Source organism: Rhodohalobacter barkolensis, from assembly GCF_002834295.1.
In the GTDB taxonomy this organism is placed as follows: domain Bacteria; phylum Bacteroidota; class Rhodothermia; order Balneolales; family Balneolaceae; genus Rhodohalobacter; species Rhodohalobacter barkolensis.
Window position 1 is genome coordinate 1,730,143 of record NZ_PISP01000001.1, and the last position, 57,671, is coordinate 1,787,813.

The 57,671-nt window shown below is 39.7% G+C and carries 50 protein-coding genes and 2 tRNA genes (2 of these 52 only partly in view); 24 read left to right on the forward strand and 28 right to left on the reverse strand.

From position 1 onward, the window contains the following. From atpG to CWD77_RS07420, 22 genes are all read right to left on the reverse strand, one after another. Nucleotides 1–651, reverse strand: partial view of an ATP synthase F1 subunit gamma gene (atpG, locus tag CWD77_RS07310; protein WP_101072817.1) — the 5' portion only. It extends 240 nt beyond the left edge of the window; 651 of the gene's 891 nt are visible here — the first part of the coding sequence; it begins with the start codon at nt 649–651; its stop codon lies beyond the left edge, outside the window. Nucleotides 652–654: 3 nt separating this feature from the next. Further along, on the reverse strand, nt 655–2,271 hold the full coding sequence (gene atpA, locus CWD77_RS07315; RefSeq protein ID WP_101072818.1) for a F0F1 ATP synthase subunit alpha: 1,617 nt from the start codon (nt 2,269–2,271) through the stop codon (nt 655–657). Nucleotides 2,272–2,289: 18 nt separating this feature from the next. Next, nucleotides 2,290–2,835 carry an ATP synthase F1 subunit delta gene (gene atpH / locus CWD77_RS07320; RefSeq protein ID WP_101072819.1) on the reverse strand — a complete coding sequence of 182 codons (546 nt, stop codon included), beginning with the start codon at nt 2,833–2,835 and terminating at the stop codon, nt 2,290–2,292. Between the two features lie 3 nt (nt 2,836–2,838). Then, the gene (gene atpF, locus CWD77_RS07325) at nt 2,839–3,357 is read right to left on the reverse strand and encodes a F0F1 ATP synthase subunit B (RefSeq protein ID WP_101072820.1); all 519 of its coding nucleotides are present in this window, start codon (nt 3,355–3,357) and stop codon (nt 2,839–2,841) included. 19 nt (nt 3,358–3,376) lie between these two features. Next, nucleotides 3,377–3,598 (reverse strand): ATP synthase F0 subunit C, encoded by a 222-nt coding sequence (locus CWD77_RS07330; RefSeq protein ID WP_069132440.1) that lies wholly within the window; start codon nt 3,596–3,598, stop codon nt 3,377–3,379. Nucleotides 3,599–3,619: 21 nt separating this feature from the next. Beyond that, complete coding sequence (gene atpB / locus CWD77_RS07335) at nt 3,620–4,684, reverse strand: F0F1 ATP synthase subunit A (RefSeq protein WP_101072821.1); 1,065 nt, start codon at nt 4,682–4,684, stop codon at nt 3,620–3,622. A 406-nt stretch (nt 4,685–5,090) separates the two neighbouring features. Beyond that, complete coding sequence (locus CWD77_RS15775; RefSeq protein ID WP_101072823.1) at nt 5,091–5,303, reverse strand: AtpZ/AtpI family protein; 213 nt, start codon at nt 5,301–5,303, stop codon at nt 5,091–5,093. Continuing rightward, nucleotides 5,304–5,747, reverse strand: coding sequence for a bactofilin family protein (locus tag CWD77_RS07350; RefSeq protein ID WP_101072824.1), 444 nt, complete (start codon nt 5,745–5,747; stop codon nt 5,304–5,306). It abuts the gene before it with no gap. Nucleotides 5,748–5,759: 12 nt separating this feature from the next. After that, on the reverse strand, nt 5,760–6,605 hold the full coding sequence (locus tag CWD77_RS07355; RefSeq protein ID WP_101072825.1) for a M23 family metallopeptidase: 846 nt from the start codon (nt 6,603–6,605) through the stop codon (nt 5,760–5,762). Nucleotides 6,606–6,645: 40 nt separating this feature from the next. Further along, complete coding sequence (gene guaB, locus CWD77_RS07360) at nt 6,646–8,121, reverse strand: IMP dehydrogenase (protein ID WP_101072826.1); 1,476 nt, start codon at nt 8,119–8,121, stop codon at nt 6,646–6,648. Between the two features lie 114 nt (nt 8,122–8,235). Further along, on the reverse strand, nt 8,236–8,559 hold the full coding sequence (locus tag CWD77_RS07365) for a hypothetical protein (RefSeq protein ID WP_101072827.1): 324 nt from the start codon (nt 8,557–8,559) through the stop codon (nt 8,236–8,238). Nucleotides 8,560–8,639: 80 nt separating this feature from the next. Beyond that, nucleotides 8,640–9,932, reverse strand: coding sequence for an adenylosuccinate lyase (purB, locus tag CWD77_RS07370; protein WP_101072828.1), 1,293 nt, complete (start codon nt 9,930–9,932; stop codon nt 8,640–8,642). A gap of 9 nt (nt 9,933–9,941) precedes the next feature. Then, nucleotides 9,942–11,432 carry a M48 family metalloprotease gene (locus CWD77_RS07375; RefSeq protein ID WP_101072829.1) on the reverse strand — a complete coding sequence of 497 codons (1,491 nt, stop codon included), beginning with the start codon at nt 11,430–11,432 and terminating at the stop codon, nt 9,942–9,944. 40 nt (nt 11,433–11,472) lie between these two features. Next, nucleotides 11,473–13,365 (reverse strand): DUF2779 domain-containing protein, encoded by a 1,893-nt coding sequence (locus CWD77_RS07380; RefSeq protein ID WP_101072830.1) that lies wholly within the window; start codon nt 13,363–13,365, stop codon nt 11,473–11,475. Then, entirely contained in the window at nt 13,365–14,408 is a 1,044-nt protein-coding gene (gene murB, locus CWD77_RS07385; protein WP_240596702.1) for a UDP-N-acetylmuramate dehydrogenase, read from the reverse strand. The genes CWD77_RS07380 and murB overlap by 1 nt, the downstream gene beginning before the upstream one ends. A 14-nt stretch (nt 14,409–14,422) precedes the next feature. Continuing rightward, on the reverse strand, nt 14,423–15,814 hold the full coding sequence (locus CWD77_RS07390; RefSeq protein ID WP_240596704.1) for a hemolysin family protein: 1,392 nt from the start codon (nt 15,812–15,814) through the stop codon (nt 14,423–14,425). Between the two features lie 121 nt (nt 15,815–15,935). Then, nucleotides 15,936–16,382 (reverse strand): single-stranded DNA-binding protein, encoded by a 447-nt coding sequence (locus CWD77_RS07395; RefSeq protein WP_101072832.1) that lies wholly within the window; start codon nt 16,380–16,382, stop codon nt 15,936–15,938. Between the two features lie 79 nt (nt 16,383–16,461). Beyond that, entirely contained in the window at nt 16,462–17,208 is a 747-nt protein-coding gene (locus tag CWD77_RS07400; RefSeq protein ID WP_101072833.1) for a 2,3,4,5-tetrahydropyridine-2,6-dicarboxylate N-succinyltransferase, read from the reverse strand. 1 nt (nt 17,209) lies between these two features. Further along, nucleotides 17,210–18,088, reverse strand: coding sequence for a 4-hydroxy-tetrahydrodipicolinate synthase (gene dapA, locus CWD77_RS07405; RefSeq protein ID WP_101072834.1), 879 nt, complete (start codon nt 18,086–18,088; stop codon nt 17,210–17,212). After that, nucleotides 18,085–18,759, reverse strand: a complete 675-nt coding sequence (locus CWD77_RS07410) for a dihydrodipicolinate reductase C-terminal domain-containing protein (RefSeq protein ID WP_101072835.1) — start codon at nt 18,757–18,759, stop codon at nt 18,085–18,087. The genes dapA and CWD77_RS07410 overlap by 4 nt, the downstream gene beginning before the upstream one ends. Before the next feature lie 9 nt (nt 18,760–18,768). After that, on the reverse strand, nt 18,769–20,115 hold the full coding sequence (gene lysC / locus CWD77_RS07415) for a lysine-sensitive aspartokinase 3 (protein WP_101072836.1): 1,347 nt from the start codon (nt 20,113–20,115) through the stop codon (nt 18,769–18,771). Nucleotides 20,116–20,541: 426 nt separating this feature from the next. Then, the gene (locus tag CWD77_RS07420; protein ID WP_101072837.1) at nt 20,542–21,192 is read right to left on the reverse strand and encodes a hypothetical protein; all 651 of its coding nucleotides are present in this window, start codon (nt 21,190–21,192) and stop codon (nt 20,542–20,544) included. A gap of 43 nt (nt 21,193–21,235) precedes the next feature. On the opposite strand from CWD77_RS07420, the gene CWD77_RS07425 reads away from it, so the two are divergent. From CWD77_RS07425 to CWD77_RS07450, 6 genes are read left to right on the forward strand one after another with little or no spacing between them, the layout of a single operon-like run. Then, nucleotides 21,236–22,819: an NFACT RNA binding domain-containing protein gene (locus tag CWD77_RS07425; protein WP_101072838.1), complete on the forward strand. Its 1,584-nt coding sequence runs from the start codon at nt 21,236–21,238 to the stop codon at nt 22,817–22,819. Beyond that, on the forward strand, nt 22,819–23,364 hold the full coding sequence (locus tag CWD77_RS07430; RefSeq protein ID WP_101072839.1) for a shikimate kinase: 546 nt from the start codon (nt 22,819–22,821) through the stop codon (nt 23,362–23,364). Before CWD77_RS07425 ends, CWD77_RS07430 begins: the two co-directional genes overlap by 1 nt. After that, nucleotides 23,348–24,439: a 3-dehydroquinate synthase gene (aroB, locus tag CWD77_RS07435; protein WP_101072840.1), complete on the forward strand. Its 1,092-nt coding sequence runs from the start codon at nt 23,348–23,350 to the stop codon at nt 24,437–24,439. Before CWD77_RS07430 ends, aroB begins: the two co-directional genes overlap by 17 nt. A gap of 28 nt (nt 24,440–24,467) precedes the next feature. Next, entirely contained in the window at nt 24,468–29,192 is a 4,725-nt protein-coding gene (locus CWD77_RS07440) for a translocation/assembly module TamB domain-containing protein (RefSeq protein WP_101072841.1), read from the forward strand. Nucleotides 29,193–29,204: 12 nt separating this feature from the next. Continuing rightward, nucleotides 29,205–31,361, forward strand: a complete 2,157-nt coding sequence (gene rnr, locus CWD77_RS07445) for a ribonuclease R (protein WP_101072842.1) — start codon at nt 29,205–29,207, stop codon at nt 31,359–31,361. Between the two features lie 18 nt (nt 31,362–31,379). Next, nucleotides 31,380–34,748: a PD40 domain-containing protein gene (locus CWD77_RS07450; protein ID WP_101072843.1), complete on the forward strand. Its 3,369-nt coding sequence runs from the start codon at nt 31,380–31,382 to the stop codon at nt 34,746–34,748. A gap of 64 nt (nt 34,749–34,812) precedes the next feature. Here the strand turns inward: CWD77_RS07450 and CWD77_RS07455 are convergent, their stop codons facing one another. Next, a complete protein-coding gene (locus CWD77_RS07455) occupies nt 34,813–35,259 on the reverse strand; it encodes a BrxA/BrxB family bacilliredoxin (protein WP_101072844.1) in 447 nt (148 codons plus the stop codon). 139 nt (nt 35,260–35,398) lie between these two features. Here CWD77_RS07455 and CWD77_RS07460 point away from each other — a divergent pair, with 139 nt between their 5' ends. Next, the gene (locus tag CWD77_RS07460) at nt 35,399–36,211 is read left to right on the forward strand and encodes a hypothetical protein (RefSeq protein ID WP_101072845.1); all 813 of its coding nucleotides are present in this window, start codon (nt 35,399–35,401) and stop codon (nt 36,209–36,211) included. Nucleotides 36,212–36,265: 54 nt separating this feature from the next. Further along, the gene (locus CWD77_RS07465) at nt 36,266–36,769 is read left to right on the forward strand and encodes a hypothetical protein (protein WP_101072846.1); all 504 of its coding nucleotides are present in this window, start codon (nt 36,266–36,268) and stop codon (nt 36,767–36,769) included. Between the two features lie 88 nt (nt 36,770–36,857). On the opposite strand, the gene CWD77_RS07470 is transcribed toward CWD77_RS07465, so the two are convergent. Then, nucleotides 36,858–37,466 carry a superoxide dismutase gene (locus CWD77_RS07470; RefSeq protein ID WP_101072847.1) on the reverse strand — a complete coding sequence of 203 codons (609 nt, stop codon included), beginning with the start codon at nt 37,464–37,466 and terminating at the stop codon, nt 36,858–36,860. Between the two features lie 205 nt (nt 37,467–37,671). Here CWD77_RS07470 and sthA point away from each other — a divergent pair, with 205 nt between their 5' ends. Further along, nucleotides 37,672–39,123, forward strand: coding sequence for a Si-specific NAD(P)(+) transhydrogenase (sthA, locus tag CWD77_RS07475; protein ID WP_101072848.1), 1,452 nt, complete (start codon nt 37,672–37,674; stop codon nt 39,121–39,123). Nucleotides 39,124–39,171: 48 nt separating this feature from the next. Here the strand turns inward: sthA and CWD77_RS07480 are convergent, their stop codons facing one another. Together CWD77_RS07480 and aspS are read right to left on the reverse strand one after the other, a co-directional pair. Beyond that, complete coding sequence (locus CWD77_RS07480; protein WP_101072849.1) at nt 39,172–39,876, reverse strand: DUF429 domain-containing protein; 705 nt, start codon at nt 39,874–39,876, stop codon at nt 39,172–39,174. A gap of 11 nt (nt 39,877–39,887) precedes the next feature. Further along, a complete protein-coding gene (aspS, locus tag CWD77_RS07485) occupies nt 39,888–41,663 on the reverse strand; it encodes an aspartate--tRNA ligase (RefSeq protein WP_101072850.1) in 1,776 nt (591 codons plus the stop codon). 653 nt (nt 41,664–42,316) lie between these two features. Between aspS and CWD77_RS07495 the strand changes: the two genes are divergently transcribed. From CWD77_RS07495 to CWD77_RS07545, 11 genes are all read left to right on the forward strand, one after another. Next, complete coding sequence (locus tag CWD77_RS07495; RefSeq protein WP_101072851.1) at nt 42,317–42,958, forward strand: response regulator transcription factor; 642 nt, start codon at nt 42,317–42,319, stop codon at nt 42,956–42,958. A 212-nt stretch (nt 42,959–43,170) separates the two neighbouring features. After that, nucleotides 43,171–43,413, forward strand: a complete 243-nt coding sequence (locus CWD77_RS07500; protein WP_101072852.1) for a hypothetical protein — start codon at nt 43,171–43,173, stop codon at nt 43,411–43,413. 381 nt (nt 43,414–43,794) lie between these two features. Further along, nucleotides 43,795–45,033 carry a site-specific integrase gene (locus tag CWD77_RS07505; RefSeq protein ID WP_101072853.1) on the forward strand — a complete coding sequence of 413 codons (1,239 nt, stop codon included), beginning with the start codon at nt 43,795–43,797 and terminating at the stop codon, nt 45,031–45,033. After that, the gene (locus CWD77_RS07510; RefSeq protein WP_101072854.1) at nt 45,034–45,903 is read left to right on the forward strand and encodes a hypothetical protein; all 870 of its coding nucleotides are present in this window, start codon (nt 45,034–45,036) and stop codon (nt 45,901–45,903) included. A 124-nt stretch (nt 45,904–46,027) separates the two neighbouring features. Beyond that, nucleotides 46,028–46,315 carry a helix-turn-helix domain-containing protein gene (locus CWD77_RS07515; RefSeq protein WP_101072855.1) on the forward strand — a complete coding sequence of 96 codons (288 nt, stop codon included), beginning with the start codon at nt 46,028–46,030 and terminating at the stop codon, nt 46,313–46,315. Nucleotides 46,316–46,619: 304 nt separating this feature from the next. Continuing rightward, the gene (locus CWD77_RS07520) at nt 46,620–47,015 is read left to right on the forward strand and encodes a hypothetical protein (RefSeq protein WP_101072856.1); all 396 of its coding nucleotides are present in this window, start codon (nt 46,620–46,622) and stop codon (nt 47,013–47,015) included. Next, entirely contained in the window at nt 47,012–47,272 is a 261-nt protein-coding gene (locus tag CWD77_RS07525; RefSeq protein WP_101072857.1) for a hypothetical protein, read from the forward strand. The genes CWD77_RS07520 and CWD77_RS07525 overlap by 4 nt, the downstream gene beginning before the upstream one ends. A 123-nt stretch (nt 47,273–47,395) precedes the next feature. Next, nucleotides 47,396–47,614, forward strand: coding sequence for a C2H2-type zinc finger protein (locus CWD77_RS07530; protein ID WP_101072858.1), 219 nt, complete (start codon nt 47,396–47,398; stop codon nt 47,612–47,614). Between the two features lie 300 nt (nt 47,615–47,914). Next, a complete protein-coding gene (locus CWD77_RS07535; RefSeq protein WP_101072859.1) occupies nt 47,915–49,939 on the forward strand; it encodes a DNA methyltransferase in 2,025 nt (674 codons plus the stop codon). Between the two features lie 4 nt (nt 49,940–49,943). Next, nucleotides 49,944–52,502 (forward strand): DEAD/DEAH box helicase family protein, encoded by a 2,559-nt coding sequence (locus tag CWD77_RS07540; RefSeq protein ID WP_101072860.1) that lies wholly within the window; start codon nt 49,944–49,946, stop codon nt 52,500–52,502. Next, a complete protein-coding gene (locus tag CWD77_RS07545; protein ID WP_101072861.1) occupies nt 52,499–53,233 on the forward strand; it encodes a hypothetical protein in 735 nt (244 codons plus the stop codon). Before CWD77_RS07540 ends, CWD77_RS07545 begins: the two co-directional genes overlap by 4 nt. A 152-nt stretch (nt 53,234–53,385) precedes the next feature. Here CWD77_RS07545 and CWD77_RS07550 read toward each other — a convergent pair. Then, nucleotides 53,386–53,459 (reverse strand) — tRNA-Met (locus CWD77_RS07550). Between the two features lie 37 nt (nt 53,460–53,496). Continuing rightward, nucleotides 53,497–53,578: transfer RNA gene (locus CWD77_RS07555), tRNA-Met, on the reverse strand. Nucleotides 53,579–53,844: 266 nt separating this feature from the next. Between CWD77_RS07555 and proS the strand changes: the two genes are divergently transcribed. The 4 genes from proS to CWD77_RS07575 form a co-directional block, all read left to right on the forward strand. Continuing rightward, on the forward strand, nt 53,845–55,311 hold the full coding sequence (gene proS / locus CWD77_RS07560; RefSeq protein ID WP_101072862.1) for a proline--tRNA ligase: 1,467 nt from the start codon (nt 53,845–53,847) through the stop codon (nt 55,309–55,311). A gap of 6 nt (nt 55,312–55,317) precedes the next feature. Beyond that, on the forward strand, nt 55,318–56,826 hold the full coding sequence (locus CWD77_RS07565; RefSeq protein WP_101072863.1) for an NAD(P)H-hydrate dehydratase: 1,509 nt from the start codon (nt 55,318–55,320) through the stop codon (nt 56,824–56,826). After that, complete coding sequence (locus tag CWD77_RS07570) at nt 56,823–57,224, forward strand: VanZ family protein (protein WP_101072864.1); 402 nt, start codon at nt 56,823–56,825, stop codon at nt 57,222–57,224. Before CWD77_RS07565 ends, CWD77_RS07570 begins: the two co-directional genes overlap by 4 nt. A gap of 117 nt (nt 57,225–57,341) precedes the next feature. Further along, on the forward strand, nt 57,342–57,671 hold the 5' portion of the coding sequence (locus CWD77_RS07575) for an energy transducer TonB (RefSeq protein ID WP_101072865.1). It continues 327 nt past the right edge of the window; only the first 330 of its 657 coding nucleotides appear in the window; its start codon is at nt 57,342–57,344; its stop codon lies beyond the right edge, outside the window.

A 57,671-nucleotide genomic window follows, 5' to 3' on the forward strand; every position in this document is an offset into this window, starting at 1 on the left:
GTCAGGCTCGTAAATATAGTCAATTTCATTTAGATTTGAAGAATTTTCTTCTTCAAATTGATCCGTTTTTAGAGGTAAAATTTCATCCACTAAACGGTTTTGAGTAATGACAGATTTGAATTCATTAAAGGCAACCAGAACTTTATCATACTTACCTTTGATAAACTTTTCCGTCACTTCACTCATAATGGACGAAGTCGTTTCGTAATTCAAATCATCAAAAAAACCAATGTAGGAATCGACTACTTTAAACTTTCTTTTTTTGAAATAACCATCAGCCTTTCGCCCAATTGTAATCAGATCTAACCGGTCGTTTTTCTGATATTCAGAGTAGTTATCTGCAATATCCTTTTCAGCAAGTTTAAACAAATTATTGTTGAATCCACCGCAAAGTCCTCGGTCTGATCCAACTACAATCATCAGTATCGATTCAACTTCTTCAGGATCCCTGAGAATTGGGTTTTCACTTCCAGCACCTGCAATCAGTCTTGAAACCACACTACGCATTTTTTGAGCATAGGGTCGAGTTGCAATAATACGCTGTTGAGCTTTTCTCAACTTAGCCGCAGCCACCATTTTCATGGCTTTGGTAATCTGTTGAGTATTCTCAATAGATGATATCCGGGTTCGTATATCGCGCAGGTTTGCCATGAATTATTCCTCAGATACTGCTATAAGTTGATCAATCGTACTTTCAGCTGTTTTTAGTATTTCACCACCAAATGTATCGTCCAGAACACCTGATTTTGCAAGTGTTTTCATTTGAGTTGAATACTTGGCCCCAACTGTTTCGAGGAACATATTTTCAAATTTTCGAATCAGATCAACCGAAAGTTTATCAAGAAGTCCTTCATTGTTCACCTTCAAGAGTACAATCTGCTGCTCAACCGGAAGTGGTTTATATTCACCCTGCTTCATAAGTTCAACTGTCCGCTCACCGCGTTTCAGCTGTTTCTGTGTTGCAGCATCGAGGTCAGATCCAAACTTCGCAAAGGCTTCAAGCTCACGGTACTGAGCTAAGTCAAGCTTCAGTGTACCTGAAAGTTTCTTCATTGATTTAACCTGAGCAGATCCACCTACACGAGAAACTGAAATACCTACGTCAATCGCTGGGCGAACACCTGAGTTAAAGAGGTCTGTATCCAGGAATATCTGACCGTCTGTAATTGAAATTACGTTTGTTGGGATATATGCTGATACGTCACCGGCCTGAGTTTCAATAACCGGGAGTGCTGTCAACGATCCACCACCTTTTAATTTTGGCTTCAACTCTTCCGGCACATTGTTCATCAGCTGAGCTACATCGTCATTATTAATAATCTTAGCGGCACGTTCCAAAAGACGACTATGCAGATAGAATACATCACCTGGGTATGCTTCACGTCCTGGAGGTCTTCTCAACAGAAGTGAGAGCTCACGATATGCAACGGCTTGTTTAGAAAGATCATCGTAGATCACCAGTGCATGCCGACCTGTATCGCGGAAGTATTCACCAATAGCAGCACCCGCAAAAGGCGCAATATAACGCATTGGTGCAGACGAACTCGCCGGAGCAGAAACAACAACTGTGTAGTCAAGCGCTCCGTACTCTTTCAGTGTATTTACAATAGAGGCAACAGTTGAACCTTTCTGACCAACAGCTACATAGATACAAAAAACAGGGCTATCAGTATCCTGTGTATGCTTTTGGTTAATTATGGTGTCAAGTGCAACAGCAGTTTTTCCCGTTTGACGGTCACCAATAATCAATTCACGTTGTCCACGACCAATCGGGATTAGGGAGTCAATTGCCTTTAGACCCGTTTGGAGAGGTTCTGTTACAGGTTCACGATAAATAACACCGGGTGCCTTTCTCTCCAACGGCAAGTTAATGGTATCACCGCTAATCGCTCCTTTACCATCCAGTGGGCGACCCAGCGGATCAATAACGCGTCCCAGCACACCATCACCTACAGAAAGGGATGCAATATTCTTTGTTCTTTTTACAGTATGGCCTTCTTCTACAGAAGTGGAAGAACCAAAAAGTACAATACCAACATTGTCTTCTTCAAGGTTCAATACCATACCTCGAACGGCATTACCGTCATTATCTACAGACTCCGGCAATTCCACCAATTCACCGGCCTGTACCTTCGACAGACCATAAACACGAGCAATACCATCACCCACTTCGAGTACAGTACCTACATCGTATGTATCAGTGTCGTTACTGAAACCTGTAAGTTGTTTTTTTAAAATAGCCGAAACTTCGTCAGGTCTGACTTGACTCATTTTTATTCCTAAATATTTTTATTCAACTGTTGCAGCCTTGAAATCCTCTTTCAGCTGACTCAATTTATGCTTCACTGAACCGTCAATGACTGTATCTTCAATTCGCACTTTCAATCCACCTATTAACTCATCGTTAACAGAAAGATGTAAATCGACGGTTTTACCGGTAGACTTTTCCAACTTGGATTTCAGATTCTTTATCTGATCTTTATCCAGTTCAAATGCTGATTCTACATCAATATCGATGATACCGTGATGAGCTTTATGAAGAAGCACAAAAGCCCGGGTAAGATCATGCAGTAATTTTTCACGGCTTTTTTCAGAAAGTAAATGGATCAGATTTCTGGTCAGATCCTGAATTTTACCTTTAAAAATTTCATCCAATGCACTTATTTTTACAGCTTTTTTTATCAACGGACTTTTAAGAAACAATTGCAGATCTCTTGAATCATCAATTGTTTTCTGAAGTAAGATCATATCCTCGTAAACTTCATCGAGAATATCCTTGTCTATTGCTGTATCCAATAATGCGCTGGCGTACCGCCCGGCTGCTTTGGGTATCATCCTTTAGTTCTTATTGTTAAGATCGTTGATGAATGTATCAACAAGCTTTTTATTCTTGCTATGATCAAGCTCTGCATCAATAATTATTGATGCCGCTTCAATTGCTAAATCTGAAACTTCTTTTCTCAATTCTGTCATTGCACGCAGCTTCTCTTGTTCAATAGAAGCTTTTGCATCCTCCAGAATTTTGGCTGCATCCTCTTTAGCCCTTTCAATTTTTTCAGATCGCAATACTTCTGCATCTTCGAGTGCTTCTTTACGAATTCTCTGAGCCGCAATTTCAGCTTCTTTCAAAGCTTTGTCGTTGTCTTTAGAAATTTGCTCAGCTTTCGCAATAGCCTTCTCAGCCGATTCCAGAGAATCCTTTATACGATTCTCCCGCTCATCTAATGCTTTCATGATGGGGGGAACCAAAAACTTTTGCATTGCAATTAGAAATACCACTGTTGAGATTAACACCCAAATGGCAAATCCTGTATTGAATGAAAGGAGTCCTCCCCCACCCGCTAAGAAATAATGCATAGTGCTGGTTATTTATTAATTATTGACCAACACCGAGAGCAAGTAGAATACAAACAATAGCACCGATGAGAGCTACACCCTCAATAAATACGGCGGTCAAAAGCATAGCACCGCGAATATCTCCGGCTGCTTCTGGTTGTCTTGCGATACTTTCTGTGGCACTTTTACCGATAATTCCGATTCCAAATCCGGCTCCAAGTGCAATGATTCCGGCTCCAAGGCCTGCTGCTAAAAAACCCATAATTAATTATATGTTTTGTTATTAGTGATTAGTTTCGACTTCAACAGCTTGTGCATGTGCAACAGCAGTTTCTTCGTCGTGATGATGATGCTCTTCCGCAGCCATTCCGATAAAAACAGCTGACAGAAGTGTAAATACATAAGCTTGAATAAGGGCAACAAGTGCCTTAAGGAAATAGAGCGCTGCTGTTAACAATACCCAGAAAACGCTCGACCCGACACCCACATATGTGCCAAACAGATCCGTAAAAATAAAAATCAATCCAAGAATACTGACAATCATAATCTTACCGGACAGCATATTTGCAAAAAGACGTATAGCAAGTGCAAATGGTTTTGTAAAGAGCCCCAGGATTTCAACCGGTGTCAGAATTATTCGAGACCAACCCGGAACTCCCGGAAAAGCAAAAACATGCCGCCAGTGATCTTTTGTTCCGCTAAACTGTGTAATGAAAAACGTGATTCCGGCCAATGTTGCTGTAACCGTCAGATCGGCCGTAGCGGAAGCAGCCCATGGCAACAAACCAAAAAGGTTCATAAACATTATTGCCATAAAAATTGAAAACAGATACGGGACGTACCTTCTGTATTTTTCAGGTGAAATAAACTCTTTGGCAATTTCGTCCCGTATAAAAACAAAAATGACTTCAAAAATATTCTGCATTATACCTTTTGGCTCACTTTCCGCACCAATACCTCGCCGGTAACGAGCTGCGGCCCACATTGTAATTAGCAACGTGATGATTATACCAAGCCAAACATAAATAAGGTGAGAGGTAATAGACATATCAAGTGATATTTGAGCGCCATCAGAGCGAACTAAGCCCGACTCTTCAGTCTCCATAAATTCACCGGACTCCAATGCAGATTTTGTATTTGCATAGAAATACCACTCTCCATCCACTAACAATATTCGCGGCAAATAGACCTTAACACCAACAACCTCTACATAGTCGTGATCAAGAACTTTCCCCATCACATCAAACGTCCCTTCACTGCTTTCTTCTGTATCAGCAGCCAAAAGACCAGGGTTAATAGCAAGTAGTAATAGAATGGTAACGGATAATCGGCGCAAGTATCGGCTCATCTTAAATTTCAATTTACCCGACTAATCTGAGAGTTTTTGGTTAAGGAATATCACTTCGTTTACAGAATGCAAAATATACGAAATTATAAAACTAACAGTAAAGCTCAATTCATCAATTTTTGTGAGAATTAATATTAAAACGAATAGAGCCAATACAAGGATAAATCTTATGAATAGCCCAAAATAATAGCTAACGATAAAGTCTCTCAGCACGGTTTTCTTAGAGAAGAAAGAGGCCCCCAAGTGCAAAGACACAGTCAGCAATCCAATCAGGTATCCGGCAAACCAGCCAAAAGTATTTTCATTTGGAAGCAGTATTCCCAGAGAGAGGAAAAACAACCCGATAATAAAAGTAGATATAACTAATTTCCGGTCAGCCAAAGACATGCCACTCTTGATTCAATATCTAATTTTTACTGACGTTTTTTATTAGCCGCACAAAGATGCCTATCATTAATAAAATCCCGAGCAGTACACCCGACAATACTCCCCACGGCGATGTTTCGAATTTCACATCGAAAAAATAGCCCACTAAAATCGGTGTACTAAAAGCGACAGCTATTTCCCCGCCTAGAGACAGGTACTCGAGATATTTTTTAAATTTCGGATCTTCAAACAATTATTTCTCTTTCTCTTTTTTAACAGCTGTCTCTTTTGCAAAATCGGCATCTTTTGATGTCTCCAGCTTGGTCGAATCGCTCCCCATTCTGCAAGCTCCGTTAATTTGAGCACCTTCTTCTACCAATAACGCTTTGGTATAGATATCTCCATCAATAACAGCAGATTCGCGCAGGTTCAATTTATTCGTTACCCGAATTGTACCTTCAATTTTACCGGCGATATCGGCTTCAGCAACTTTTACATCACCCTGCACTACTCCTGAGGATGTGACAATAAGTTTACCTTTTGTGATCCCCTCGCCTTTCAGCTTACCGGCTATCCGGATATCGTTTTGAGAGTTAAGCGTTCCTTCAAGAGTGGTACCTTCACTGATCATATTCAGTGTTGGAGATTGTGTGTTTGTTGTCTTACTCACGGTATTGTTGTTTTTGTTGTTGAACATAATAATTCTGGTTCAGTTTAAATACATTAATGGATCCTGTGGAACACCATTTTTCCAGATCTCGAGATGCAGATGCGAACCGGTGCTTAATACGCCACGATCACCTATCTGCCCCAAAATATCTCCTTTCAGTACAAAATCTCCTTTTGCTCTTGTCAATTTTGATCCATGCTTATAGACGCTCACCACGCCATTGCCATGTTGTAAATAGACCACATACCCATAGTTGATAGTCCAACCGGCATTCATCACTGTTCCATCAGCCAAAGCTACAAAGTCAGTTTCCGGCCTGGCTGCAATGTCAATACCAAAATGACCATCCTCGGCATTATAGCCCTGTGTAAATCGGCCTTCAATAGGATAATCTGAAGGGAAATCCGGAGTTTCATTTAGCGATCCTGAAAAAATGATTTCGTTCTGAGAAAGCATTTCGAGCGTTCGTACGTTTGGAACTGATCCCCCCGCAGGAAAATATTCCTCCGACATGAGAACCTCGGCAGTCTGATCAACGGCTAACATCGTATCCGCAGCCGATCTTAAAACATCTTTCATGTCATTAAGTTGTGTATCCCTGGCAACCAGAGAATCCTGTAATGACATTACACGTTCAGAAATTTCAATTACATTCTGGCGCAGAGCATAGTCTTCTTTATACTGATAGAGCGATCCCAACGGTGTTGCAAAAAAAATAATGGTTGTGAAAAGCACCGATAGTAAAATGACAACCACCACCATTTTAACAATATCGCGTGCTCTCAATTTAAATGAGCTGGACCCATCCGGATCATGCTCGTCCAATACTACTACTGTAACATCGCCCTCACGTTCCGAAAAAATTCGTTTTATAAATTCCCACATGGAGTTATTACAGCTTTCAATTTATTTTTTACGGTCCTGATCAGGATACTGAATAATTTGGTGCTTCTTTTGTGATCTGCACGGTATGCGGATGACTTTCCTTATAGCTCGCAGCTGAAATTTGTACAAATTCTGATTTTTTAAGTTCCTCAATAGTTTCAGCTCCAACATATCCCATTGCGGCCCTTAAACCACCAACCATTTGATGAACCACTTCACCCAGGTAACCTTTGTAGGGAACACGCCCCTCAATACCTTCCGGAACGAGCTTTAAATCATCCTCAACATCCTGGAAGTATCTATCCTTAGAACCTTTTCTCATGGCACTTATACTTCCCATGCCGCGATATGACTTATATTTTCGTGATTCGTATATGATTGTCTCACCCGGACTCTCATCAACACCTGCAAACATCGAACCCATCATAACGGCATCTGCACCGCCGGCCAGGGCTTTAGGAATATCACCGGTTTGTTTAATACCGCCATCAGCAATTAAGCCAATGTTATTTTCGTTCGTGAATTCAGCAATTTCCATGATAGCCGACAGCTGTGGAACACCCACACCGGTAACTACCCGAGTGGTACAAATTGATCCCGGTCCAACGCCAACCTTTACCACATCAGCGCCGGCTTCAACAAGAGCTTCCGCCGCCGAGCGTGTTGCAATATTTCCACCAACAATATTTAAATCCTTGTATTTCCCTTTTATGTTCCGAACGGTATTCAATACTCCTTCAGAATGACCGTGAGCCGTATCAACAGTAACGATATCCACACCGGAATCAACCAGGGCATCAACACGGTCCATCGTATCCGGAGTTACCCCTACAGCAGCTCCAACCCGTAATCTCCCCATATCATCTTTACAAGCATGTGGGAAATTCATCTTCTTTTCAATGTCTTTAAATGTAATCAAACCTACCAGTATGTTATTGCTGTCCACAATTGGCAGCTTTTCAACTTTATACTCCTGAAGTATCTGCTCTGCTTCATCAAGAGTCGTTCCCTGCTTCGCTGTTACAAGATTTTCACTGGTCATAATATCACCCAGCTTTTTATCAACGTAATGCTCGAAGCGTAAATCCCGGTTTGTTACAATACCCACTAACTTATTATTGGTTTTCACAATGGGAATTCCGCCAATTTTGTGTTTACGCATTAAAGCGCGCGCATCTTTCACTGTTGCATCCGCAGGCAAGGTAACGGGATCCACAATCATTCCACTTTCACTTCTTTTCACAAGTCGAACCTGTTCTGCCTGATCCTCAATTGACATATTTTTGTGCAGCATGGCAATGCCTCCCTCTCTTGCAAGAGCAATAGCCATACGGTATTCTGAAACTGTATCCATTGCCGCACTGAAAATAGGAGTCTGCAGTTTGAGAGTTGGAGTTAATTGAACAGAGATATCGACATCTCTTGGCAGAACTATAGAGTGATTTGGTACAAGCAGAACATCGTCGTACGTGAGGCCCTGACGTGTGATTCTTGAGAAGGGAGAGGAGTTATCCATGAATACATTTTCGCTTTGTTTACATTTTGGCAAAGATAAGAAATCTTACTGAACTTCTTTACCTCAAATCTTCGAAAATCTACTCTCCCGTGTAAACTGAAGTTTAGATTTTGCTTATAACTTGTTCACCTTCAGTGATTTCACAGCAGTATCTGAATCTGCTATTCCATCCAGATAACTGTTCACCCAAAAATCAACGCTCTCTCTTCTGCGCTGAACCCACTCTGAGTTTGTGCAAAACTGCCCTTTCAGTTCATCGATGTATCCCTTTACATCTTCTTCGATAACCAGTTTCAGCTCTCCGGGCAGGTCACTCCATCCCAGAAGAGCAAACATCTCTTCAATTTCACGATGCTCCGCTTCTGCTTTATGGAAAATCGTGTTAAGTACTGCTTCCTGACGGGTGACTTTGGATTTTTTTATTACTGCTTGCATCATAGTTGTGTAGTTTGTTTTTGATTTATACACAACTTACAGCAACGGGGTGACATCAATATGTCACCCCGTTTAAACTTTTTTTATAATCCCGCTCTGGAGAATATTTCGTCAACTCTTCGGGTATGATGAGAAAGATCAAAAGCCTGCTCAATTTCGCTTTCAGATAGATTATCCAGAATGGTTTGATCTGTTTTTACGAGCTCTTGAAAATCGCGTTTTTCCTCCCAGGCTTTCATTGCCAAAGGTTGAACGGTATCATACGCAACTTCCCGGTTCAGCCCTTTATCAATCAACATGAGCAAGAGTCTTTGAGAAAACACCAGACCGTGAGTTTTTTCCATGTTTTCCAGCATATTCTCAGGATACACCATAAGATTTTCTATCACACCGGAAAATCTGTTCAGCATATAATCGAGCAGGATTGTAGCATCCGGCAGTATTATTCGCTCTACTGAGGAGTGAGAAATATCTCTTTCGTGCCACAGAGGCATATTTTCATAAGCAGAAATCATATACCCACGCAGTACACGCGCACAACCGGTAATGTTTTCTGAACTGACAGGATTTCTTTTATGCGGCATCGCAGATGATCCCTTCTGCCCTTTTCTGAAAAACTCCTCCGCCTCACGAAGTTCTGTCCGTTGCAGATGACGAATTTCCACAGCAATTTTTTCCAAAGTACCGCCAATTACAGCTAACGTAGCCATATAGTATGCATGCCGGTCGCGCTGGAGAGTCTGCGTTGATACAGGCGCCGGGGAAATACCGAGAATTTCACATGTATATTTTTCAACTTCCGGTGGAATATGTGCAAATGTACCTACAGCACCTGAAATTTTGCCGAACTCGACATCTTTAGCGGCCCTTTCAAATCGTTCAATATTTCGATTCATTTCGGCATACCAAAGTGCACACTTTAGTCCAAACGTGGTGGGTTCGGCATGTACTCCGTGTGTTCGTCCCATCATCACGGTCAATTTATGTTCGTGTGCTTTTTCAGCAAGAGCCTTCACAAAACGGTTTAAACCTTCTGCGATCAATTTATTTGCTTGTTTGAGCCGATATCCGTTTGCGGTATCTACTACATCTGTAGAGGTGAGACCGTAATGAACCCATTTCTTTTCTTCACCAAGAGACTCCGAAACCGTTCGGGTAAACGCAACGACATCATGACGCGTCTTCTTTTCAATTTCTTTAATACGGTCGATATCAAAAGAGGCTTTTTCGTAAAGCTTGTCTACATCTTCTGATGGTATTTTTCCAATCTTACTCCAGGCCCTGCATGCCGCAAGTTCTACATCTAACCACGCCTGAAATTGATTCTGTTCCGACCAAATATCGGTCATTTCCTTTCTGGAATATCGTTCAATCATAACTATTGTTTACTGTACTGGTATTTTGAGTAGGGTTCCGGGTTCAATCATTGTATCCAGTTCTACCTGGTTGATAATAGCAATATCTTCGTGCTCAATATCCATTGGAAGTTGATCCGGCAGATATTGCCTGAAGGTTTTTCGCTGATCTGCCTGTACGACCTGAAGACGTACCGGTTGTATATTTAAAATCCTTTCATCTGTCAGACGGTCAAAACGGGAAGTCACATATTGAAAATCTTCGATATGCGTAGGGAAATCTGACTCCAAACTATAATTTATAAATCTGTATACTCGATCTTGAAATTCCACGGCATAGACATGCACACCCAGGCGATTTTCTTCCTGATCAATCGTACCTTCTGCTTGGTATGCTCTCCAGGTACCAGCACTTTGGGTTTCACCACTCTCCTGAAGTGTAAAACCTTCCTGGTTCGTAAACTGATTAACAGATTCTCTGGCAGATGAATTTTCTGAGTCAATTCGCATGATCATTACAGCTTCCCCCTCACCCTTTACTAAAACGACCTGTGATGGCTGATTGACCAACTGCCACTGTTGAGGAATGGGATAGTAAAATTCAAGCTCCGGATGTACAAACCTACCGTCATCTTCATAACCTTGCCGAGGATTGTCACCAAAAACTATTCCGTCAAGCAGCTCCATGTAACGCTCAGTCCCATATTCAGTCTGCTCATAGCCTTGTTCTTTCCACTCGTTGGCCAATCTTGGAATAGTTTGTTCTCTTTCTCCCGGATTCGGGTGAGTTGAAAGCATATTCGGAATGCTCTGCCCCGATTTTTCTGAAATTCGTCTCAAACTTGTAAAAAACTCAGAACCTTCTGCAGCAACATATTGCTTCATTGCTGAGTACTCTACACCCAGCCGATCAGATTCTCTCTCATGATCACGGCTGTAACTCATAAACAGAAGCTGTGCAGCCTGGCCGCTTAAGTTCATCAGAGATTGCGCCGGAAGACCTAATAGCTCTTGACCCAAAATGGAACCGCCAATTACTGCTACCTGACCTATCGTTTGAGAAAGTGCTCGCTGAGAGGCATGCCGACCGGCAACATGACCAATTTCGTGGCCCACTACTACGGCAAGTTGTGCTTCATTATTGAGATGGGCCATCAAACCGCGAGTCACATAAATATATCCCCCCGGCAGGGCAAATGCGTTCACAACCGGGCTATCCAGCACCCTGAAGGTGAACTCTGTATTCTTAAACATATCTGCGGCATCTTCCCGTCTCATATGACTGACTTCCAGAAGCTCTCCTCCCAAGTCAGTCACATAGGTCGATAGCTCATCACTGTCATACAATCCATATTGACTTATAATTTCCTGGTCAACATCCTGGCCTATTTGAACTTCCTGCTCCCAGGAATAAGCATAGGCCCGTTTATTACCGGAAACCGGATTTTGTTGAACAACACAGGATGAGGCAAATACAAAAACTGTTAAAAAAAGAATGAAACTCGTATAAAATCTTTTCATAGCGATATTTTTTTTAAAAAATGAACTTAGTTAGCCCTGATCAAACTTGATCTATGATTACTCCATTCAAGTCTTGAAATTCATTTATCAGCTTATTTATGTGACTGTAAATAATATATAATGCGTATGAGTCCATCGCGCAGTAGCGCCTCATTAAGGTAGGAATAATTTGGATTTCTTTTGGAGTCAACAAATTACTTTTCAAAGAAATATAAGCATTCATTGTGGCCTCACCATCATCAATCTGGTACGTTGGATGCTGCAGTAAACGATATGGATCAAAGTCTGCATCGTCATTTGAAAGCATTCCAAAATTGATTGAAGTATCAAATATTTGAGCTGTCTCGTCCATTGGTATGTTTAAGTACTTCACAAGTTGAAGTACACTCTTTAGAATTTGTTTCAGCCCGATACTACCGCTCATAAAACGGTTATAATATCCTTCTCGTACCGATTTACTTAGATCAAAAATTCGATGCTCATTTGTGTTTCCTTCAACATAAAGCAAGTTTTTCAATATGCGTATTTCATTTTCATATAACATGGAATTACGCTCCATCTCTTGAAGCAGATACCGGAGTGCCTGCGATTCAAAAGGCGAATATTGAATCAGCGAACCTTCGAAAATAGAATCAATTGCTCCCAGCTTTCTGATAAACTCAACATGTGGATATCCGCTATCTACTTTATCATCAAGCCACTCGTGGTGTACAATCTCACCATTTTCAAATAGTGAATGGCAGGAATATTGAAAATAGATCGGGCTGTAAGCGCCACCGCCACGCTGCATTGGCAAAGCATAAGTTGCTGCTTCGAAATCAATAAAATGAAGTGGAAAAGACAGGCTTTCAAAACCAAGGCGTGAAGGTTTTACCCATGCTGATGGGAGTTCTTTTTGATGGGCACTCAAGAATTGAAGTTCACGCCGTTGCTGAATGGTTATCGCAGGCTGATTCTTTCGTTTTACTTCTTCAAAACTACTAGAGTATTGGTTTAGTGGTACATCTTCCTGAAAATACTTACCGGCTTCTATTAGTTCTTGATTTCCATGCCCAATTAATTCAAAAACCTGCTCGTTTGGAAAGGTTTTATTTTTTCCTGAGAAAAACTCTCCCCAGCAATCAGATATTTCATCCGACTCCGGTTTTCTAAATTTACAACGGCTGCACTCCTGATGAACCTCCACATTAAAATGGCTCCCATCACTCCAGTTTTCGGATACCAGATCCTTCATAACATCCCGCACAGATCTCTCTGCAGCAAACGAATGTGCAACCGAGTCAGGAATAGCTAACCGTACAGATTCTGTAGCTTCGGTAGCCTCCATTTTTGTAAATAGAGACGCCAATTCCTCTTTAACATTCTGAGATACGATCAAATTTTCAGACTCTGTGTTAGGAATCTGCTGCATTAGCTCAGGCATTCTGGCACTGTATCTCTTATCGGGGAAAAAGAGTTCAACATTCAATTTACTACTGCGAACAACTTTTCTTAAAACCTCCATTCTGTAGGCGGCTTTAACCAAATACCCGGCTGTTGTTTTACTCAAAACCGGAACAGATATTTCACCCTGATGGATTCTCTTCTTTAACTTGCCATGAATTTGGACAATTGTAAATTCACTTCCATTTTTAACAAGTATCGGGATTCTGGTTAAAAAAATATTTTCCCGGATTACGGCTCCACAGATCGCAACATCATCCTCTTTCAACCATTTTTGAGTTTCTAACAGGGCGTCGCTTACGGAATCTGAAGTAAACTTTATGTTTGGGTATTGAAGTGCTACTGCATTTCGCAGCTGAAGCTTATTTCTTTGCTTAAATGGCAGGTAAGGTTTTCGTAATCCGGTACTCTTCTTTGCGTGATACAGTTTGAGCGGGCATGAAATGGATTTCAAAAAAAGTGAATCATTGATCTCCATTCGGTTTGCCATTATTCTATTACATTTACTTCGGGAACCAACTCGATGCCAAAGAGGCTTTTAACTGATTCCTGAATGTTCATGGCGTGCTCGTAAACTTCTTCCCCTGTTGCTCCCCCATGATTTACCAAGACCAGTGCCTGATTTTTATAGGTGCCTACATTTCCCACTTTTTTCCCTTTCCATCCGGCTTGTTCAATGAGCCATCCTGCCGGAATTTTCACTCTATTTTGATCGGCCGGAAATGAGGGGATATCAGAAAACTCATTTTTGAGATTTTCATACACCTCTTTGCTAACGATAGGGTTCTTAAAAAAACTGCCTGCATTCCCAATCAAAGCAGGGTCCGGTAATTTAGACCTACGAATAGAAACAACGGCGTCAAATACATCCTGAATCGTCGGTTGAGTCACATTTTCCGATTCAAAGTATTTGCGCAGCGCGTAATAGGAATCTTCAATTTTATGCGGGCCTTTCTCCAACCTCAGCGTTACATCTGTAACAATTACTTTTCCCTTCAACTGATTTTTGAAAACACTGTCGCGGTATCCAAATTTACACTCTTCCGCATTAAACACTTTCATATTTCCCGTTTCCGGCATAAACGCACTCAGCGATTGAAAAACGTCTTTGAGCTCCACCCCATATGCACCGATATTTTGGATGGGAGCCGCACCGGTTGTACCCGGAATCAAAGCTAAATTTTCAATTCCGCCATATCCGTTTTCTACACAAAACCTCACTAGATCGTGCCAAACCACACCTGCGCCGGCTTTAACCCAAACCTCTCTATCATTTACATCAATTACTTCTATTCCGGGAATCAAAATTTTAAGCACAGGTTGCTTCAGATCAGACTTGATCAGAATATTACTCCCGCCTCCAAGTATAAAAGGTGATTTTTTACGAAACAGCCCCTCATTATAAAGAGCTTTTAGCTGTTCTGCCTCTGCAATGGAATAAAAGATCTGAGCTTTAGCTTGAACCCCAAGAGTGTTATAAGGGGCCAGATCTATGTTTCTTTGTTCAATTGGGATGTTTTCAAATGTATTCAAATTGGCTGACATCTTTAAACTTCAGACTTACTCTTTTCTGACGGCATCGGTTTAACACGGAGCTTTTTAACCCTGTTATTTTTAACGGAGTGAACTGTCATTTCCAGGTTTTTATAAATCATGCGCTCTCCAACATTGGGGATGCGTTCGGTAAGGTGATAAACCAATCCCCCGAGTGTCTCAAACTCATCATCGTCTGATGAAATTGAGGTTTTTAGAATTTCATCCAAATCATCCAGGTCAATTTTGGCATCAAAAATATAGACGCCGTTTTTAAATCGGGTGAATAGTTTCTCTTCCTGGTCATCATATTCATCACCAATATCCCCTACAATTTCTTCAAGAATATCATCCAGTGTTACAATTCCTTCAGTTCCGCCATACTCATCCACTACTATTGCAATGTGAGTTTTTTCATGCTGGAAGTCCCTCAACAGATCATCCAATTTTTTTGTAGCCGGAATAAAAAGTGCTTTTCTGGCTATCGTTTTCCAATTGATCAGATGGTCACCCATTGGCGTATAAATATACGGAAGCACATCTTTTGAATAGATCACCCCGGAAATATTATCCAAGTCATTTTCAAATAGAGGCATTCTTGAAAGTCCCTTATCGCGTATCAGATCGATAACTTCTTCGAGTGTAGCTGAAACGGGAACTGCAACAATATTGACTCGAGATGTCATGATTTCGCGTACAGTGATATTTCCAAACTCAATGACATTTTCAATAATCTCACGCTCGTCCCCTTTCAGCGATCCTTCCTGCTCACTCATCTCGGCCATGGTCTTCAGATCCTGCGCCGTCATTTTATTATTTGGTTTAGGAAGTGTTCGTTCCAAACTCATCGTACTTTCAGCGATTAATTTGGAAACAGGTTTAAAAAAAATGAAATGCACATGTACAAACCCAACCATTCTTCTGCTTACCTTCAAAGGGTTATTAATGGCAATTACTTTTGGTGTGATTTCACTCAAAATCAGAATTGTAAATGTCAGTACTACAATCTCTACGGTATACACGATTACTTCCGAAAAACCATAGTAAGCTGCAATCTTTCCGGTAATAACTGCAGCCATAACTGAACTGAGAATATTTGCAAAAGTATTACCAATCAGGATAGTAGCAAGCAACCTTCTCGGCTTCTGCAGCATTTTTAAAATCTTGGCATCTTTAGAACCTTGCTCCCCTTTCGGCTTAAGCTGCTCTATTTGATTTGCTAACGAAAAAAAGGCCACTTCGGATCCGGAATAGAGAGCACTGAGCAGGAGCCCAGCAATCATTATAATCAACTCAATTGATATTTCAGTAAAATTCAGATACTCTAACTGCGACCCTGCATTAAGTATAATCTGATTGGAAATAAAGTGTATCGGATGACTTGGAGGTTCGTCGATCGTTTCCAAAAAAAAGTACTTAATTAATGATTAAATGTGGTTGATTTAACAATATGAATAAAAAAAGGTGACGATCAAAGAGATCGCCACCTTAAAATACGAAATGTTAAGTCAATTAACCTGTACAGAATTAGAATGGAAGATCGTCATCCATATCATCAAATGAGTCATCCAATTCAGCTGACGGTGCAGTTGCTTTGTTTCCTCCACCTGAATTCTGTGAGGCATTTCCTCCGCCCTGATCTCCACGACTGTCAAGCATTTGCATATTGAATGCTTTGACTTCTGTGGTATATCGTTTTTGACCTTCTTTATCTTCCCACTCACGGGTCTCCAGTTTACCTTCAAAATAGACCAAAGATCCTTTTTTCAGGTACTGCTGGCAAATTTCTGCCAAACGGTTCCAAACTACAACACGATGCCACTCGGTTTTCTCCTGCAGCTCTCCGTTTCTGTCCTTATATCTGTCGGTGGTTGCCACACTCATATTTGCAACTGCAGCATTTGACTGTGTGTAACGTACATCAGGATCTGCTCCCAATCTTCCGATTATCATTACTTTATTTAATGAACTCATAATTAATTGTCTTTTTTGTTAACGTTCTATCTATAAGAACAGAAATTTTTGTTTCCCTTACAGAATTTTTTCAAAAAGTTTATCGAAGAGCACTTTCCAGCTCAAGAGACGCGTCACTTCCTTCATCTCTATATTTAATAATTACAGGGCAGTACGCAGACAACTCCTGCCTTCTTGCCCACTCATTTTTAATTGGCCTCGAACCGGGTATCACAACGGCATTTTCAGGAATGGGTGCGCCTTTGCCAAGCATTACTTCATTAACACAGTCGTAAACCGGAACAGATTTAGAAAGAGTTACTCCCGGAGCCAAAACAGCACCTTTTTTAACCAAAATCCCTTCAACAATCACAGCCCCAGCCCCGATGAAACAGTCATCTTCAATTACAACAGGGCTCAAGCCAACCGGTTCGAGCACACCGCCAATTTGCACTCCGGCAGAAAGGTGAACGTTCTTTCCAATTTGAGCACAAGAACCCACCAAGGCGTGGCTATCAATCATAGTGCCTTCATCAACGTACGCACCGATATTTATATATGCAGGCGGCATGATTATCACTCCTTTGGCAACATAAGCACCTCTCCTTACTGAGGATCCGCCCGGAACCAATCGCACACCCTCTTCAGCATCAAACATGCGCGGAGGAATATTATGCTTATCTACAAAACCGTCGTATATGCCGGCATAATTTACATTATTTCCCTTTTTAAAAGCAGCTAATATTGCTTCCTTAACTTCAATATTTGCACTCCAGGTTTCACCTTCTTTTTCGGCGGCACGAACCGTTCCTTCTTCGAGCTGATCTAAAGTTTCTTCCCAATTCATCTTATTTATTTATTTTTTTATACCAGTTCATAATTTCTGTATCCGACGTTTTTAGTCGTTTGTAGTGTTGAAAATCGTTAGCAGTAAGTGGTAATCGAAGTTCGGGACTTTCAATAATTCCCTTCTCATAGAGCAGAACTTTAGCCGGAATTGGATTCGGAGCAGAAAATAGCATCTCAACCGCATGTTTCCAGACAAGAAAAAGTGACTCAGTATTTCCTGACAAACAGTATTCAACAAACTTTGCTGTCTCCTTTGGCCACACGTTAGACGCAACAGAGACCAATCCTGATGCCCCGGCTACCGACAAAAACGGCATTAATCCGTCATCTCCACTGAACATTGGAATATCGGGCACCATTTCCCGAAAAGACTGAAAATCCGCCAGGTTACCACTCGCTTCTTTGATTGACCAAAAATTAGGATGCCCAGACAATTCACCCATCACGTTAGGAGGTATTTCAACTCCGGTTCGTGACGGTATGTTATAAATCATACACTGTTTTTCAGCTATATCCATCAACTCCCTGAACCAGATTTTTTGTCCTTCCGGGCCGGGTTTAGCATACAGTGGGGATACGATCAGAAAAGCATCCACTTTGTCGTTGCAATACTTTATCCAATCCTTCTGTTTACTGATCTGAAATCCGCCCACACCAGCCATAATAGGCACATGTAAATCCAATTCTTTTGCAAATCTTACAATCTCTTTTTGTTCCTCATCATCAAGAGCCAATCCTTCGCCGGTGCTACCAATTAAAAGAACACCGTTTCCGGCCTCTTCCTGTCTTCTGATAAGCTTTTCAAGATCCTCAAAATGAACCTCACCCGACTCTTTCATCGGTGTAATGAGTGCTGTCCAAAGCGTAGTATTTTTCATAATAATTCTGAAAATGCCTGATCAAAAATTGATGCGAAAGTATACACACCCGATTCAATTTGCGGATTCTTCATCAAGTATTCCGCTGTCCAAATTGCACCTTCTGCAAAAAGCTTTCGGCTATGCGCTTCATGTTTCAGATAAATGGACTCGTTCCGGGTTTGAATATGGAGATTGTGAATTCCCTTTACATCTCCCTGTCTGTCGGACGATATGGAAGCCTCTCTTCCCAGCCAATCCTGCCAAGACAAGGCGGTTCCACTCGGCGCATCTTTTTTATGAACGTGATGCACTTCATGAATATGATATTCGGGATTTTGCATAAATGCACCGCCTTTACCAAAAATGTTTAATGCTTTCCGAATCAAATTCATCCCTAAACTGAAGTTGGAGCCGATTACCCATGTCGAATCAATATCTTTCACCCGGTTAGGTAACTCTTTTGGCCAAGTGTATCCGGTGGTTCCCCAAACAGCAGGTATCCCGGATTCCAAAACTACTTCACTAACATCATTTGCTGCCTCGCCGGGCACAAAGATGATTGCAATGTCGGTTTCTTTTAATTTTTCAGGAGTCAGATTACTATTCGAATCAAAACAGACAGCTTTATCACCTAATAGTTCAGCAACAGCACTTCCTGTTTTTCCGGTTCCAATAACGGATACTTTCATAACTTGTGATTAAATAAATCGTTGATGTAATTTTTGAACAACCTCATTCGAACTCTCCTGATGCACCAGAAAACAGAGATTGTGAGAACTTGCTCCATGGCATATTAAACGCACATTAATACCTTCCAAAGAGCTAAAAACCGGACCGCTGAGTCCCGAAGTAGTATGTAGGTTATTCCCAATTAATGCAATTATAGCCAGGTTATACTCTACCTCCACCTGACAAAAAGTTTTCAGTTCATGAATAACCTGTTCAGGTAGAAAATCTTTACCGGCTGTATTTGCATTTGTATCCAGCGTCAGGGAAACGCTTACCTCACTGGTCGTTACTAAATCCACACTAATTTTATGGTTTGACAGCACCTGAAAAAGACGAGCCAAAAATCCATGTCTGTGGAGCATATCCAGACTATGAACCGTTAAAAGAGTTTGATTTTTCCTCAAACTTATAGCCCGAATTGGCGGATTCTCTTTAGTCCTTTTCATGATCCATGTTCCCGGACGGTGCGGCTCAATACTCGATCCAACATACACGCGTATATTTTTCCTGATAGCAGGCACCATCGTAGCCGGATGTAGAACTTTAGCTCCAAAAACAGACAGCTCTGCCGCTTCATCAAAACTAATTTCTGTGATTGGTTTTGCCTCTTTTACAATTCTCGGATCTGTTGTATACACAGCAGTTACATCTGTCCAGATTTCTAAAACATCTGCATTCACAGCTTCCGCAAATAGAGCCGCTGAATAGTCACTTCCGCCACGACCAAGGGTCGTTGTAACACCGCTGCCAGACCTTCCTATAAATCCCTGCGTGACAAAACATCGATTTTTCAGATGCGACAAAATTCGCTCTGATGCACGTTTTTCAATTTGGGAAATTTCCGGATCTGCTGATCCATGATTTTGATCAGTAATAATAATTTCACGCGCATCCAGCCACTCCACTTTTTCACCCATCAATTCTTTTAAAACGGACGAAAATAGGACCGAGGATAATAATTCCCCAAAAGAGAGTAACTCATCACTAAACTGTAGCGTGACAGGTTTTGATGATAATGCCTTCTCTTCCATCAAATCGAGTAAGGCTTCAACTTTTGGGCGTACTTCTTGAGTCTTTTCAAGATCTTCACATATTTGAATATGTTTCTCACGGATTTGATCCACCAGTTTTTTCCTGATGTCTCTGTCTTGACTCTCAATTATTGAAGTAAGCAGATTTGTAGTTCCTGAAGTGGCACTGACAACAACAATTTTTTTATCAGAATCTGATTTAACAATGGAAGCACACCGTTTCATGGCTTCGTAGTTGGCCATGCTGGTACCGCCAAATTTGGCAACTTTAATCAAGTCGGGCATTTTTAAAATTCATTTTTTAACGGGGGCGAATATAGTGATTTACATTACCCAAATCACCAAAAGAGAGGAAATTCACTTTAAAATAACTACCTCTTTAACGAAATGTTTCTAAACTTAAGTTCGTTTGCACTAATAGCCAAGATGCAAAAACCTTCTATCACAATGTATAGATTTATAAAAAAGATTTTGTATTTTGTTCGACTAATCAGATGGCGGTGTTTTAAAATATCGCTCTTGGAACAAGAAGTTTAATTTAATCAACCGGGTGATTATTCATGCCAAGCGGAAAGAAAAGAAAAAGATCTAAAATTGCGAAACACAAACGGAAAAAGCGTCTGCGCAAAAACCGTCATAAGAAGAAAAAGTAAGTAAGCTAATCACTTACAGCAGAAATTCAGGGCACTCTTTGGGTGCCCTTTTTTTATTTTAAGCTGCTGCTACTGCCACACTTCTGTCTGCAATTTTAATAATCCGATTTGCTTTGTACAGAAGATGCGTCAACTTACGACTCACATATTCATTAACCTCATTCAAGCTTTCAAGGTCAGTCATCGTAAACTGAAAGTACGATATAAGATTGATTGCGGTGAGATATTTCCCGTGAGAATCACCGTCAATTTCAAGGTGCCAGCGTGTAATGATGTCGTCACTAATCAGAAGTTCATTAACTTCTCTACTCACACGATCCATCCACTCACTCGCTTTTTGGATACGATAATTTGTATCCCCATTGGTTTGATTCGGCTGACTCTTACGTTCATCGAAATGCCAAACCAATTCAACATCAATAGAGGGTGATATATTCACCTCTGTCAAATGTTTTTCTTTCAGCATCGGATGTTTATCCGTACCGTTCAGCTGATTCGCAAGATTTGCTTCGCGAAAGCTGTCCCAATCAAAATTAATATCAAGCTGTTTCAGATGGTTCGTAGAATCTTTCAGATCAATGACAATCTCCAGGCCTGCAGCATTTATTCTGGATTCTTCCCATGTTTTGAATTTTACGACGTTTATATTTCTCTTGTTCAGCAGGCTATTTATTTTGTTTACTACCGATTGAAAAATAGGATATTGCATATTTCTACTCGCACAGGTTTAGTCAACATTTTCTCTCACTCGAATGAATAACTTTTACGCTTTAATATATCTAACAGAAGAGTTAAAACCCAAATTTTTGGGTCGGGAATTTGAGTTCAGCTACTCTCCTCACAAAGATGTGTGGGAAGGTTATTTCAGTTCAGAAAATCAATCCGATCGATTAATATTTAGTTCTAATCCCTCAGAAACAGCATTTTTTTCTGATAAATACCGGGGAGCAAAAAAAGCCAACGTCACAGAATTTTTTGAGAGGCTAAAAAATCAGAAAATTTTAACGCTTAATTTGGCTGATGGGGATAGAATTCTCACCATCCATTTTGAAAACGATCTCAAATTGATTTTCCAGCTATTTGGCAACAAACCCAATGTCTTCTTAATTGATGATGGCATTATTGTTGAATCATTTAAAGGCAGTGATGGGATTCTCGGACAACCTGAACCAAAACCGCGCCCACCAAAAAAGAAAACCTTTCCGGATAAAGAGCTGTCTGCCAAACGAACCATACTCCATTTTTATCCCGCATTTCCACGCCATTTGGTTCAGCCCGTTATTGATCACTATGACCTTGATAATAAAGAGATGAATGAGGTTAAGAGTGTGGCAGATGAGATTGTTGATGCCATGTTAAACCGAGCAGAATTCAGAATATTGAAGGACGGCAATCTTTGTCTTATTCCTAATGACCTGCTGCCAATTGAAAATATTGAAACGTTTGATAATGTAAACGATGCCATCAGGTTTGCTTACTACAAAACATCCCGCGAACGAAGGCTCTCTTCCCGAATACAAACATTTAAGCCTAAGCTGGAGGAGACACTCAAACGTAATGAATCTACAATCGAACAGCTGGAGGATGCCGAGAAAGGATTTGAAAGAGCGGAAAAATATGAGGAGTTCGGTCACCTGCTGATGTCGCATGCCCATGAAAAAGTGGATGAGGGAACAGAATTCATTACTGTTCAAAATTTTTACGACGACAACGAACCCGTCGAAATTCCATTAAAACCGAATCTAAACATTGCAGAAAACGCACAGCGTTATTACGATAAATCAGCCAAAGCAATCCGAAGTGTTGAGGAATCTAAAAACAGGCTCAAAAAGCTGAAACAAGAGACCAAAAAGCTAAAATCGATCATCCGTTCATTCAATGAAATTGAAAAAATTTATGAGTTTGACGACTGGTATAAAGAGAACGAGGAGGAACTGAAAAAACTCGGAGTACTGTCTAAAGCCAAGCAAGTCACCTCACTTCCCTACAAGCGAACAACCGTTGATGGCTACGAGGTATGGATTGGTAAAAATGCGAAGAGCAACGATCGCCTAACTACGGATGCCCATAAAGAGGATATTTGGTTGCACGCACGCGGTGTAGGAGGTTCACATGTTGTGATTCGTATGAACAACCAGAAAGAGATGCCGCCTAAACATGTTATTTTAAAAGCCGCTTCCATTGCTGCATGGCATTCGAAAGCTAAGGGCAGTAAATTAGCTCCGGTAATCGTTACTAAGCGAAAATACGTTACAAAGCCTAAAGGTTCGGCAACCGGTGCAGTCAGGGTTCAGCGTGAGGATGTTGAAATGGTAAAACCACAAAAAGATTTTTAATGTTAGAAAACTTACTATCTCAACCACTTTTCCTATGTGGCATGATGGGATCAGGGAAATCTACGATTGGGAAAGCTCTTGCTCATAAACTTTCTGTGCCCTATCACGATCTTGACGATATTATTGAGCAGGAAAGCAGTTTAACTATTCCAGAGATATTTAACCAAAAAGGTGAAGATGCTTTTAGGCAGCTTGAACAAGAGCTTATTATTCGTATATCTCAAACCGCAGAAGGTATCTTCTCTCTTGGCGGAGGTGCTTTACAAAACCAGCAAGTTACGGATCACGTTAAATTACAGGGATGGCTTGTTTTTATAGAGTGTAGTGCAGATACACTCTATAGTCGATTAAAGAACAGTTCTGATCGTCCGATGATTGCGAACCTAAATGAACAGGAGCTGAAAAAGAAAATCCAATCCCTCCTGAATCAAAGACTACCCTACTATAAACAGGCACATTTCAGTATAAAAAATGACCAGGACAGTGTTGATGACACAATTAATGAGTTGATTAAAAAGTTAAAGTTCTATGAGCAAAAGTATTGAGGTTAAAACTTCACAAAAGAATTATACAGTATTAGTAGGAAGTGACATATTTGAGGATCAGATTAAAGAGGTCGCCGATTCCTTTAACGGTGATAATCTCTTTGTACTGGTTGATGAAAATGTAGAAAAATATCACTCAGACCTCATCAACAAATCCTTTGAAGAAACAGGTAAAAACTTCTTCCTGATGACTGTTCCCGAGGGTGAAAAAAGCAAATCTGTCTCTTTTTGGAACACCTGTATTGAATTCCTATTGGAGAATGGTGTTCGGCGGAACACACCCGTTTTTGTGATCGGCGGCGGTGTAACCGGAGATGTAGGTGGATTCGCGGCTGCTTCTGCCCTTCGTGGTGTGCCATTGATTCACGTCCCGACAACTGTATTAGCCATGGTAGACAGTTCCATTGGAGGAAAGACCGGTGTCAATCATTCAACCGGAAAAAATTTAATCGGGGCTTTCTACCAGCCATACAAAGTAATTGCTGATATCTCCTTCCTGAATACTCTTCCGCGAGATGAATGGACGAACGGACTCAGTGAAATATTGAAATATGGTGCCATTGAACAAGTTGATATTTTTGATAAGGCAGAAATTTTTCTCCAACATAAAATTGAAGAAATCAGCAAAGACAAGCTCATTGATTTGATCACGGACTGTATTCAGATCAAAGCTGATATTGTGGAAAAGGATGAATTTGAGGGGAATATCCGGGCCTATTTAAATTTTGGACATACATTTGCTCACGCACTCGAAAAGGAATGTAGTTATCAATCGATCAGCCATGGAGAAGCTGTATACTTAGGCATGTTGGCTGCTATTGAGCTTTCTAACCACTTTGGCGCAAAATTAAACCCTGATAAACTCCTTAAATTTCGGTCTTTATATCATTACAGAGTTTCAAAAGAAGAGTTATCTTTAGAAGATTTGACAGACCACATGAAATTCGACAAAAAACGTACCAGTCAGTACATTCGTTTCGTTTTACTTGATGAATGGCAGTCTCCCATTCTGAAGGAAGTCCGGTCAGACGATGTCATTCATCAAGCTTGGAAAGTCGCATTAGACGAACTTTGAATTTTACATTTAAACCCTAACTACCTCGTTGATTTATCGATGGATATATAACATTTGGAGATTTTTCTTAATCTCCGTTTCCATAGCTGCAGGGCTTATTCTCTCTCTTCTGTTAGTGGTTATTGGTGTAATTCAACTCCCTCAATCAAAAGATTATCTTAAAACTGAAATTGAAAACACCTTCAATGAACAGTTTGAGGGCACTCTCAATATAAGCTCCATTGATGGATTTTTGCCTTTCCAAATCAATTTTAGAGGAGGGCAATTTTTTGCAGCCGGAGATATTTCTCAACCTGCAATTTCTTTCGAAAACGCCAATGTAGCCGTTAACTGGTGGGACCTTCTTCAAAAAAACCTATCTATAGAGTCCTTTGAACTGCACGAACCTGCAATCCAAATTTCTCAAAATGATGATGGGTTGAATATCGCCCAAATATTTATTCAGCGGCCAAGGGATGAAGACCGGGAATCTGAGGATGATCAAGCGCCATTTTATGAAGATGTCAGGATTTTTGATGAGATAGATCTTTTCGCACCAAGACTTTCTATAATTAACGGGTCTCTTCTCACGTCAGCTGGTGTGGAAATTCCGGATGAATTACATCTGCCCACTCCGTTAAATATTCAGCATTTGAACACAGATCTTTTTCTTGAGATTACTGAATCGCAGCTATTTGCAGATATTTCAAATTTCAGTGCAGTATTGCCGGATACACCATATCAATGGGTTCGAATTGAAGGCCAGTTTTATAACAATGATCGCTTTTTTGAAGTAAATGGCTTGAATATCAGTACTGCTGAAAGTAATCTGGATCTTAGTTTTGAAGCACAGCCGGTTTCAATCTTCAGACAAAGCAGTACCATAGCTGACCAACTAAGAGATGCTGAGTATCAGATTACCGTAAACACAAGTACCTTTTCAAACGACTTTGCAACACTATTTGTCCCTCAGGTCCCGGATCTGGATGAAGATTTCAGTTTAGAACTTCAGGCAGAAGGTACCGCAGAAGAGCTATGGATAGATCGTTTTCAAGCCTCATTTGGTGAATCTGCTATCATCGCTACGGCAAACCTGAATAATATCTTATCATCGGAGCTCAGTTATGACGCACAAATTGAAAATATTGTGCTACAACCCGACCAGCTTCAATGGGTTTCTGACAACTACATAAATCAGTTTGATACACAACTTTACCAAAATGCCATCATACGAGGTGACATTTATGGGAATATGCAGGAAACCACTACAGACTTTTCCCTGGAAACCGAGGCCGGTTCAATGATGGTTGATCTGTTTTTAAATCACCGGGAAGATTCAGGTTATGAACTGCTCGCTGAACTCGATTCATTGAATATCTCCCCTATCCTTAAAGATTCCGTTTCAACATCTATGCTCAATGGCCGGATCGCCCTGTCGGGAAGTGGTTTTGATCAAAATGCCGCATTTACATCCTCAGCCGACCTTTCAGGAAGCGTATATAAGGACTATGATTTTCAACAAATTATGGGCGAGTTCGATTATGCCGACCGGCAACTTTCCTATTCGTTGCGAGCTGAAGATCAAAACGGCTCAATTGAGGTAAATGGCAAATATAATCCGACGGTTGAATATCCGAATTTCACTGCAGAAGGCAGTGTACAGAATCTGAATTTCGCAACCTATACCGACTACTTTCAAGATGGAGAATCGGATTTTAATGCTACTTTTTCGGCCAATGTGAGGGGTAATACACTCGATACTGTCCATGGCCGAATCAGTGTTGAGGTTGATGAATCCGTCATCGGTCCCGATACACTACGCGCTCATCAACTGTACGCAGATCTGAGTGCTCCCGATCAGCAGCCAAGAGTTCTTCGATTTACCAGTTCCTTTTTTGATGGTGAAATTGAGGGTACCATTGCCCCTTCCACCATCCGCAACCTGGGATTCTATTGGGGAAACTATTTGCAAGATCGTATTCGCCGGGAAGTCCTTTTTGATCGCGAGTTTACACTGGCAGATTTCAAACTTACTGACGGAGAGTTTGAATATCCCGAACTTGATCTATCCCTCCAGCTTTCTGTAAAAGATCTGAACCTGCTGCGGCACTATTTACCTGAACTGCCGGAAATGGAGAGTCGTGCTCGATTAACAGCATCGTTAAATGCATCCGAAGAAAATCTGTTGATGTCGGGAACACTTTTTGAAGAGAACTTCCAGGCCGGAGACATTTCAGCACAAAATCTTAATACATCGGTATCGGCTGAGTTTAATCATGGTGAATCTATCAGAGATTTTGGGAATTTGGACCTTCAGATCAATAGTGGAGAAGTAAACTGGGATGAGATGACCTTCTACGACAGTTATCTCAATTTTTCAATGCGGAATGACTCACTACAGCTTCAACAGCAGTTTGTTCTTGATGACAATCTTGAATTTCAATCTTCTCTAACCGGTGCACTGAGCGAGGGAATGTTTGAAGTGATTATTAATAATCTTCAAATTGGATCTCCTCAATATAATTGGCGTTCTGAAGGTGAGTCCCAGTTAATTTACACGGATGATAAAAAGCTCACATTTAATGATGTGCGGCTTACAAGTGATGAGGACCTCCTGGCTATTAACGGAGTATTCAGCGAGGCGTTTGAAGACTCTGTAGATTTTAAAATTGATAACTTTGATCTGTCCCGGATTTCTGATCTGATTGGCGGACGCATCACATTTTCAGGTATTTTGAACGGTGAATTTATTACCAGATCTCTGACCCAAATTCCCAGTATACAAGGCGAAATAAATGTTGATGAAGTTCGCGTCAACGAGCGTCTTATTGGAGACATGGAATTGATCAGTGAATTTAACTCCGAAGAAGAAAGATTCGATACAAGTGTTCGAGTCTCTACAGATCCTGATAAATATTCGAACTATTTAAGCCAGAATGATAATATTGGGCAAGATCTCAGGCTGGATGGATACTTTAGAGTTCCCAATGAGATGACATCTACCGACGAAGAACTTTACTATTTTGATGCCGACCTGAGGGAGATTGATCTCTGGATTTTAACTTTTATAGTCCCCAATATTATTGAAGAAATGGAAGGGGCAGCACAAGGAACAGGCTTTATATCCGGCACTCGTTCAGATTTTGATTTTAATTCAGACTTCAGTGTAGATGAAGCCGTTGGGACACCTTTTTTCACCAATGTTGAATATCAACTGGAAGGCGGTGTTAATTTCAACAAATCTGATGGACTTACTTTCAATGAAGTTCTCCTTACCGATCACAGAGGAGGAGAAGGTACATTAACGGGGACGGTGGATTTGAATGACTTTCAGCCGGGGACATTCATGGATTTGACAATTGATCTGAATAATCTGCAATTCATGAATAATCCTTATGATCCAGACATTCCTTTTTATGGTAGTTTATACGGAACCGGACAGGCTCAAATCAGCGGGTCAAATACGAGTCCCTTCTTACGCACAAATGGAACCGTTTCTCTTTCCTCAGATTCAAGAATTTCAATTCCCCTGGAAGAAGAAACCGAATTTGAACAAGACAGACGTTTTATACAGTTTGTAGATACGTTCGATCTTTCTGTTTTGGCCGAAAATATACGCAGACAGGCAGAGGAAGATGAAGAAAACGGATCTACTCCTGAAGAGCTTACTTTTGTGGAATTATTCACAATGGACGTTCAGTTCGAAGCCGATGACCCAATCAATGTGCAGCTTATTTTTGATCCCGTAACAAACGAAATTCTGAATGCAGATGGCACAGGCCAGGTCCGTATTCTGCTTCAGGATCAGGATGTGAGTATGTTTGGGAGATTCAATATTCAGAGCGGAGATTATCAATTTGTAAGTGGAGATATCTTTACGCGCCGTTTTACACTTCAGGAAGGTGGAGCTATCAGCTGGCAGGGAGATCTCGTTGATGCAGGACTGGACGTAACTGCTGTTTACCGTGCCCGGCCGGTCATTTCTACCCTGCTTTCTTCAAATGCAGCATCTTTTTCTCCGGAAAGCGGACAACGAATTCCAATAGAACTGGTTCTCCAAATTGGAGGTACAATTACTCAGGTTGAAAATGATTTCTTTTTCAGGGTGCCAACCGGTATCGAAGGAACCATGGACCCGACACTTTCTTCTCAGATCAACAATTTGAATCAGAATGAGGAAGAAAAATTAATACAGGCAACCAGTATACTGCTAAGTGGAAACTTTATTCCTTCAAGCCAGGCTCAGGGACTCAGTTTGGGTGAAGGATTTTCGGGTACAGCCGCTGTAGTAAATCCACTTTTATCCAGTCAGGTGATTAATCCGCTTCTCTCCAATCAAATAAACTCCCTTTTAAGAAGCGATATCACGTTTGATATTGACCTGAATTTAACGGCGTTCAATGAAGTGGACCTGGGTGTGGCTTTAAGACTGTTCGACGACCGGGTCGTGTTGCGACGTGAAGGACAAATTACCGGCGAACAGAGTGATATTGGTGATTTGGGTGCAACTTATCGAATTAATCGTACCTTCTCACTTACAGCGTTTCACCGACAGGACCCCACATTAAGCTACACAAGCAACGTTGACACACGTCAAACACAGGAAATGAATGGAGTCGGTTTAGAGGCACAAGTCCAATTCAATACGTGGCAACAGTTTAAGCATCGAATAACGAACGCTTTTAGGGGAATTTTCGGTTTAAATAAAAGGGATGAAGAATCAGAGTCTTCTGATGACAACGACGACAATTCAGTCGACGGAAATAATGAATGATAAAAATATAAAATGAGTAAAAAAGACAGATTAAGTTCTTTAGAAAAGAGAATCATAGAAATTTTAAAATCGTATCCGGATGCTTCTATTCCAATACCATTGCTGATGGATGCACTTTCACTTCCTAAAAAAGGTGAAAAGAAAATCAAGAAAGCTGTTAACCGGCTCAAACAGCTTGACCACGTGTTTGTTACCAAAGGAAATTTAGTCCGCTTAAATGAAGCCGTGGAAGATGACGATAACGTATACACTGGAATTCTGGACGTTACCAGCCACGGAGACGGTTATGTAGTTGTTGAGGGAAGAGATCAGGATATCAAAATATCCCAACGATTTATGAGCACCGCCCTGAATGGTGATACCGTAAAGGTAAAACTGACCGGCTACCATAAAAAGAGTAACAAACCGATGGGGAAAATTGAGGACGTGGTAAAACGTGCCGATTCCCTTATGGTGGGTACACTGAAAGAAGTTGCCAAGAATACTTTTTTAATAGAAACAGATCCTCAATCTTCCAGAATTAACTTTTTTGTTGATCCTAAGGATATGAATGGTGCCAATCCGGGCGATAAAGTAACGTTCAGGCTTATTCAGTGGGAAGATGTTCGTGGTTACCCGCAAGCTAAAATTCAACAATCCTTCGGGCCCGCCGGTAGTAATGAGGCGAATGTTCTTTCCATTTTAGCAGAAAAACAATTTGAATCATCATTCCCGCCGGAAGTTGAAAAATTTGCTGAAGAGATTCCCGATCGTATTACTGAAGATGAGATCAAACGCCGAAAGGATATGCGGGATGAAGTGGTTTTAACCATCGACCCTGCCGATGCGAAGGATTTTGACGATGGGCTGAGCATTCAAATTTTGAACAACGGAAACTACTATCTGGGGGTTCATATAGCTGATGTTACTCACTACATGCCTCGCAGTACTGTATTAGACGATGAAGCAATTGAAAGGGGAACGAGTGTTTATTTGGTAGACCGTGTAATCCCTATGCTGCCTGAATATCTGAGTAACGGCGTATGCAGCCTTCGTCCCCACGAAGATAAGCTTGCATTCAGCTGCTTCATGGAGATTGCTCCAAATGGCAAACTGATTGATTACTCGATAGAAGAGACAGTAATCCATTCCAAACAACGATTTGTTTATGAGGAAGTACAGGAAATTTTAGACGGTAAAGTTGACCACCAGTTTAAAAATGAACTGAAAATTCTGGAGAAACTCGCAAAAACCCTTCTCGACAAACGATTCAAACAGGGCTCCATAAACTTTGAGACACCCGAACCAAAATTTGTTCTGGACGACCAGGGTAAACCTGTTGATGTAATTGTGAAGGAGCGGATTTTTGCTCATCGCTTAATCGAGGAATGTATGCTGATGGCTAACAAAACCGTTGCCGTACATGTCGATACACTCCGCAAAAAAGTGAGAGGAAATAAGACAGCAAAGAGCGACCATCCGTTCTTGTATCGTGTTCACGGCGAACCGGATTTAGAAAAGCTCAATAATATCAAGGAAACTGCAAAACCTCTCGGTATTCACTTTGATCTGAAAGGTGGTATTTCAGCCAAAAATATAAATGACTTGTTAAAGCAGGTTGAAGACACCTCTCTGGAAAATATAATCAACGGGTTAATGCTGCGATCGATGGCAAAGGCAGAGTATTCACCAAAAAATATTGGACATTTCGGCCTTGGGTTTAAACACTACGCACACTTTACAAGCCCGATACGTCGTTATCCCGATGTAATCGTTCATCGACTTTTGAAACGCTACAGTTCGGGTGCAAGTGAATACACTTATGACCAACTTGTGGAGTTAGGCGAACATTGCAGTGAAAAAGAACGTTACGCCGTAGAAGCTGAACGAGATTCCGTAAAACTTAAACAAGTTGAGTTTCTGTCTGACAGATTAGGCGAAAGTTTTGAAGGAACAATCAGCGGTGTTACGGAGAATGGTTTATACGTTCAAATAAATGACATATACTGTGAAGGCATGGTACGCGTTAGCGATTTAAATGATGACTATTATGTTTATCATCCCAAAATGCACTGTCTGATTGGAAGATCTAAAGGTAAAAAGTATCGCCTCGGTGATACAATAAATGTAAAAGTTACCAAAACTGATCTCGAAAAAAGACAGATCGACCTTACCCTCAGCGGTAACTAATAAAAACAACTGTTACATATGCAGCTTAGATACAAAATCCTACTGGCTTTTCTGCTCACACTTTTTGTCGGCACAACAATTACAGAACAGCTTTTTGCCCAATATTTCTTTTTTGGCAAAAATCGTGTCCAGTACGACACTTTCGACTGGAGATTCATTGAGACTGATCATTTTGATATCTATTACTACGATTCGAAAAACTACCATCTGGCACAATTCACTGCCGAAACGGTAGAATCGTCTCTGAAGCAACTGAATCAGGATTTTGACGACCAGCTGACGGATCGCATCCCGGTCATCATATACGACTCTCACAGCGACTTCTCTCAGACCAATGTTGTACGTCTTCCTGTGGATGCGCAGGGAATTGGTGGTGTTACCGACAAATTTAAAAATCGGATGACTCAGCCGTTTATGGGCGACTATGCCGATTTTAGGCGCACACTTCAGCACGAACTGCTGCACGCTTATATCAATGATGTCTACTACGGTGGAAATGTTCAATCCATTATGAGAAACAATATTCAGCTACAGTTTCCTCTTTGGTTCGAAGAAGGGCTGGCTGAGTATTTGGCGCTTGGATGGGATACACAAACGGACATGTATATCAGGGATGCAATTTTAAATAATTACCTCCCGCCTATCCAGCAACTTGGAGGATTTTTTGCGTATCGAGGTGGACAGGCTTTTTGGTACTATATTGAAGATCAGTATGGACGACCTAAAATCACAGAAATTCTTCAGCGGATTAAATCAACCCGTAATATTCGGCAGTCGCTGGTACAATCCCTGGGACTGGAAATTGACGAACTCTCTGAGAGATGGCACGAGTATTGGAGACAGCGTTATTTTCCCGAAGTGGCTGAACGTCAATCTCTGAACAGTGTCGCAACTCAAATTACTACAAGAGCTCGATCCGGTTCTTACAATACAAGTCCGGCCATTTCGCCAAGAGGTGACAAAATTGCAATGATTTCCAATCGTCGGGGAATATTCGATGTAATTGTTGTGGATGCGAACAGTGGTGAAAGAATCAAGACCATTGTAAGCGGTGCGGATAACCCAATGTTTGAAGAGTTAAACATTTTAAATCCAAACCTCAGCTGGTCTCCGGATGGTACTAAAATCACCCTTTCAAGTAAATCTCAGGGATCTTACAACCTGGCAATTGTAGACTATGAAACACTGGATAGTGAAACAATCCGATTTCCAAGCGTTGATGCAATCAATTCTGTAGCATGGTCTCCTGACGGAAATAAAATTGCATTTGACGGGAATATTGGGCCCTATCAAAATATATTCGTTTACAATCTCCAAACCGGTGATTTTCAGACAATAACCAATGATGTGTTCAGCGATGTTGAACCCGCCTGGGGTCCCGACTCAGAAACAATTTATTTTGTATCCAATCGAGGTTCTGTTTTAGAACCACAAACGGCAAAAGCCGGTTTTTCAATTATGCAGGATAATTCATTTTATGAAACTGACCTGTACAGAATACAATTGGGAAATAACCAAATAGAGCGGCTTACAAATACACCTGATTGGTCAGAAAATCAGCCTACACTTACACAAGATGGCCGAATGCTCTTTGTATCTGATCAAAACGGTATCCCGAATATTTATGATTACGACCTGGATAGCCGCACAGTCTTTCCAATAACAGACCTGCAGTCGGGTGTGATGCAGATCTCAATATCCAATGACGGTACACGGCTTGCTTTTAACTCACTGAACAGTGGTTACCCGGACATATTTATGATTCGTTCTCCATTTGATAGAAGAATGAATCGGCAACTCACACCCAATACCTGGGCACAAGAACGAGCTGCAACAACTCCGGGCGAGCGCGTACCTGCCATTTCATATGCGCAGGAGATGATTCATAATCGGCCCAACGGCAATGTGGTTACAACCAGAGTACTTCAGGATGCCCCAATTACCGGCCACGAACGTATGATCGATAGCCGAAGAGATACGACTGAACAAGATACTACCCGGCAAACAGATTCAGACCGGATCGATTTCAGAAATTATCAATTTGGTGAAGCTGTTGTCCAGGATACTACCTTAGAGCTTCGGGACGATCCCCGAAAATTTGAACCGACTGCTAATACAACTGAAGAAGGTTTGTATCAGCCAAAAGAGTACCGTTTAAGTTTTACTCCCGATTTTAGCTATGCTGCCGGACAAATCAGTACTTATTATGGTACCTCAGCTTTTGCGTTTGTAACACTTACCGACCTTTTTGGTGATCATGAACTTTCATTTGGTTCAAATCTCGTATTTGACCTCCGAAATAGTGACTATACATTTCAGTACGGTTATCTGAAAAACCGAACCAATTTCTTTACCTCCTTTTTCCATCAATCCCGAAACTTTCAAACATTCAGCGGTGAACTTCTACGCTTCAGAACTTTCGGTGCTTCTGTAGATTTCCAATATCCTCTGAATCGCTATCAAAGAGTAGATTATGGTGTTTCCGGAATTGGTCTGGCAAGGGATTTCAGTTCTGTTAGCGGAGTGGGAAATCAAAATTTGAATAACGAACGAAGTTACTTTCTTTACCCTCAGGTAACTTTTACAGGAGATTATACAATACCCGGATTTATAACTCCCCGAGGAGGTAACCGATACTCCGTAAGATTATCGGCAAGTCCTCCACTCTCTTCAGAAACCCCACAGTTTGCCACACTTCTGGGTGATTATCGTCAGTACATAGATTTGGGCTCACAGTATTCTATTTCTCTTCGTGGAGCCGGTGCTGTTTCCTATGGACGTGATTCTCAAACTTTTTTCATGGGTGGTATGCTGGGCTGGATAAATCAGCGTTGGTCTGATGCTGAAATACCATTTGAAAGATTGGCAGACACCTTTTTCACACTACCGGCCACACCACTTAGAGGACACGAATTCAACACTATTTTTGGCGATAAATTCACCTTGATTAATGCTGAATTCAGATTCCCGCTGTTCGCAGCTGTATTACCCGGTCCTGTACCCATCCTGCCTCTTTGGAATATAACGGCCGTTGCCTTTGTGGACGCGGGTGCTGCCTGGGGATTTGAAGTACCATATTCACGATTCGTAGACCAGACTGGAGAACCCATCGTCTATTTCGAAAATTCTCCCGGCTTAGATTGGAAAGTGGGTACCAAACGAAATGAATTCATCAATCCTCAAACCGGGCTTTTAAGAGAAGGAGAGCCTCAGGAGGGTGATATACCGGCGAGTTTTGTTGACGGTGATATCCTCATTGGCGCCGGATTTGGATTGCGTACGATTTTACTCGGGCTGCCTTTCAGATATGATATTGGCTGGCCATATGAGAGTTCCGGTTTTGGCAGTAAACCGATTCATTACTTCTCTATTGGAATCGATTTTTAATCAGCCAAAAAAAAAAGCCTCTTTTTGTAAAGAGGCTTTTTTAATTTATTGAGCTAAATCTAATTTACTCTGCATCTTCACCTGAAAATGCATTGTAAACCATCAGGAGGTCTTCAGCCACCTCTTCCTTTGTTCGCCCTTCAATTCTATGGCGGGGAATCATGGCTTTAATTTCTCCATCCACAAAAAAGGCAAACGCCGGTGATGATGGTGGGTACTCACTAAAGTATTCTCTCGCACGAGCTGTCGCTTCTTTATCCTGACCGGCGAAAACTGTAACCATGTGATTGGGCTTATTTTCTGCTTTCTCTAATGAGAGTCCGACGGCCGGACGTGCATTACCCGCAGCACAGCCACAAACAGAGTTAATAACCATCAGCATGGTTCCCTGGTTATACTCCTTCATAATTCTGTCAACATCTTCGGGTGTTTTTAGTTCTTCTACACCTAAATCCGTAAGTTCTTCGCGCATCCACGAAGTATCAGGACCTACTCCAAATCCAAATTGCATAGTTGATTGATTTTTAAATGCTAAATTTTATTTGACCAAATATAACGATATTTCATTACAATATTTGAAGCCGGCAAAACGATTTAACTTTACACTTTGCCGACTATAATTGATCTCTTAATTTACTGAACGACAATTTATGAGAATCCGTTTTCAAAGTTTACTTTTTCTTCCATTTCTTTTTTTAGTTATTTCTTGCGGAAGTACAAAAGAATTCAGCCCGGCTCAACTCGATTCCACACTGACCATAGATGGAAACTTGTCTGATTGGAGCACTTCACAAACTCTGTTTGATGATCGTGAACAAGCCAATTACTACTCTGCCTACGATGATGACTTTCTCTATCTGTTTGTTGATGTGAGAAGTGCTCTAAAAGACGCATCCATCAGAAGGTCAGGTTTAATCGTTTACCTTAGTGATGATGAGTCGACCCGAAAAAGCATTGGCGTCAGTTTCCCGCCCGGCACCTTCAATATGTTGAGAGAATTTCCCGGTGCATTTGATTCATTTACACGTGAAGGCGATTGGCTAAATAAGCCGGAAAATCAGGAGCTGATGGAAAATTTAAATGAGGAACTTTTTGAAAGAGTAATGATCGTTCAGAGATCTGGTGGTGAGGGAGATGCATCCTATGGTTTTGTTGATGTATCTCAGCTCGAAGTTGATGGAATGGAAATTGCAATAAATACGGATAGCCGAACCATAGGACTTGAGATGAAAATACCCAGAGACGGTTCCTCCATATATGGGTTTAGCGGAAATAGCGTTTGGCTTGGATTTGCTATTGAACCACCCGATTTCCGGATTCAAGAAGATAGTGAGTATTCAGCTGCATCATCCCAAAGAGATCGATATGGAAACCGCCAACAACCTCGCCAAAGAACACGCCCTAATATTGCAAGAAGTTTAGGGGAAATGGAAAGGTGGCACATTGTCGAGTTTGATGACTGACGTTTTTTTTAATTTGAGTACCCGATTTATTTCCGAGAATAAAATCCTGGTATTATGAAATTCATCTACATCACAATAATCTCTATACTGATATTCTCCGGTTGTTCACTTTTTGGAAATGATGATGAACCCGCTGAGATTCTGTTTACAGTACAAAACTTTTCCTCAGATGAATTATCCATTACAACAACAGGTACTAAGAACGGGCTGAACCTTTCTGAAAGTGATTTTACAGGTAACAATAGTGAAGGCTTAGGATCAACAAATAGCTTCAGTACTGATAATGATGGATTGATGACTGTGTCATTCACCTTTATAAATGAAAACAACATACTGTCTGAAGGAGAGTTTGAAATAGATCTGAGAGAAGATTGGCAGTGGAGTGTAAACTTTCAAATCGGCACTGCTGATTACAATCCACTTGATACCTGCTTTGGATGCCAATTTTACGAAAGTTTTGAATTGAATCCCGAATCACTCAACAGTTCTGAAAGTGAAGCAGATTCTCTTTATGTCATACTAGGTGGAAATTTTATCAGTGAACCTGTGGTCTATTGATCTATTCAACTTCAACTGCGGAATCACCTTGAAACAAAAAAGGCGTCTGAAAACAGACGCCTTTTTTATTGTTAAGTTTTAAGATGACTTATTTAGCATCTTGATAATTCTTCTCGACCTGATCCCAGTTAACTACATTCCAGAATGCATCCAGATAGTCAGGTCGTCGGTTTTGATAATTCAGATAGTAAGCGTGCTCCCAAACATCTACTCCCAAAATTGGAGTTAGTCCACTCATGTAAGGGCTGTCCTGGTTGGCTGTTGACTGAACAACCAGTTCGCCTGAATCATCAACACATAACCAACCCCAGCCGGATCCAAACTGAGAGGCAGCTGTAGAAGAGAATTCTTCTTTGAATTTATCAAAGCTTCCAAACTTTTTATCGATTGCTTTAGCAACATCTCCGGTTGGATTTCCACCACCGTTGGGTGACATGACCTTCCAAAAAAGATTGTGGTTGGCATATCCGCCGCCACTGTTAATTACTGCTTGTTTCTTATCTGCCGGAACTTCGTCAATTCGTCTCAGCACTTCTTCAATTTCAAGATCAGCAAAATCATGACCTTCGAGAGCAGCATTCAATTTATTTGTATACCCCTGGTGATGCTTACCATGGTGAATTTTCATTGTTTGTTCATCGATATGCGGCTCAAGCGCATCGTAATCATAGGGTAGATCGGGTAGTTCGAATGACATAAAATATCTCTGTTTAAATTAAAGTTCTTATTTTTGATAACATGCTCCATCGCATAGTGTTATCGTTCTATATGTAAGAATAAAAAATTAAAGAGGTAAAACGTTCCAACAAAATTTAAATCTTATTTGGTATTTTGTTTGATGTTGGGAGCCTTAGATAGCTAACTTCAGTCTTATTGCAGTTTTAAATAACCAAATAGTTCTTATGAGTTTTGATTACGATGTGATTATAATCGGCAGTGGTCCGGCAGGATTTTCATGTGCCATGCAAAGTACCAAGTTCGACAAAAAAGTATTAATCGTAGAGGCCGATGATAACCATCTTGGTGGCACTTGGTTGAATAAGGGAACCGTACCCAGTAAAGCACTTCGTGAAGCTGCAGACTTAATTCAGGATTTTCACACTCAGTTCGGTGATGAAAAAGGCCGTAAGCCATTTGAGCGATTCAGAATGGAAGACCTTCTCAGTTATAAAAAGAGTGCACTTGATAGTAAAAACAGAAAGGTAAAGACCGATTTAATTAAAAATGAGGTGGAAACAGCTCGTGGTTGGGGAGAAATTGTAGATGAGCACACCGTTACGGTAAAAGACAGCCTTAATAAAACAACAACGTATACAACTGAAAACATTTTAATTGCGACCGGGAGCAGACCTGAAGAGCCTAAAAACTTCAACATTGACCATAGCAGTGTTTTAGACTATAACTCTATACTGAATATTACCCACATTCCCAGACGATTGGTCATTGTTGGCAGTGGCGTCATCTCTTTTGAGTATGCTACAATTTTTGCTTCATTGGGAACTCGCATCACGATTCTTAATGACTCCGATGAATTTCTTCCATTTTTAGACCACGAAATAAGAGATGATGTGTTCAAGGTTTTAAAAAAGAAAGGCATCATTATTCACACCCTATCGAAGGTAAAAGAAGTAAAACCCAATCCACTTCGAACGTGTATGGAAGTAGTTTTCCGAAGTGAACTGGAAGACCGGCTTCAGGTTTTAGAATCTGATCATATTCTGTATGTAGGCGGTAAAATCCCAAATACAGATAATCTTTTTGATTCAACTCTGAATATCGATTTGAATGATGAAGGATATATAAACACCGACCATCACTATCGTACCGCAGTTAAAAATATCTATGCTGCCGGTGATGTTACCGGAGATCCGACTTCAGCCTCAGCATCTTTTGTTCAGGGAAGGTTAGCCGCTTGCAGTATGTTTGATATTCCATCAGAATCACCAACCGGTGATATTCCCTATGGAATTTACTCTATTCCTGAAATTTCCGGAATTGGACTTACGGAAGAGCAGGCTCATGATATGGGAATAGATGTGACTGTGGGTCGAGCTTACTACAAAAACCTGACCTATGCAGATATCAATCACAGGACAGACGGTATGCTGAAACTGGTTTTTAAAACCGACGATCTGAAATTGTTGGGTGTTCACATTTTTGGCGACCATGCCACAGACCTGATTCATTTAGGGCAAAGCATCATGGCACAGGATGGAACGATAAAATATTTTATTGAGCACGTTCTTAACTATCCAACCTACTCAGAAGCTTATCGAGTAGCGGCTTTCAATGGAGTGAACAGAGTGTATAAGGCGGGTGTGAAATACAAAAATATTTTAAACAATAAGTCTTAAGTACTTCCAAAAAACCGCTGTGGTGTTATCACAGCGGTTTTAATTTATCTACACAAAATGGATAGCTTTCTTCAATCCTTTTGAATCAACGGGAGGGTCATTGGGAATGGTTTTAATTCCCTTTTCAACAGAATGCTTGGATGCCAAAGCTAATGCCATGGAGTCTACAATATCATCCTCTTCAACCTGATTTCTTCGGTACTCCTCTTTGATATCCCGGAAAAAATCATCTGCAATTTCTTCATGATTTACGATTAGGCTCAACCGGTGTCTTAACCCTTTTTTCGTATTCTTTTTCTGATAGATCATGCCACCGTTTAGATTCATAAAAATCAGCTCAGGATGGCTTTCCAATACGCTTTCTCTCAAATCCTCGTGTTCAGATAAAATCTGATCCAGTATTCTGATTTTAGGTGTAATATTCCAGGCTTGTACCGTGAGCTTCTTTTCTGTGTAATCGTAACTCTGCATATTCGCTTCCACATAAGAAGGTGCATGCAAAGCCGGGCGAATCGGAGGACTAAATACGCTTGAAGCATATTCCGCACCCAGTTTTTCTCTCAGTTTACGGTCACATTCCCGGGTATACACTTCATCTTCAAGGCCGATCGGCATATCAATGAAAACTCGATCAAATTCAAGGAGAGCATCCTTAAAGTCATCGTTATTCTCTAAAATTCTGTACTCAGGATTCTCATCAAAAGTGATCAGGATCCACCCTGCCTTGCAACCGTCAATTCCTGCTGTTTTCAAATCAGTTTCTTTTAATTATTTGCTGTTTTTCGAAGAGAAATATGGAGTTCCTTCAACTGCTCCTCACTCACTTCACTCGGGCTGCTATCCATCGGGCTTTGAGCTTTCTGATTTTTAGGAAATGCTATTACATCCCTTAAACTTCCGGCACCGGACATTAACATAACAATCCGATCCAAGCCTAACGCAATACCACCATGTGGTGGAGCACCATATTTAAAAGCATCCAATAAGAAGCCAAACTTCTCTTCTGCTTCTTCTTCATCGATGCCTAATAACGAAAACATCTGCTGCTGTAGTTCCGGAGTATGAATTCGAATAGATCCACCTCCTATTTCGTTTCCATTTAAAACCAGATCGTAAGCTCTTGCTTTCACCGATTTCGGGTCCGATTCAAGTTTATCCAAATCCTCTTCTTTTGGTGAGGTAAATGGATGATGAAGTGCATGGTAGCGTAAATCCTCTTTCGACCACTCAACCAGAGGAAAATCCGTTACCCATAAAAACTTAGTCTGATCTCTATCGATCAGATCAAATTGATTACCGATAATAAGTCGCAGGCCACCCATCTGTTTGTAGACGTCAGGTGTAGGACCGGCTAAAATCAAAACAAGGTCACCCTCTTTAGCTCCGGAAGTTTCAGCCATATTTTTCATTGTTTCATCATCCAGAAACTTTCCGACGCTACAGGTTATTTCGCCTTCATTCAGTTTCATAAAGATCATTCCGGCTGCACCCGTTTCAGAAGTCACTTTGTCGGTCAGGCGATCTAATGCTCCTCTTCCCATGCTTCCCTCTCCCGGTACCGTGATTGATAACACACGACCACCTTTATCCACTGTAGAGTTAAAAATCTTAAACCCCGATTCAGCTACATCATCAGAAATATCATGGATCTCTACATCAAAACGAAGATCAGGTTTATCTGAACCATAGGTCTTCATTGCATCATCATAAGACATTCTTGGAAATGGAGTCTTTAACTCTACTCCAAGATGATCCTTCCAGATATTGGCCATCAATGCTTCATGTTCCGTGTAAATTACCTCTTCATCAACAAAAGACATCTCGACATCCACCTGTGTGAATTCAGGCTGACGATCTGCCCTTAGGTCTTCATCGCGGAAGCACTTCACAATTTGGAAATATCGATCAAAACCGGAAACCATAAGCAACTGCTTATACGTTTGAGGGCTTTGAGGCAGAGCAAAGAATTTACCGGCATTTACCCGGCTTGGAACCAGGTAATCTCGAGCCCCTTCAGGAGTGGATTTCATTAAAACCGGAGTCTCAACTTCTGTGAATTTTCTGTCGTGATAAAAATTCCGAATCGTATGATAGACTTCAGAGCGTAGAATCAGATTTTTCTGAAGTTCTGCTCTCCTTAAGTCCAAATAACGGTACTTGAGACGAGTCTCTTCATTGGTTTTCAGATCATCCTTAATTTCAAACGGAGGAGTTTGAGCTTTTGAGTAGACTTTTAACTCACTCACTTCAACCTCTAATTCACCCGTTTTCATGTCGGGATTAACCGTCTCATCACTTCTATTAATAACTTTCCCTCTCACGCCGATGACATATTCAGACCGCAAATCTTCTGCCATAGAATGCAGTGCACTGTTCGTTTCATCAAACACGATTTGAGTAATCCCATACCGATCTCTCAGGTCGATAAAAATCAATCCTCCTAAATCCCGGCGTTTTGAAACCCATCCATTTAAAACTACTTCTTTTCCTTTATTTTCAATTGTAAGTTCACCACAGGTATGGGTTCGTAACCAACTCATAAATTTCTTTGATTTAATCTGTTTAAAATCGTTTTCTAATTAAGTCTGCTAAAATAAACAATATTGTAACCATTCGCTTATACACTGACGGAAGTTTTTTATGGCTTATATCTTAATCCTCAATCTCTTTTCCTCCTTTTTCCTGTGCGGATTAATATGGACTGTGCAGTTGGTGCATTATCCCTTGTTTAGCTTTTTAGATCCCGAACGTTTTACAGAAGCATCGGCATTTCACAGGCAAAAGATTTCATACATTGTAGTGCCGGTTATGTTGACTGAGTTATTTACCTCAATCTGGTTATCCCTTTTTTCTACGTCACACATGTTCATTCATATTTCCGGCCTTATCGCAGTATTGTTGATTTGGAGCATCACATTCTTACTGCAGGTTCCACTGCACGCCTACCTTTCAGATCACTACGATAAAAAATTGATTCAAAGGCTGGTTCGCTCCAATTGGTGGAGGACCCTTCTTTGGTCTGTAAAATCTGGATTGGGTATTTGGTTATTAAGCCAATATCTAATTTAATTAACAGTTATCACTATAAAAGAGTAATTAGTTAGAAACCAATAATTTTCTATTTAATATTCTTTACTTTTTCAAATAAAAAAGTATATTCATAGTCCTTCACAACGAAAGTTGGATATGGTACATGAATAAAATCAAGGTTTTAATTACTGAAAATTTTGATATCTACAGACGAGGTTTACAGACCATACTTTCTGAAACTTCAACCGTTGCAGATGTAAAAGCTGTAAAGACTGCCAAGGAACTGTTCCAAGAGTTTAAAAAATCTCCAGAAGCAATCTGTGTTGTCTCCTCAAATATCGAAGGATCAAATATTCATGATTTGATGCAGCGCCTTCAAAAGATTCAACCCGCCCCAAAAGTAATTGTCCTCACCTACTCAACAGATATTAACCACCTCAATCAATCCCTGAAGGCGGGAGTAAATGGATATTTGATGAAGAGCTGCACTGCAAAAGAATTGGAATCAGCAATTATTGATGTAAATAACGGCACGAAGGCATTTAGCAAATCCGTATCACAAATCATGGCTGATAAATATGCCGATCAAGCCAAAAAACCATCGGCCGGTAATAAGTTAACCAAACGCGAGACTGAGGTTTTAAAACTTATTGTAGAAGGCTACACCAGTCCGGAAATTGCCAAGATGCTTTATATCAGTCCAAGAACGGTAGAGACTCATCGTGCAAATCTCATGAATAAATTGAAAATCAAAAACACTGCAGCCCTTGTTCGGTATGCGCTTGAAAGAACTGAGATTGGCTGACTTTTACCGATCTACGTATTTTCACGTAGATAAAATTACCCGCTTCTACTTATTGCACGGTCGGCTTGATAAAAGTAATTTACTATTGCAAATGGGGTAATAGCCGTCTGTAGATGATATTTAGCAGCTCTCTTTGATCGGAGGGCTGCTAATTTTTTATCTGGATACTTCTCACCGTTTACAAACAGGCATAATTCAAAATCAGAAATCATATGCCCATCTCCCGTCAGCAAGAGGTCAAAGTTCAAAACTGGCTGCGCAATCACGCTCCAATCAATTCATGCACCTTTTGCGGGATCAACAACTGGGTGGTAGGTGACATCATTGCTCCAACGGTTACCTTTCAGGGTGAAAATCTCGATATCAGTGGTGACAGCCGGCCCATGGTGCAGATCATTTGCGGGAACTGTGCAAAAATTGAACTGTTTGATGCGAGTATGATTGGCTTGATTTGATCAATTCTTTAAAATCAGCTCTCACGTAAATTTCAAAAGAGAAAAATTCCTTCAGCAGCCAATGCTCAATTAATCAGTCATCGTCCCGTTGCGATTCCCAAAAAACCTTGGAGTTAGAAAAAAGGCTCTCCCTCCATTAAATATAAAAACCCAAACTCATCGGATGAATTTGGGTTTTTCTTTTGTATCGTGGGGCGGATTTACGCCACATTCTTACACTTACCTAAAAAGTGTGCTATTATCACATTTAAATGTACTTTTTAAATATTTTTGTGAAATTTTCTTCTCGGAAAAGTGAGTAAATACAAAAAATGTTGTACCATTGTTGTACCTATTTCACAGTATCGAAAACACGATACATAAATTCTAGACAGGTACAACATGGGTACAACATATCATTTTTACCTCCGCAAGGATAAAGAAAGAGCCAATGGTGAATGTCCGATTTATCTAAGAATAACAAAGAACCGAAAATCCAGATATAACAGTACTGGCATTTACGTTTTACCTAAGCATTGGAATGATGAAAAAGAAGTCATCAGAAAAACACATCGTAATGCAAAAAGTCTCAACAGTATATTAGAACGGGAGCAAAATAAAGCCGAAACAATTCAAGACGAATTAGGGGTATTTGGTAAAGACTCTGCAAAGACTATTCAGGAAAGACTTAAGCAACAGGAAAGCGGAGACTTCTTTGAACTGGCAAGTACTTACGAAAAAGAATTACAGGAGCGTAAAAAACTATCAACTGTCAAAACGTTAGGTGTAGTATTAAACAAACTGGAAGCCTTTGAAGGTGACAGGGCGCTTCCACTCAAACATATCGATGCAGAATACTTAGAAAGGTTTGAGGGCTTCTTAAAACGCAAATACAAAAACCGTTCTACAACTATCAATAAAAACTTTGAGCCTATTCGGGCGATTATAAGAAAAGCCTTACAAAAACATTTAATATCGATAGACCCATTCATCAATTTTAAAGGAGCAAAAAGAGGAAAACCAAAGCCTAAGACAAAACTTACTATCGAACAAATTAGAGCTATTGAGCAAACAACTCTAAATACAAACTCTAACCTCTGGAATACCAGAAACTATTTTATGTTTTCCTTTTATAGTGCCGGTATTCGATTTGGTGATCTTTGTTGTTTGAAATGGAAAGACGTAAAAGGCGATCAGCTTTCCTACCAGATGAATAAGAATGATAAAGTCTTCACAATTGATATGAATAAATACCAAAAAAATATTCTGGAGCATTATTCTGAGGATAAAAAGAAAGATCAATTCATTTTTCCAATTCTAAATAATCACAAAGACTATTCAGACCCAATTTTTTTAAGAGAACAAATCGGCAACAAAAATGTACTCATCAATAAATGGCTTAGAAAAATTGCGGAAAAAGTGAATGAAAGACTGGAAAAAGAAGAATCAAAAGTACCATCTATCGATGGAATTTCTTTTCATGTTGCCAGACATAGCTTTGCTCAATACGCAGTCGAAAAAGGCTTAAGTATTTATGAAGTGATGCAAACATTAAGACATTCACAGATCAAGACTACTCAAAGATACTTGAAAGGGTTGGATGAACAGCTGGCAGATAAAGCAATGAAGAAGGTATTTTAAATGGCGGAAGCAATTTACACTGTTGATGATTGGAAAAGTGGTTTGATTCACGAGCATTTAAAGAAGAGGGAATTGCCTCAAGTTATACTGGATGAAGTTAAAAATGTTGGGTTTCTGAATGAATTGCTTTACAGAAAAAAATTCATACTCGAAAAAGACTATGATGAGATTAAAAGCATTATGAAAGATGTCTTTTTCCGTGTACTAGATCACAACGTTCAACAAAGACTTGATTTTTTTAAACCAAAATTGAAAGAAGCCTATCGCCCCAAACAGCTTTTAGATGAACGTATAAAAGAATTACAGAATACGTTTGACAAAGCAGACTCTCATTACCGAGAAGAAGCTTTAAAAGGTGGGTGGAGTGAAATTGGCATTGATAGCGAAACTTACAAAAAGATCAATGATGAAAAATATAAAAGCATACCGGTTTCATTAATCCAGTTCACTCCTAAAAGACAATTTGAAAGGCTCGGTGGTTTTCACCCTCATTTCACAGATAAATACTACCAAATGCAAAATATCACATTCGATGTTTCTGAGGTATTTAGGTTTAGAGAAAGACTCATTGAATTCAGGAGTGGAAAAGATATTTCTCAAATCAACAAATACCCTGCCCCTTTTGAGATAGCCAAGCTTTTTAAAGACCAATCAAAAGTAAAGAGATCAGATTATTCTACTGAAGATTATACCTTCGTTATGAAATATGCGATGGAAAATGATACTCAAGGAAATGTATCTAAATTAATAAGGCAAATAACTGAAGCTAAGAATTGTCCAAAAGTTATCTCAAAGAATAAAGAAACCAACTCTAATACACTTCGTCGATGGATTGAGTTTTATGATACCAAAGCGGGTATCAAACGCTAGTGAAGCTCTGATAAAAGCAGTTTTTTAATTTTCCTGCTTTCTTCCTGCTATTCCTTCTATTGTCTCCTGCTATGTTTCCTTTCTATCGTGTAGGTAAATGAAATAGGAAAAAGCCCTACACATTATGCAAGCTTACATTCCAGATGAAGCAACATTGGAAAAGGTCATAGCCAAAGTTACTAGAAGAGTAGTCATAGAAATTCTTCCTGATGTTATCAGAAAGGCAACCCGAAAAGAGTGGTTGACTACTGATGATGTAATGGAAATTCTGGATTGCTCAAGAAGACATGTTCAATATCTGAGAGACAGTAAGCAACTCACCTTTTCTCAAAATGGGAGGACGATCAGATATCATTTCGATGATCTGGAATCATTCATGAATTCCCATAAAGTAGAATCCGAGAGAGCATAAGATAGGATTACTTCTCAATTCATTTTCGGGCACTGCTGGAGAGCAACCCGACCACACGGAGAAAGCCAAGAGGTTAAATATGCCTCTTGGCACTCTTTAAACACCTTTCTCTGTGTGGAAAAACTCATTCAAATGTCTTTTAAGAATCCATATGTGGATTAAGACTAAGGCGTACCGCGGGGTACTATCCTTGTCCCCGCGGTACGCGGATCTCTGATAGGACTCTGAGCTAAATAAATAGGCGGACAAGCAACTCGATGTTGCTTGTGCGACTTCCCGCCGAATCTCAAAAAATGACAATCAAATGAATTATGAAAGGAACTACAAACTACAAAGGGAATACACGGAATGGCTTTCCAAAGAACGTTGGGACTATTTCTTCACTGGAACATTCAAATTTGAAGGTATCACTCCTAACGGCGCACGTAGGGCAGCTGAACGATTTTTTCGAGGATTCCCTACCAAGGAACTTGTGGTTCTTTTCATCGAATCGGGAAGTTTATATGGAAAGGTTCATCTGCACGGTCTGTTACGTTTCCGTATCGATAGAAAACCTTCAGCTGAAACTATTTGGAGAGGATGGTTCGACAAATATGGACGTGCCAAAGTGGAAGTTCCTAAATCCTCAGAAGACGTTTCAAGCTACTGTTGTAAGTATGTCACGAAAGAAATGAAAGATGAAACCTTTATAGTCTTATGAAAGCAGAAAACGAACAACTTGCAAAACTATACAGACAAACAGGAAGGTGGGTAAATGATACTCCTGTGAATGAAGAAAACCATTGGTGTTCACGTTGTAAAAACCGATTGGGAAAGACAGAAAAGATTTCTTTTACAGTTTATGGTTTACTTTGGAAGCCGTTTAGATTTGAGTATCACCCAGTATGCTTAATTAAGGCTCTTAATGAATGGGAAAATAATCTAAAAGAAAAGAAACATCTTTCTGATGCTGAATAAATCATTTAATGCCCATTTCTAACCTTTTATTCATTGATTTTAGCCATTCAAATTTGACATCAAAAAGGCTAAAAGTGCCTTTTAAATGACATTTAACCGTTAACATTAACAATAGTAAGTAAAATGGAACAAGTAGAAGAAATCAAATGCCCATTATGTGATGAGTCCTTTCGAGATAAAAGGGGATTAACCTCTCATGCAAGAAATAAGCATGACTTGGAAAAGGATGAAGTCTTTGAAAAAATGACCCAGAAAGAGCAGGAAAAGAAAGAATGGAAAATACTTGGAGGAATTGGGACAATTTTTCTAGCTCTAATTACACTGGGGAAATTCTCAAAATAACCTGGTACTAAATTAGTAGATTGCAAAATCTGCTATAAAATACATTCTTCGATAAAAATAACCTTCTGTTTCCCCAAAAGATTTTTAAAAAGATCCATCGTATCTATCCTGTAAATAAGCTACAGTCTATTCGGGAAACATCCTTTTAATTTTAGTTAGCTATTTTCTAAGTATTTAGGTTATTTTGGCATAATTACTTACAAAATGTGTTTTTACTAACAATTTTGCAGCTTAAAAGACCTATTTACGGTCTAAGCCATATCAGAGTAAGAATCTTAAAAGAAAAGGATTAAGACATAGATGAAACTTTACGAGACACTAGAGAAACAGCTCAAAAACGAACCTAATTTTGTAAGTGATAATGGGATTTTGAAAAAGTGGGTGATCTTAAACAAAGCACAAAACTTTGACCAAGACTTGATAGCTATGTTATTGGAGAACCAAGAGTTGAAACAGAAATTTTTCATGGATATAGAAGGGACATTGGTCTTCAACCAGAACCTTTTTATGGATTTTCTCGAACAGAAAAACTATTTGAACGATAGCTACACCCAGTATAGAAATAAAGTTGGATTCGCCATTGGTGATAAACATCTGAAGCAACGAAATGAAATTTCATTAGTATGGCCTTTTAAAGACTGTGTACTAGAGGGTGGGCAAAGCCGTGAAGAACAAGAACGAGAGGAAATTTTTTTTAACGAAATACTAGCCCAAGATGAGATAACTCAGTTGTTAGAGCCTAAAGTACTGTCTAAAGCCAAAGTCTTTTTTGAAGGAGGTGAAAAACCATTCAGTAGTTTTAAACGTGATGCCGAATATAATAAGAAAAGAGGGTTGCCAGAAAACACAATTACTGACAATCTACTTATTAAAGGAAATAACCTAATGGCATTACACTCACTAAAAAGAGAGTTTTTCGGAAAGGTAAAGTTGATTTACATAGACCCTCCATTTAACACAGGAAAGGATGAATTTAATTATAACGACAGATTCAATCATTCAACTTGGCTTACATTCATGAAAAATAGGTTGCAGGCCGCTAAAGAATTGCTTAAAGAAGATGGAATAATGGTTGTCCATGTTGGTAATGAAGAAGCAGCTTACATTCAGGTTCTTTTAGATGAAGTTTTTAATAGAGAGAACTACCTGAATCATATAACTATGAGTACGAATCCGCCCTCTGGTTTCAAAGCCACAAGTTCGAAAATATTCTCGACTGCAAATCACATATTCTTTTACGGCAAAAATTTAGAGCATTCAGAATTAAATAAACTTCATGTTCCTAAAGGATATGATACTGCATACAAATACTATTTGATCAATCCTGAAGATGACTTTTCAAAATGGAAATACTGTAACATTATTGATGAAATTGCCAGAAGACTAGGATATGAAGACACAAAAACTCTTAAAAAATCTGTAAGCAAATCTGAGTTATTAAAAAAGACTGCTAATTTTGCTCATAAGAATAATAATAGAGTATTTCGTACTGCTGCAGTTGGTGGTGGAGCTAGGAAAAAAAGAAAGAAAACAATTGAAAAATCGAAAGAGAATAGAGGTGTTGTTATGCAACATCCCGGGGAAGATGTCGAGGGGTTTTATATATTAAATGGAGAAATGATCATTTTTTGGTCTAATACATATAAGGAGATAGATGGCGAATTATTGCCAGGGCAATCATTAACTGATGTATGGACTGATATTGGATTTACTGGAATTTCAAGTGAAGGAGGAGTAACTCTAAAAAATGGTAAAAAACCTGAGTTACTTCTTAAAAGAATTTTAGACTTGGCTTCTGAGCCTGGTGATATCGTTCTAGACTATCATTTAGGTAGTGGTACAACTGCTGGAGTTGCAATGAAAATGCAGAGACAATTTATTGGAATTGAGCAATTACACTATGGTAAAAATGACAGTTTAATACGCTTAAAAAACGTAATTAATGGTGATAAATCAGGAGTATCAAAATACAAAGATGTTAATTGGAAAGGCGGGGGCTCTTTCACATATTTTCAACTCAAAAAATATAATCAACATTTTATTGAAGAGATTGAAGAAGCAAAAGACACCAAGGAATTATTGAAAATTTGGGAGGATATGAAAGCTAAAAGTTTTATGAAATATAATGTGGATATTAAAAAGCAGGAACAGCATATAGAAGACTTTAAAGCACTCAGTCTTGATGATCAGAAGAAACACCTTTGTGAACTGCTCGATAAAAACCAACTGTATGTCAATCTTTCATCTCTTTACGATAAAGACTTTTTATCCTCAGATACAGAAAAGTTAGTTACACAAGACTTTTACCAACTTAAAACTAAGTAACCTTATGCCTTTTTTGTACGATACCATTATAAGGGAATTTGGTAAACGAGAGATTGAACGAACTGAAGTGCCAAAGATTATTTTAGACAATCTTCGCCCAAAATTCAGTCCAAGGCCATATCAAGTTGAAGCCTTTCGACGCTTTGTTCTTTGCTACAATGAAGATTTTAAAGGCAAACCTTACAAACCATTACACTTGTTGTATAATATGGCAACTGGGAGTGGTAAGACACTGATAATGGCGGGTCTAATTTTATACTTGTACGAAAAAGGACATCGAAATTTTTTGTTCTTTGTAAACAGCAGTAACATTATTAAAAAAACTAAAGACAATTTTCTAAATCCACAATCCAGTAAATACCTCTTTAGTAGAAAAGTTGTACACGATAGTAGAGAGATACTTATCAAGGAAGTAAAGAATTTTGAAGAGGCCGACTCAGAGAACATTAATATCAAGTTCACAACAATTCAACAATTACATATTGACCTTGATAATACTAAAGAGAACAGTATCACCATTGAAGATTTTAAAAATAAAAAAGTGGCTCTCATTGCAGATGAAGCTCATCATTTGAATTCAGCTACTCGAAACAATGGTAATATGTTTGATAGTTGGGAGGGTACGGTAATGAATATATTAAAAGCTAATTTTGACAATATCCTACTAGAGTTTACCGCAACGCTTGATTATGAAAATCGTGAGATAGCTGATAAATACAAAGATAAAGTTATTTACAAATACGATTTAGCTCAGTTCAGATTGGATAAATATTCCAAAGAAATAAATCTAGTCCGGTCACTATATGACGAGAAAGAACGGATGATTCAGGCATTAGTATTAAACCTATATCGTCAGGAATTAGCAACATCATGCAACATCAACCTCAAACCTGTAATTCTTTTTAAAGCGAAAAGAACAATAGCAGAGTCAGAGCAGAACAAAATTAATTTTCACCGGTTGATTGATGAATTTTCTCAAGATATGGTGGAGAATATTCAACAAACATCTACTGTGCCAATTGTTCAAAAAGCTTTTCAATTTTTCCAAAGGAATGGGCTATCAAACAACAAAATAGCAAAAAGAATTAAAGCTAACTTTAAAGAGGAAAATTGCATTAGCGCCAATAATGATGCTGAAACTGAAAAAAATCAGATTTTACTAAATACTTTAGAGGATGAAAATAACCCTATTCGTGCTGTCTTTGCTGTTAAGAAATTAAACGAAGGTTGGGACGTATTGAATTTGTTTGATATTGTAAGACTTTATGAAGGACGAGACGGACGGGCAGGTAATCCGGGCAATACTACCATTTCTGAAGCTCAACTTATAGGTAGAGGGGCAAGATATTTTCCTTTTACTTTAGAAGAAGGACAGAACCCATATAAAAGAAAATTCGATAATGATGTTTCTAACGACTTAAAAATACTTGAAGAGCTCTATTATCACACCAAGGAGGATAGTAGATACATCTCTGAGCTAAAGCAAGCACTCGTTTACACTGGAATCTATGAAGACGAAAGTAATTTGGAAACCAAGCAGTTGACACTGAAAGATGAGTTCAAGCAAACTAATTTCTACAAAACTGGCAAAGTTTTTTACAACAGAAAAATTGAAAAAAGCTATGACAATGTTAAATCATTTAACGATTTAGGTGTAAAGAAAAAGAATCACAAACATACACTTTCATCAGGCTTTGGTAAAATGACAGCTCTTTTCATCAAAGATGATAATGACATTGACTCAGATGAATTTGAATCGAAAGATATATTGGTTAATGATATTCCAAAACATATTGTCCGTTTTGCATTATCACAAAATCCTTTTTTCTATTTTGATAATCTTGTTAAATATTTTCCAAATCTCGGATCCTTATCCAATCTCATAGCGAATGAAAATTATCTTTCCGACTTGGAAATAACATTTAACGGTACAAAAAACCGGTTGGCAAATATTGATAATGAGGATTATTTATCTGCCATAAACGGATTATTAGAGTCAATAGAGTTAGATATTAAATCTAATCTTAATGAATATGAGGGTTCAGATTACATAGAGGATTACCTACATAAAGTTTTTAAAAACAAGGAAATTAACGTGAGTAAAAATTCTGAACGATCCTATGGACAAGAAGACTTTGTTTCTGATAAACCCTGGTATGTGTTTAATGCAAATTATGGTACTAGTGAGGAAAAAGAATTCGTAAAAATGTTCGCCAGGCGCTTTAAATATTTAGAAAACAAATATCATAATATCTACCTAATACGAAATGAACGTCAATTGAAAATATTTGATGATTCAGGGCAAAGATTTGAGCCGGACTTCATTTTATTCTGCAAACAAAAAAATGGAGAAGAACTAACTTATCAAGTATTTATAGAACCTAAAGGAGCGCATCTTATTGCTAATGACAAGTGGAAAGAAAGTTTCTTAAAGAAAATTCGTCAAGAAAAGAAAACTATAAAAATCGACACTGATAAATACTTAATAACTGGTGTTCCGTTTTATAATAATGCCAATGAAAACGAATTTATTGACAGTCTAAATTCAGTAATAGATTTATGACACTTAATTCAAGAAAAGATTATATAGACAGTGAAGCTTCTCAAGGTTCAAAAAGTAACTCTTTAGAGCTTGCTCATCAATTTGTAAAAGAGATTCATTCAGATATTGCTCCACTACTTCAAGAATGTATTATCTTTGATTCAGAAAAAACTTTAGGAAATGCGCCTGCTGTTGAAATTCCAAATGACAAACTAGCAATCGCACCTGATATCAGATGTACAACTCATGAAGGGAATGTATTTTGGTTTGAAGTCAAAGATAAGTCTCAAAGATTCTATTACCCAGATACTGGTGCAGATTTATTTCAAGTATATGGTTGGTATAATATAAATAAACACTATAGCGAGCCGGTTTTTGTACTTTTCAAAGACCCGCCATTTGATAGCTGCATTCCAAAAACCCCTAGTGAAAAAAACTTAGAAAAATTTAAACCCCGTTGGTCAAAATTCAACGGCAAACCTTATGGAGCATGGTTAAGCCAGTTACTTGAATTAAATAATAATTATCCAAGAATATTTAATGAGAGATCTCGCAATCAACAAATGCCTATTCTGTACTTTTTAATTAGTCAAATGCAACCAGTAACAAGTTGGCAAGCATTGATTGATGAAGTAGATGGAAAAAATATTCCAGATGTTAAGGAAACTTTTGAAGCTTACCACAATCGAACGAACAAGTTATTGGATGAGGATAAGGTCAGAGGCATAATAGCCGCACTATTTAGTAAATAATGGCCACTGCAGCTATTGTAAACACTTATTCCTAGATTACAACTCATAGAGAGAGAAAGAATAGTCGATATTTTGTTTTACCATTGTTGTACCTATCCTGAATAAAAAAGCCTTAAACAGCTATTATTTAGCTACTTAAGGCTTTAATTATGTATCGTGGGGCGGACTTGAACCGCCGACCTCCGGGTTATGAATCCGACGCTCTAACCAGCTGAGCTACCACGACATAACATCAACAATTTCAAACTACATCATAAATAATCTATCGTGGGACGGACTTGAACCGACGTCCCGAATGCTTTCGGGATATGAATCCGACGCTCTAACCAGCTGAGCTACCACGACATAAATGTGTAAAATCAATAAAATGACATTCACACTTCGTTTTCAAGAGAGCATCAAATATATCACTTTTTTTACATAAAGTTGAAACCGAAAACCCCACTTTTTTTGATTTTTCCAATCCGAGTAAATCAAACTGTAAGGGAAGTGAAAAAACTTACTTTATCTTGACTGCATATCGAGGTATTTTAGCAAGTCATAAATAAATACGAAACACGCACTGCAACTCTACTTGCAGAGCAAAAAAATATGCAAATCACTCTTTACTGATGGCTAAAAATATTACAGACAGAAAGGACGACTACTCACAATGGTATTTGGATGTGGTAAGAGAAGCCAAGCTGGCTGACCATTCACCTGTTCGAGGCTCAATGATTATTCGTCCCAACGGATTTGCTTTGTGGGAAAATATGAAAAAGGCATTGGATCAGATGTTTAAGGATACCGGACATGAAAATGCCTACTTTCCGCTGTTTATACCTAAATCTTTTCTTTCAAAAGAAGCCCAGCATGTTGAAGGTTTTGCAAAAGAGTGTGCCGTAGTTACTCATAGCCGGCTTAAGAGTGTAGATGGTGGCGTGGAAGTTGATCCCGATTCACGCCTGGAAGAAGAACTCATTGTTCGCCCTACATCAGAAACGATTATCTGGGATGCATATGGCAAATGGATTCAATCCTACCGCGATCTTCCGATACTAATCAATCAATGGGCAAATGTGGTTCGCTGGGAGATGAGAACCCGACTATTTCTCCGAACGATGGAATTTCTGTGGCAGGAAGGACATACGGCTCATGCAACCGAAGAAGAAGCCGTTGAAGAGACTACCAGAATGCTGGGTGTATACAAAACTTTTGCTGAAGAGTTTATGGCAATGCCGGTCAAAACAGGGGTGAAAACAGCCAATGAACGTTTTGCAGGCGCTGTTGACACGTATTGTATTGAAGCACTTATGCAAGATGGAAAAGCACTTCAAGCTGGTACTTCACATTTTCTCGGGCAGAATTTCGCAAAGGCATTTGATGTGAAATTTCAGGATCAGGATGGAGAACACAAATATGTCTGGGCTACAAGCTGGGGGGTCTCCACGCGTTTGATCGGTGGCTTGATTATGACCCACTCTGATGACAATGGACTGGTTCTTCCTCCAAAGCTTGCTCCTCATCAAGTTGTGGTTGTACCCATCTACCGAGATAATGAACAAAGAGAAAATGTGTTAAATTATGCGGAACCAATTATCCAGGAGTTAAAGGCAAAAGGAATCTCCGTAAAACTTGACAATCGAGACAACTTTAAACCGGGCTGGAAATTTGCACAGCATGAAGCCGAGGGTACTCCGCTCCGAATAGCCATTGGACCACGTGATGTTGAAAATCAAAATCTTGAGCTGGCTCGACGAGATACCTTGGAAAAAAGCATCGTCCCTCTGGCAGGTATAACTGATTATATTGAGGAACTTCTCGAAACTATTCAGAACGACTTGTTCAATACAGCTAAAAAACGAATGGACGAATCAACCCGCAATGTTGATACGTACGAAGATTTCAAAAATGAGATTGAAAAAGGTGGATTTATTTACGCACATTGGGATGGAACCGCTGAAACAGAAGAGAAGATCAAAGAAGAAACAAAAGCTACAATTCGTTTGATTCCGATCGATGAAGATCCGGTTCCCGGAGAATGCATGGTTACCGGAAAACCTTCTGAAAGACGGGTACTCTTTGCCAGATCTTATTAATCAAGTATGAGTATAGATCCTGAAATACCGAAACAACTCCAACTCTATAGTGCAGAACAGTCTCGAAATATAGACCGGGAAACCATAGAGCATTTTGGTATTGATGGTTTTACACTGATGGAGATTGCAGCCAAAGGGGCAGCGGATCACATTCAAAAAGAGTTCGGCTTAAATAAAACCGGACTCTTTGTTTGTGGAAAAGGAAATAATGCCGGAGATGCATTAGCTGCCGCTCGATATCTCACTGAAAATGCAGATCATAAAGTTATTCTGTTTTTCGTATTTGGAATGGAAGATTTAAGTCCAAACACTCAACGTAATTTCGCGCTGCTTCAAAAGCTGGCAGAAAAGGGTTCTGATATTGAATTTATCTCGGATCTCGATGAATCTCTGGTGAACAGCACTGACTACATCATTGATGGAATATTTGGTACCGGCCTTTCAAGTGAGATTCGCGAGCCTGTGGCATCCTACATCAAGATCATCAATGATTCAGAAAAACCTGTCATATCTATGGATGTCCCGTCAGGATTGCATCCAGACAGCGGAGTGCCGCTCGGGACTTCCATTCAGGCAGATATTACCTGCTCTTTTGGGACTCAAAAAATGGGTCACTTCTTCAACCCGGGGAAAGAGTTTGCAGGAAGAGTAGTCTATGTGGATCTTCCTTTCCCAAGACATCTTCGGAAAAGCACCATCACCGTTATTAACAACGAACTGTCTGAGGCCCTGCCAAGTAACGAAAGGAAAGCAGATCATAAATATCAATCCGGTGTAGTGCACTTGATTGCAGGATCGAAAGGGCTGGTCGGTGCGGCTATAATGGCTGCCAAAAGCGCCTGGAAGAGCGGTGCCGGTTCAGTGATTTTATATGCTCCGGAAAATTTAATCCCCATCTACGAATCTGTACTACCCCACATTATTAAAGTGCCTTTACCGGGCAATGATCATTTTATCCCTGATCACATCGACACTATTTTAGAAAAAATATCCAATAAACCGGGAATTTTGCTGATAGGTCCCGGAATCGGTTTATCTGTTGAAACAAAACGATTTGTTTCCAACCTTTTATTAAGGTATCAAGGCCCTGCTGTTATTGATGCAGATGCACTTTCCGAATGGGAAAACCTAAAAAGTCAGCCGGACAATAAAAAGAGAAACTGGATCTTGACACCTCACGCAGGGGAAGCAAGTAAATTCTTGGGTTTAAAATTTAAAAATGACTCTGAACGTTTCAATACCTCTAAAGAGTTTTCAGATGAAAATAGTGTCTCACTTTTAATGAAAGGAAACCCCACATTTTATCACTCGGTTGGAAAATCATTTGTAACCGGATACGATACAACACCTTTTACTCGTGCAGGTTTTGGTGATGTCCTTGCCGGAACAATTGCAACAAAATGGGGAATAACTGACAACATCTACTTATCCCCAGTGATGGCATTATTGGAAGGATATGATACCTATTCAAAAAAAGAGTATACACCGCCTTTTGGCCCTGAACACCTGCTATGATCAAAAAAATCCTGACGTTTCTATTTCAGAACAGACGACTTATCTATGGACTGTTTTTTCTGATAACCATCTCAATTCTGGCTTTAACCCTACTCCCCCCCGAGAATTTAGGCAGTAACCGGCTATTTCAGTATGATAAGGTTGGACACTTTATGATGTTTTTTTCCTGGACTCTGGTTTTCGGTCTGCTTTACATTTCCATTAAAAAAGAGAAAAGCAACCTAATCATTGTTTTCTTTGCAGGTGCTTTCTTCGGTATAATAGTCGAAATTTTACAGGTAGTATTGCCTTTTGGGCGATCTTTAGAATTCTATGATGCCATTGCCGATATATTGGGTACATTTTCGGCAACATTTATGTTAATGTTGATTAAACGTAACTATCTGCTTAAAAAATGATTGTAATTTAAAACGAACTCCATTATAATATCACACCGTGATTCTACGTTGGATAATTAGCCGTAAATCGTTTATACTTGACATAAGCGTTTGTAATCTCAAAAACCCCTTAGAACGATGACTGAAAGAAAAAAACCGGATGCTGACTTACGAAATTACTACACAGTATTTTGGGAGTTAGGTCTGCTTGCTGCATTGGTTATTTTCATTATTGCTGTAAGAATGGATTTGACAAGTGAAAATCCAGAAGAGTATACAATGGATGAACAGGAAGTTGTGGAAATGGAAGAAATTATCCAGACCCGCCAAATTGAAACACCTCCACCACCACCGAGACCACCGGTCCCTGTTGAGGTTCCAAATGATGAAATTATTGAAGATGTAGACATTGATATTTCTGCCGACCTTGACCTTGGAGGTCAATTGGATCAACCGCCACCGCCACCA

Excerpts from the sequence above, each read along its gene's own strand:
- atpA (WP_101072818.1), bottom strand. The coding sequence starts at position 2,271 with ATGAGTCAAGTCAGACCTGACGAAGTTTCGGCTATTTTAAAAAAACAA.
- atpH (WP_101072819.1), bottom strand. The coding sequence starts at position 2,835 with ATGATACCCAAAGCAGCCGGGCGGTACGCCAGCGCATTATTGGATACA.
- atpF (WP_101072820.1), bottom strand. The coding sequence starts at position 3,357 with ATGCATTATTTCTTAGCGGGTGGGGGAGGACTCCTTTCATTCAATACA.
- CWD77_RS07330 (WP_069132440.1), bottom strand. The coding sequence starts at position 3,598 with ATGGGTTTTTTAGCAGCAGGCCTTGGAGCCGGAATCATTGCACTTGGA.
- atpB (WP_101072821.1), bottom strand. The coding sequence starts at position 4,684 with ATGAGCCGATACTTGCGCCGATTATCCGTTACCATTCTATTACTACTT.
- CWD77_RS07350 (WP_101072824.1), bottom strand. The coding sequence starts at position 5,747 with ATGTTCAACAACAAAAACAACAATACCGTGAGTAAGACAACAAACACA.
- CWD77_RS07355 (WP_101072825.1), bottom strand. The coding sequence starts at position 6,605 with ATGTGGGAATTTATAAAACGAATTTTTTCGGAACGTGAGGGCGATGTT.
- guaB (WP_101072826.1), bottom strand. The coding sequence starts at position 8,121 with ATGGATAACTCCTCTCCCTTCTCAAGAATCACACGTCAGGGCCTCACG.
- CWD77_RS07365 (WP_101072827.1), bottom strand. The coding sequence starts at position 8,559 with ATGATGCAAGCAGTAATAAAAAAATCCAAAGTCACCCGTCAGGAAGCA.
- purB (WP_101072828.1), bottom strand. The coding sequence starts at position 9,932 with ATGATTGAACGATATTCCAGAAAGGAAATGACCGATATTTGGTCGGAA.
- CWD77_RS07375 (WP_101072829.1), bottom strand. The coding sequence starts at position 11,432 with ATGAAAAGATTTTATACGAGTTTCATTCTTTTTTTAACAGTTTTTGTA.
- CWD77_RS07380 (WP_101072830.1), bottom strand. The coding sequence starts at position 13,365 with ATGGCAAACCGAATGGAGATCAATGATTCACTTTTTTTGAAATCCATT.
- CWD77_RS07395 (WP_101072832.1), bottom strand. The coding sequence starts at position 16,382 with ATGAGTTCATTAAATAAAGTAATGATAATCGGAAGATTGGGAGCAGAT.
- CWD77_RS07400 (WP_101072833.1), bottom strand. The coding sequence starts at position 17,208 with ATGAATTGGGAAGAAACTTTAGATCAGCTCGAAGAAGGAACGGTTCGT.
- dapA (WP_101072834.1), bottom strand. The coding sequence starts at position 18,088 with ATGAAAAATACTACGCTTTGGACAGCACTCATTACACCGATGAAAGAG.
- CWD77_RS07410 (WP_101072835.1), bottom strand. The coding sequence starts at position 18,759 with ATGAAAGTATCCGTTATTGGAACCGGAAAAACAGGAAGTGCTGTTGCT.
- lysC (WP_101072836.1), bottom strand. The coding sequence starts at position 20,115 with ATGCCCGACTTGATTAAAGTTGCCAAATTTGGCGGTACCAGCATGGCC.
- CWD77_RS07420 (WP_101072837.1), bottom strand. The coding sequence starts at position 21,192 with ATGCAATATCCTATTTTTCAATCGGTAGTAAACAAAATAAATAGCCTG.
- CWD77_RS07425 (WP_101072838.1), top strand. The coding sequence starts at position 21,236 with ATGAATAACTTTTACGCTTTAATATATCTAACAGAAGAGTTAAAACCC.
- CWD77_RS07430 (WP_101072839.1), top strand. The coding sequence starts at position 22,819 with ATGTTAGAAAACTTACTATCTCAACCACTTTTCCTATGTGGCATGATG.
- aroB (WP_101072840.1), top strand. The coding sequence starts at position 23,348 with ATGAGCAAAAGTATTGAGGTTAAAACTTCACAAAAGAATTATACAGTA.
- rnr (WP_101072842.1), top strand. The coding sequence starts at position 29,205 with ATGAGTAAAAAAGACAGATTAAGTTCTTTAGAAAAGAGAATCATAGAA.
- CWD77_RS07450 (WP_101072843.1), top strand. The coding sequence starts at position 31,380 with ATGCAGCTTAGATACAAAATCCTACTGGCTTTTCTGCTCACACTTTTT.
- CWD77_RS07455 (WP_101072844.1), bottom strand. The coding sequence starts at position 35,259 with ATGCAATTTGGATTTGGAGTAGGTCCTGATACTTCGTGGATGCGCGAA.
- CWD77_RS07460 (WP_101072845.1), top strand. The coding sequence starts at position 35,399 with ATGAGAATCCGTTTTCAAAGTTTACTTTTTCTTCCATTTCTTTTTTTA.
- CWD77_RS07465 (WP_101072846.1), top strand. The coding sequence starts at position 36,266 with ATGAAATTCATCTACATCACAATAATCTCTATACTGATATTCTCCGGT.
- CWD77_RS07470 (WP_101072847.1), bottom strand. The coding sequence starts at position 37,466 with ATGTCATTCGAACTACCCGATCTACCCTATGATTACGATGCGCTTGAG.
- sthA (WP_101072848.1), top strand. The coding sequence starts at position 37,672 with ATGAGTTTTGATTACGATGTGATTATAATCGGCAGTGGTCCGGCAGGA.
- aspS (WP_101072850.1), bottom strand. The coding sequence starts at position 41,663 with ATGAGTTGGTTACGAACCCATACCTGTGGTGAACTTACAATTGAAAAT.
- CWD77_RS07495 (WP_101072851.1), top strand. The coding sequence starts at position 42,317 with ATGAATAAAATCAAGGTTTTAATTACTGAAAATTTTGATATCTACAGA.
- CWD77_RS07500 (WP_101072852.1), top strand. The coding sequence starts at position 43,171 with ATGCCCATCTCCCGTCAGCAAGAGGTCAAAGTTCAAAACTGGCTGCGC.
- CWD77_RS07505 (WP_101072853.1), top strand. The coding sequence starts at position 43,795 with ATGGGTACAACATATCATTTTTACCTCCGCAAGGATAAAGAAAGAGCC.
- CWD77_RS07510 (WP_101072854.1), top strand. The coding sequence starts at position 45,034 with ATGGCGGAAGCAATTTACACTGTTGATGATTGGAAAAGTGGTTTGATT.
- CWD77_RS07515 (WP_101072855.1), top strand. The coding sequence starts at position 46,028 with ATGCAAGCTTACATTCCAGATGAAGCAACATTGGAAAAGGTCATAGCC.
- CWD77_RS07520 (WP_101072856.1), top strand. The coding sequence starts at position 46,620 with ATGAATTATGAAAGGAACTACAAACTACAAAGGGAATACACGGAATGG.
- CWD77_RS07525 (WP_101072857.1), top strand. The coding sequence starts at position 47,012 with ATGAAAGCAGAAAACGAACAACTTGCAAAACTATACAGACAAACAGGA.
- CWD77_RS07530 (WP_101072858.1), top strand. The coding sequence starts at position 47,396 with ATGGAACAAGTAGAAGAAATCAAATGCCCATTATGTGATGAGTCCTTT.
- CWD77_RS07535 (WP_101072859.1), top strand. The coding sequence starts at position 47,915 with ATGAAACTTTACGAGACACTAGAGAAACAGCTCAAAAACGAACCTAAT.
- CWD77_RS07540 (WP_101072860.1), top strand. The coding sequence starts at position 49,944 with ATGCCTTTTTTGTACGATACCATTATAAGGGAATTTGGTAAACGAGAG.
- CWD77_RS07545 (WP_101072861.1), top strand. The coding sequence starts at position 52,499 with ATGACACTTAATTCAAGAAAAGATTATATAGACAGTGAAGCTTCTCAA.
- proS (WP_101072862.1), top strand. The coding sequence starts at position 53,845 with ATGGCTAAAAATATTACAGACAGAAAGGACGACTACTCACAATGGTAT.
- CWD77_RS07565 (WP_101072863.1), top strand. The coding sequence starts at position 55,318 with ATGAGTATAGATCCTGAAATACCGAAACAACTCCAACTCTATAGTGCA.
- CWD77_RS07570 (WP_101072864.1), top strand. The coding sequence starts at position 56,823 with ATGATCAAAAAAATCCTGACGTTTCTATTTCAGAACAGACGACTTATC.